54 protein-coding genes and 1 rRNA gene (1 of these 55 running past the window's edge) are annotated in these 57,671 nt (G+C 42.0%); 30 read left to right on the forward strand and 25 right to left on the reverse strand.

The window, feature by feature from the left end; all coding sequences use genetic code 11:
• Nucleotides 1-162 precede the first annotated feature (162 nt).
• The 4 genes from rrf to J500_RS11625 all read left to right on the forward strand — a co-directional run bounded on the left by rrf (nucleotide 163) and on the right by J500_RS11625 (nucleotide 4,684).
• Nucleotides 163-277, forward strand: a 5S ribosomal RNA gene (gene rrf / locus J500_RS11610).
• Nucleotides 278-492: 215 nt separating this feature from the next.
• Nucleotides 493-1,140 (forward strand): esterase/lipase family protein, encoded by a 648-nt coding sequence (locus J500_RS11615; protein ID WP_004995410.1) that lies wholly within the window; start codon nucleotides 493-495, stop codon nucleotides 1,138-1,140.
• A 155-nt stretch (nucleotides 1,141-1,295) separates the two neighbouring features.
• A complete protein-coding gene (locus J500_RS11620) occupies nucleotides 1,296-3,689 on the forward strand; it encodes a YgiQ family radical SAM protein (RefSeq protein WP_034699755.1) in 2,394 nt (797 codons plus the stop codon).
• Nucleotides 3,690-4,153: 464 nt separating this feature from the next.
• Complete coding sequence (locus J500_RS11625; RefSeq protein ID WP_004995408.1) at nucleotides 4,154-4,684, forward strand: DUF2726 domain-containing protein; 531 nt, start codon at nucleotides 4,154-4,156, stop codon at nucleotides 4,682-4,684.
• Here J500_RS11625 and J500_RS11630 read toward each other — a convergent pair.
• The 6 genes from J500_RS11630 to J500_RS11655 all read right to left on the reverse strand — a co-directional run bounded on the left by J500_RS11630 (nucleotide 4,674) and on the right by J500_RS11655 (nucleotide 10,646).
• Nucleotides 4,674-5,027, reverse strand: coding sequence for a RidA family protein (locus J500_RS11630; protein ID WP_010588827.1), 354 nt, complete (start codon nucleotides 5,025-5,027; stop codon nucleotides 4,674-4,676). The two genes, J500_RS11625 and J500_RS11630, sit on opposite strands and share 11 nt — an antisense overlap.
• Complete coding sequence (shiA, locus tag J500_RS11635) at nucleotides 5,028-6,356, reverse strand: shikimate transporter (protein WP_010588826.1); 1,329 nt, start codon at nucleotides 6,354-6,356, stop codon at nucleotides 5,028-5,030.
• Nucleotides 6,357-6,577: 221 nt separating this feature from the next.
• The gene (dinB, locus tag J500_RS11640; protein ID WP_010588825.1) at nucleotides 6,578-7,633 is read right to left on the reverse strand and encodes a DNA polymerase IV; all 1,056 of its coding nucleotides are present in this window, start codon (nucleotides 7,631-7,633) and stop codon (nucleotides 6,578-6,580) included.
• A 2-nt stretch (nucleotides 7,634-7,635) separates the two neighbouring features.
• Nucleotides 7,636-8,394 carry a GH25 family lysozyme gene (locus tag J500_RS11645; protein ID WP_026039947.1) on the reverse strand — a complete coding sequence of 253 codons (759 nt, stop codon included), beginning with the start codon at nucleotides 8,392-8,394 and terminating at the stop codon, nucleotides 7,636-7,638.
• Between the two features lie 75 nt (nucleotides 8,395-8,469).
• A complete protein-coding gene (gene mdtD / locus J500_RS11650) occupies nucleotides 8,470-9,861 on the reverse strand; it encodes a multidrug transporter subunit MdtD (protein WP_010588823.1) in 1,392 nt (463 codons plus the stop codon).
• 167 nt (nucleotides 9,862-10,028) lie between these two features.
• A complete protein-coding gene (locus J500_RS11655; protein WP_004995401.1) occupies nucleotides 10,029-10,646 on the reverse strand; it encodes a TIGR00730 family Rossman fold protein in 618 nt (205 codons plus the stop codon).
• 334 nt (nucleotides 10,647-10,980) lie between these two features.
• Between J500_RS11655 and J500_RS11660 the strand changes: the two genes are divergently transcribed.
• The 7 genes from J500_RS11660 to J500_RS11690 all read left to right on the forward strand — a co-directional run bounded on the left by J500_RS11660 (nucleotide 10,981) and on the right by J500_RS11690 (nucleotide 20,068).
• Nucleotides 10,981-12,576 (forward strand): TerC family protein, encoded by a 1,596-nt coding sequence (locus J500_RS11660; protein ID WP_004995398.1) that lies wholly within the window; start codon nucleotides 10,981-10,983, stop codon nucleotides 12,574-12,576.
• A 91-nt stretch (nucleotides 12,577-12,667) separates the two neighbouring features.
• The gene (locus tag J500_RS11665) at nucleotides 12,668-13,138 is read left to right on the forward strand and encodes a YchJ family protein (RefSeq protein ID WP_010588822.1); all 471 of its coding nucleotides are present in this window, start codon (nucleotides 12,668-12,670) and stop codon (nucleotides 13,136-13,138) included.
• 49 nt (nucleotides 13,139-13,187) lie between these two features.
• On the forward strand, nucleotides 13,188-13,832 hold the full coding sequence (locus tag J500_RS11670) for a trimeric intracellular cation channel family protein (protein WP_004995394.1): 645 nt from the start codon (nucleotides 13,188-13,190) through the stop codon (nucleotides 13,830-13,832).
• A gap of 187 nt (nucleotides 13,833-14,019) precedes the next feature.
• Nucleotides 14,020-14,313 (forward strand): GNAT family N-acetyltransferase, encoded by a 294-nt coding sequence (locus J500_RS11675; protein ID WP_010588821.1) that lies wholly within the window; start codon nucleotides 14,020-14,022, stop codon nucleotides 14,311-14,313.
• Nucleotides 14,314-14,548: 235 nt separating this feature from the next.
• Entirely contained in the window at nucleotides 14,549-15,868 is a 1,320-nt protein-coding gene (locus J500_RS11680) for an MFS transporter (protein ID WP_010588820.1), read from the forward strand.
• A gap of 154 nt (nucleotides 15,869-16,022) precedes the next feature.
• Complete coding sequence (gene parC, locus J500_RS11685; protein ID WP_010588819.1) at nucleotides 16,023-18,242, forward strand: DNA topoisomerase IV subunit A; 2,220 nt, start codon at nucleotides 16,023-16,025, stop codon at nucleotides 18,240-18,242.
• 146 nt (nucleotides 18,243-18,388) lie between these two features.
• Nucleotides 18,389-20,068 (forward strand): long-chain-fatty-acid--CoA ligase, encoded by a 1,680-nt coding sequence (locus J500_RS11690; protein WP_010588818.1) that lies wholly within the window; start codon nucleotides 18,389-18,391, stop codon nucleotides 20,066-20,068.
• A 53-nt stretch (nucleotides 20,069-20,121) separates the two neighbouring features.
• On the opposite strand, the gene J500_RS11695 is transcribed toward J500_RS11690, so the two are convergent.
• Nucleotides 20,122-20,508, reverse strand: coding sequence for a hypothetical protein (locus J500_RS11695; RefSeq protein ID WP_005001754.1), 387 nt, complete (start codon nucleotides 20,506-20,508; stop codon nucleotides 20,122-20,124).
• A 115-nt stretch (nucleotides 20,509-20,623) separates the two neighbouring features.
• Between J500_RS11695 and J500_RS11700 the strand changes: the two genes are divergently transcribed.
• Nucleotides 20,624-21,022 carry an MAPEG family protein gene (locus J500_RS11700; RefSeq protein WP_005001756.1) on the forward strand — a complete coding sequence of 133 codons (399 nt, stop codon included), beginning with the start codon at nucleotides 20,624-20,626 and terminating at the stop codon, nucleotides 21,020-21,022.
• A 155-nt stretch (nucleotides 21,023-21,177) separates the two neighbouring features.
• A complete protein-coding gene (gene ppa, locus J500_RS11705) occupies nucleotides 21,178-21,705 on the forward strand; it encodes an inorganic diphosphatase (RefSeq protein ID WP_005001759.1) in 528 nt (175 codons plus the stop codon).
• Nucleotides 21,706-21,781: 76 nt separating this feature from the next.
• Here the strand turns inward: ppa and J500_RS11710 are convergent, their stop codons facing one another.
• The gene (locus tag J500_RS11710) at nucleotides 21,782-23,077 is read right to left on the reverse strand and encodes an OprD family outer membrane porin (RefSeq protein ID WP_005001763.1); all 1,296 of its coding nucleotides are present in this window, start codon (nucleotides 23,075-23,077) and stop codon (nucleotides 21,782-21,784) included.
• 608 nt (nucleotides 23,078-23,685) lie between these two features.
• On the opposite strand from J500_RS11710, the gene J500_RS11715 reads away from it, so the two are divergent.
• Nucleotides 23,686-24,498, forward strand: a complete 813-nt coding sequence (locus tag J500_RS11715; protein ID WP_010588817.1) for a TorF family putative porin — start codon at nucleotides 23,686-23,688, stop codon at nucleotides 24,496-24,498.
• A 51-nt stretch (nucleotides 24,499-24,549) separates the two neighbouring features.
• Here the strand turns inward: J500_RS11715 and J500_RS11720 are convergent, their stop codons facing one another.
• A complete protein-coding gene (locus tag J500_RS11720) occupies nucleotides 24,550-26,034 on the reverse strand; it encodes a YifB family Mg chelatase-like AAA ATPase (protein ID WP_005001768.1) in 1,485 nt (494 codons plus the stop codon).
• Nucleotides 26,035-26,102: 68 nt separating this feature from the next.
• Complete coding sequence (locus J500_RS11725) at nucleotides 26,103-26,330, reverse strand: accessory factor UbiK family protein (protein ID WP_005001770.1); 228 nt, start codon at nucleotides 26,328-26,330, stop codon at nucleotides 26,103-26,105.
• A 275-nt stretch (nucleotides 26,331-26,605) separates the two neighbouring features.
• Between J500_RS11725 and glnK the strand changes: the two genes are divergently transcribed.
• From glnK to J500_RS11755, 6 genes are all read left to right on the forward strand, one after another.
• Nucleotides 26,606-26,944 (forward strand): P-II family nitrogen regulator, encoded by a 339-nt coding sequence (glnK, locus tag J500_RS11730; RefSeq protein ID WP_004656379.1) that lies wholly within the window; start codon nucleotides 26,606-26,608, stop codon nucleotides 26,942-26,944.
• A gap of 62 nt (nucleotides 26,945-27,006) precedes the next feature.
• Entirely contained in the window at nucleotides 27,007-28,410 is a 1,404-nt protein-coding gene (locus tag J500_RS11735) for an ammonium transporter (protein ID WP_005001773.1), read from the forward strand.
• A gap of 116 nt (nucleotides 28,411-28,526) precedes the next feature.
• Nucleotides 28,527-28,994, forward strand: coding sequence for a transcriptional regulator NrdR (nrdR, locus tag J500_RS11740; RefSeq protein ID WP_004995378.1), 468 nt, complete (start codon nucleotides 28,527-28,529; stop codon nucleotides 28,992-28,994).
• A complete protein-coding gene (ribD, locus tag J500_RS11745) occupies nucleotides 28,987-30,087 on the forward strand; it encodes a bifunctional diaminohydroxyphosphoribosylaminopyrimidine deaminase/5-amino-6-(5-phosphoribosylamino)uracil reductase RibD (protein WP_034699768.1) in 1,101 nt (366 codons plus the stop codon). Before nrdR ends, ribD begins: the two co-directional genes overlap by 8 nt.
• Nucleotides 30,084-31,376, forward strand: a complete 1,293-nt coding sequence (locus J500_RS11750) for a DNA adenine methylase (RefSeq protein WP_004995375.1) — start codon at nucleotides 30,084-30,086, stop codon at nucleotides 31,374-31,376. The genes ribD and J500_RS11750 overlap by 4 nt, the downstream gene beginning before the upstream one ends.
• Nucleotides 31,377-31,415: 39 nt before the next feature.
• Entirely contained in the window at nucleotides 31,416-32,078 is a 663-nt protein-coding gene (locus tag J500_RS11755) for a riboflavin synthase (protein ID WP_004995373.1), read from the forward strand.
• Nucleotides 32,079-32,128: 50 nt separating this feature from the next.
• Here J500_RS11755 and J500_RS17145 read toward each other — a convergent pair whose 3' ends face one another.
• The 4 genes from J500_RS17145 to J500_RS11770 all read right to left on the reverse strand — a co-directional run bounded on the left by J500_RS17145 (nucleotide 32,129) and on the right by J500_RS11770 (nucleotide 34,974).
• Nucleotides 32,129-32,347, reverse strand: coding sequence for a hypothetical protein (locus J500_RS17145; RefSeq protein ID WP_004995372.1), 219 nt, complete (start codon nucleotides 32,345-32,347; stop codon nucleotides 32,129-32,131).
• A 137-nt stretch (nucleotides 32,348-32,484) separates the two neighbouring features.
• The gene (locus J500_RS11760) at nucleotides 32,485-33,096 is read right to left on the reverse strand and encodes a hypothetical protein (protein WP_004995369.1); all 612 of its coding nucleotides are present in this window, start codon (nucleotides 33,094-33,096) and stop codon (nucleotides 32,485-32,487) included.
• Between the two features lie 29 nt (nucleotides 33,097-33,125).
• Nucleotides 33,126-33,533 (reverse strand): DNA polymerase III subunit chi, encoded by a 408-nt coding sequence (locus tag J500_RS11765; protein WP_004995368.1) that lies wholly within the window; start codon nucleotides 33,531-33,533, stop codon nucleotides 33,126-33,128.
• Nucleotides 33,526-34,974 carry a leucyl aminopeptidase gene (locus J500_RS11770; protein WP_004995363.1) on the reverse strand — a complete coding sequence of 483 codons (1,449 nt, stop codon included), beginning with the start codon at nucleotides 34,972-34,974 and terminating at the stop codon, nucleotides 33,526-33,528. The genes J500_RS11765 and J500_RS11770 overlap by 8 nt, the downstream gene beginning before the upstream one ends.
• Before the next feature lie 159 nt (nucleotides 34,975-35,133).
• Between J500_RS11770 and lptF the strand changes: the two genes are divergently transcribed.
• The 4 genes from lptF (at nucleotide 35,134) to J500_RS11790 (ending at nucleotide 40,179) form a co-directional block, all read left to right on the forward strand.
• Entirely contained in the window at nucleotides 35,134-36,237 is a 1,104-nt protein-coding gene (gene lptF, locus J500_RS11775) for an LPS export ABC transporter permease LptF (RefSeq protein ID WP_004995361.1), read from the forward strand.
• Nucleotides 36,237-37,307 (forward strand): LPS export ABC transporter permease LptG, encoded by a 1,071-nt coding sequence (lptG, locus tag J500_RS11780; protein ID WP_004995360.1) that lies wholly within the window; start codon nucleotides 36,237-36,239, stop codon nucleotides 37,305-37,307. Before lptF ends, lptG begins: the two co-directional genes overlap by 1 nt.
• A gap of 131 nt (nucleotides 37,308-37,438) precedes the next feature.
• Nucleotides 37,439-38,989, forward strand: a complete 1,551-nt coding sequence (gene gpmI / locus J500_RS11785; protein WP_004995359.1) for a 2,3-bisphosphoglycerate-independent phosphoglycerate mutase — start codon at nucleotides 37,439-37,441, stop codon at nucleotides 38,987-38,989.
• An 11-nt stretch (nucleotides 38,990-39,000) separates the two neighbouring features.
• Nucleotides 39,001-40,179: a S41 family peptidase gene (locus J500_RS11790; RefSeq protein ID WP_004995358.1), complete on the forward strand. Its 1,179-nt coding sequence runs from the start codon at nucleotides 39,001-39,003 to the stop codon at nucleotides 40,177-40,179.
• Between the two features lie 21 nt (nucleotides 40,180-40,200).
• On the opposite strand, the gene J500_RS11795 is transcribed toward J500_RS11790, so the two are convergent.
• Genes J500_RS11795 through J500_RS11805 form a run of 3 tightly spaced genes read right to left on the reverse strand, consistent with a single transcriptional unit; the run spans nucleotide 40,201 to nucleotide 43,876 of the window.
• A complete protein-coding gene (locus J500_RS11795; RefSeq protein WP_004995357.1) occupies nucleotides 40,201-41,631 on the reverse strand; it encodes a sigma-54-dependent transcriptional regulator in 1,431 nt (476 codons plus the stop codon).
• A gap of 19 nt (nucleotides 41,632-41,650) precedes the next feature.
• Nucleotides 41,651-43,219 (reverse strand): sensor histidine kinase, encoded by a 1,569-nt coding sequence (locus J500_RS11800; RefSeq protein WP_004995356.1) that lies wholly within the window; start codon nucleotides 43,217-43,219, stop codon nucleotides 41,651-41,653.
• 21 nt (nucleotides 43,220-43,240) lie between these two features.
• On the reverse strand, nucleotides 43,241-43,876 hold the full coding sequence (locus J500_RS11805; RefSeq protein ID WP_004995355.1) for a response regulator: 636 nt from the start codon (nucleotides 43,874-43,876) through the stop codon (nucleotides 43,241-43,243).
• A gap of 214 nt (nucleotides 43,877-44,090) precedes the next feature.
• Between J500_RS11805 and pbpG the strand changes: the two genes are divergently transcribed.
• The gene (gene pbpG / locus J500_RS11810) at nucleotides 44,091-45,152 is read left to right on the forward strand and encodes a D-alanyl-D-alanine endopeptidase PBP7/8 (protein WP_080633167.1); all 1,062 of its coding nucleotides are present in this window, start codon (nucleotides 44,091-44,093) and stop codon (nucleotides 45,150-45,152) included.
• A gap of 101 nt (nucleotides 45,153-45,253) precedes the next feature.
• Here the strand turns inward: pbpG and thrC are convergent, their stop codons facing one another.
• The 4 genes from thrC to xerD form a co-directional block, all read right to left on the reverse strand.
• Nucleotides 45,254-46,393, reverse strand: a complete 1,140-nt coding sequence (gene thrC / locus J500_RS11815; RefSeq protein ID WP_004995351.1) for a threonine synthase — start codon at nucleotides 46,391-46,393, stop codon at nucleotides 45,254-45,256.
• Between the two features lie 60 nt (nucleotides 46,394-46,453).
• Nucleotides 46,454-47,755 carry a homoserine dehydrogenase gene (locus J500_RS11820; RefSeq protein ID WP_034699774.1) on the reverse strand — a complete coding sequence of 434 codons (1,302 nt, stop codon included), beginning with the start codon at nucleotides 47,753-47,755 and terminating at the stop codon, nucleotides 46,454-46,456.
• A gap of 136 nt (nucleotides 47,756-47,891) precedes the next feature.
• Nucleotides 47,892-48,707: a DsbC family protein gene (locus tag J500_RS11825; RefSeq protein WP_004995346.1), complete on the reverse strand. Its 816-nt coding sequence runs from the start codon at nucleotides 48,705-48,707 to the stop codon at nucleotides 47,892-47,894.
• Between the two features lie 155 nt (nucleotides 48,708-48,862).
• Nucleotides 48,863-49,783 (reverse strand): site-specific tyrosine recombinase XerD, encoded by a 921-nt coding sequence (xerD, locus tag J500_RS11830; RefSeq protein ID WP_004995343.1) that lies wholly within the window; start codon nucleotides 49,781-49,783, stop codon nucleotides 48,863-48,865.
• A gap of 147 nt (nucleotides 49,784-49,930) precedes the next feature.
• Here xerD and J500_RS11835 point away from each other — a divergent pair, with 147 nt between their 5' ends.
• The 5 genes from J500_RS11835 to ftsW all read left to right on the forward strand — a co-directional run bounded on the left by J500_RS11835 (nucleotide 49,931) and on the right by ftsW (nucleotide 55,061).
• Complete coding sequence (locus J500_RS11835; protein ID WP_004995342.1) at nucleotides 49,931-50,197, forward strand: FeoA family protein; 267 nt, start codon at nucleotides 49,931-49,933, stop codon at nucleotides 50,195-50,197.
• The gene (feoB, locus tag J500_RS11840) at nucleotides 50,194-52,050 is read left to right on the forward strand and encodes a ferrous iron transporter B (protein WP_004995341.1); all 1,857 of its coding nucleotides are present in this window, start codon (nucleotides 50,194-50,196) and stop codon (nucleotides 52,048-52,050) included. Before J500_RS11835 ends, feoB begins: the two co-directional genes overlap by 4 nt.
• A gap of 31 nt (nucleotides 52,051-52,081) precedes the next feature.
• On the forward strand, nucleotides 52,082-52,333 hold the full coding sequence (locus J500_RS11845; RefSeq protein WP_004995339.1) for a DUF6587 family protein: 252 nt from the start codon (nucleotides 52,082-52,084) through the stop codon (nucleotides 52,331-52,333).
• Nucleotides 52,334-52,491: 158 nt separating this feature from the next.
• Nucleotides 52,492-53,838 carry a UDP-N-acetylmuramoyl-L-alanine--D-glutamate ligase gene (murD, locus tag J500_RS11850; RefSeq protein ID WP_034699779.1) on the forward strand — a complete coding sequence of 449 codons (1,347 nt, stop codon included), beginning with the start codon at nucleotides 52,492-52,494 and terminating at the stop codon, nucleotides 53,836-53,838.
• A 26-nt stretch (nucleotides 53,839-53,864) separates the two neighbouring features.
• Entirely contained in the window at nucleotides 53,865-55,061 is a 1,197-nt protein-coding gene (gene ftsW / locus J500_RS11855) for a putative lipid II flippase FtsW (RefSeq protein ID WP_004995335.1), read from the forward strand.
• Between the two features lie 52 nt (nucleotides 55,062-55,113).
• Here the strand turns inward: ftsW and gluQRS are convergent, their stop codons facing one another.
• From gluQRS to J500_RS11875, 4 genes are all read right to left on the reverse strand, one after another.
• The gene (gluQRS, locus tag J500_RS11860) at nucleotides 55,114-56,058 is read right to left on the reverse strand and encodes a tRNA glutamyl-Q(34) synthetase GluQRS (protein ID WP_004995332.1); all 945 of its coding nucleotides are present in this window, start codon (nucleotides 56,056-56,058) and stop codon (nucleotides 55,114-55,116) included.
• A gap of 2 nt (nucleotides 56,059-56,060) precedes the next feature.
• The gene (gene dksA, locus J500_RS11865; protein ID WP_004995330.1) at nucleotides 56,061-56,594 is read right to left on the reverse strand and encodes an RNA polymerase-binding protein DksA; all 534 of its coding nucleotides are present in this window, start codon (nucleotides 56,592-56,594) and stop codon (nucleotides 56,061-56,063) included.
• 211 nt (nucleotides 56,595-56,805) lie between these two features.
• Complete coding sequence (gene cpdA, locus J500_RS11870; RefSeq protein ID WP_004995328.1) at nucleotides 56,806-57,618, reverse strand: 3',5'-cyclic-AMP phosphodiesterase; 813 nt, start codon at nucleotides 57,616-57,618, stop codon at nucleotides 56,806-56,808.
• A gap of 3 nt (nucleotides 57,619-57,621) precedes the next feature.
• Nucleotides 57,622-57,671: the 3' end of an NUDIX domain-containing protein gene (locus J500_RS11875; protein ID WP_004995327.1), read on the reverse strand. The gene runs 577 nt beyond the window's last position; the window shows 50 of its 627 coding nt (coding positions 578-627); its start codon lies beyond the right edge, outside the window — the gene reads right to left on this strand; the stop codon is at nucleotides 57,622-57,624.

Genomic DNA, 57,671 nt, shown 5'->3' on the forward strand with positions numbered 1-57,671 from the left:
CAAGATAAATTCAATACGAAAACTTGATTTAGTTAAAATAGTTGCTAAGATACACAACTTAAAACAGACTCAATTTCCAATCCGTTAATAACTCTTTGGTTCGTAAGTAAGGCATACATTATTAAGTAATGTGAATAAGACCCCAAAGCACCACAACAGTTTGCTGGCGACAATAGCAAGAGTGAACCACCTGATCCCTTCCCGAACTCAGAAGTGAAACCTCTTCGCGCTGATGGTAGTGTGGCGTTAGCCATGTGAGAGTAAGTCATCGCCAGCTTTTAAATACTAAATACCCCCTCCGCTTATGCAGAGGGGGTGTTTTTTTTATAAATAAAATAGATGCAATAAATAAAATATTCTGGAAAGCCATTTCCCACTAATTTGGCCTCATCGATAATTATCATTTTACTCAGTTCTGTCTGTCATTTAGGGCATAGTGAATCATCAGTGAATAGATTAAGTTATATTTTATTGGTCTGGTTGATTCAAAAAATGTCTAAACAAAATTTAAAGATTGTTTTATTTCATGGATTTATGGCGCTTGAACACATGCAACGTCATTGGTTGCATTATTTAGCTGAATTGGGTTATCCAAATGTAGAATTATATGGACATTTACCGTCAGCTAGAAAAATTGCCAAACAAATTATTGACTTAAATCAGAGTAAAAAACAAAAAATAGTTTTAATTGGATATAGTCAAGGCGGTTTTCAGGCGGTCAAAGTGGCTCAGGCACTTAAACGTCTACAATATCCCGTGGATTTACTGGTTACCATTGCAGCAGGGGGTAAAGGACGATTATTACCCAAACAATGGGGATATAATCCACGCCAAATTCCCGAGAATGTATTGAAAAGTCTAAATTTCTTTTCACTAAGTGATCATTTGGGGGCTGATCGTTGCTATCGAGATAATTTAATTCAATCTTCAAGTGATCATCAGAGTATTGAAAATATTATTTTTGATCGAAGTGCTCAGGTTGGACATATCGAATTAAGTCGTTGTTATCCAAAACAGCGTATTCATCATTTGGTTAAACAACATCTGATTTCCCGTATAGAAAAGGAGTTGTTTAGTCTTGAATCATCTAGCAACTTTAACTCTGTAAATAGAATCGCTGCTGATCGCGAGCTTATATAAATTAGGTTTTAGTTTAAAAAATAAACAAATTAATTGTTATCTCCTTGTTTATTCAATTTTTATAATTCTCTAAACTGAATGAAATTCATGTTAAAATGATCGGCTTTCATCTTTGATGTCACCCCTCCTTTTCAGCAAGCCGAGAATCGCAAGCTATGTCTACTGCCTACACTATGCAGACCGCGCCAAAAGCGCTGTTTGATTACGACAAATATTGGGCGTCGTGTTTTGAACCTGCGCCATTTTTGCCGATGTCACGTGAAGAAATGGATCAGTTGGGTTGGGATGCTTGCGATTTTATTTTAGTGTGTGGTGATGCTTATATTGATCATCCATCTTTTGTTTCTGGCATCATCGGTCGTGTATTGGAAGCGCAAGGTTATCGTGTTGGGATTATTGCACAGCCTGACTGGACCAATGTCGAGAGCTTTCGGGTGTTAGGAAAACCTACTATTGCTTGGGGTGTGACTGCAGGCAATATGGATTCGATGATTAATCGTTATACCGCAGATCGTAAAATTCGTTCGGATGATGCTTATTCTCCAAACAATGAAGCGAATAAACGTCCAGATCGTGCGGCAACTGTTTATTGCCAGCGTTGCCGTGAAGCTTTTCCTGATGTACCCGTTTTACTGGGGGGGATCGAAGGCAGTTTGCGTCGTATTGCGCATTATGATTATTGGTCAGACAAAGTCCGTCGTTCAATTCTGATGGATTCGAAGGCTGATTTATTGATGTATGGCAATGGTGAACGTGCCATTATCGAGGTGATGCATCGTTTGGCCAAAGGTGAAAAAGTTCACGAGATTACTGATGTCCGTGGTACGGCTTTTATTATCAATAAACACAATAAAGTATCCAAAGCGCAATTTGTCGAAATTGCCAGTAATGATGTAGATAGCATTGGTCGGGTTGATCCTATTATTAATCCTTATGTGATGACTGAGGATATTGATGGATGTGAAGTTGAAAAAGAAAAAGGCAACTCTTTAGCGCAATATCAAAATTTCCAAAAGGAATTCGTGGCTAATCCAGTGGTAAGAGAAGGCGATCAACTGGATGAAAATACACAGATCGTGCAATTAAAACCTGCACCATCCAAAGCCATTAAGCATAAATTACCACCGCGTGAATTAGCGGTCATTCGTTTGCCGTCATTTGAAGAAGTCGCAAATGATCAAGTCCTTTATGCACATGCCAATCGGATTCTTCATCTTGAAACCAATCCAGGAAATGCGCGGGCTCTGGTACAGCGTCATGGTGAACGTGATGTCTGGATTAATCCACCTCCAATTCCTCTAACCACAGAGGAAATGGATTATGTGTTTGATCTACCGTATGCGCGATTGCCACATCCAGCTTATGGGGATGCGCGTTTCCCTGCTTTTGATATGATCAAGTTTTCAGTCAATATTATGCGCGGCTGTTTTGGCGGTTGTACCTTCTGTTCGATCACAGAACATGAAGGGCGGATTATTCAAAATCGTTCAGAAGACTCGATTTTGCGTGAAATTGAAAAAATTCGAGATACTGCGCCGCAATTTACAGGCATTATTTCTGATTTAGGTGGTCCAACCGCCAACATGTATCGCTTGGCCTGTAAAGATCCAGAAATTGAGAAGAATTGCCGTAAACCTTCTTGTGTGTATCCGGGTGTCTGTCAAAATCTACATACTGACCACACACCTTTGGTACAGCTTTATCGTAAAGCGCGCGCCATCAAAGGGGTCAAAAAGATCCTGATTGGCTCTGGTTTGCGTTATGACTTGGCTGTACTGAATCCAGAATATGTCAAAGAATTGGTGCAACATCATGTCGGTGGTTATTTAAAAATTGCGCCTGAACATACTGAGCAAGGTCCGCTTTCAAAAATGATGAAACCGGGGATTGGAACCTATGATCGCTTTAAACAAATGTTTGAACGCTTTAGTAAGGAAGTCGGTAAAGAGCAATATTTGATCCCTTATTTTATCGCAGCGCATCCGGGTACGACCGATTATGACATGATGAATCTGGCCGTTTGGCTCAAGAAAAATGGTTTCCGTGCCGATCAGGTACAAACCTTTTATCCGTCACCGATGGCCACCGCGACAACCATGTACTATTCAGGAAAAAACCCGCTGTCCAAAGTGGCGCGTTATACTGAAAATGTAGATATTGTCAAAGGTGAGAAACGTCGTCGTTTGCATAAAGCTTTTTTACGTTATCATGATCCAAACAACTGGCCTTTATTACGCGAAGCCTTAAAGGAAATGGGACGTGCCGATTTGATTGGTAACTCCAAACAGCATTTGATTCCGACCTACCAACCGCAAGGCACGGCAGAAGGTGAATATAAATCTGCACGTAAGAAGAATTCAAGTAATGCGGGCGATTCGGTTAAACGTAACGCTCAATCACAGCCACAATCACATCAGTCAGCGAAACGTCCACAAAAAGGTCAAATTTTGACGCAGCACACAGGGTTACCTCCGCGTGAAACAGGTCAAAAAAAACCTTTTGATGCATCCAAATCTAGATCAAAATCAAAAAATAAGACGCGCGCTTAAATTTATCCATTTTGAAAAAAAGCACTTCATGATCTGATGTGCTTTTTTTTTATTCATAGAGTTTTTAATGTTATATGAGATAGACTTTTATGATCCATATTATTTTATAAGGTAGTGTTTAATTCGGTTTAGATGATACTCCAAGTTGACATATACAAAACTTTACTCATCAGATTGATGTCTGGTTATTTAAGAAAATATAAAATGAATACATTAGGATATCTAAGATATCATATCCTTTGATATAGAGAATATCCGATATACAACACTTGCATCTCAAGTTTAATTTATTATGATGATAGGAACCATGGAATGGTGTTCTAGGCTTTGGTCTAACTTGATTAAAAGAATATAAACTTTTAATTTAGAGTAAATGGAAACCTGTAAGATGAAAAACAAACAGGTGAAGTAGAACAAATCGGTCTTGAAACCGAACTATAAAAAATATTAAAGGATTGATTCTCATGTATTACTTTTTAGCAATTGGCATATTATTGCTGATTTCAGTGATGGCCTATAAAGGGCTTAAGCGTGAACAAATTTATGACAGCGCCTTAAAACGTCGCGCTGTGATGAGCAGTCATGAACAACTATTTTTTTCACGTTTAAAACAAATATTTCCAGAGTTCACGGTATTGGCGCGAGTTTCATTTGATGCCTTACTCACGACAAAGTTTTTAAGAACGCGGAGTAAGTATCAATCTATGGTAGCTGACTTTGTGTTATTGGATAAAAATTATCAGGTCTTTGCGATAGTGGCTTTTGCTGATTTAAGCCATGCCAGACGCATTCATGCTGATTATTATCAGGACCGATTATTGGAATTAGCAGGCTATCGGGTCATTCGTTATGACACTGTTCCTGAGTTAAATGAGCTGCGTGAGCAATTTGAATGTGAACTGCTCACACGCTATTCACAACCTCATTCGCTGACTACATTGCCTGTTCAACAGCGCAATTTTAAGCTTGATACCGTCAGCAATCTTAAGGTTTAACGGCAACCACGGTCATTTCAACTAGGACATCTGGGCGATACATTTTTGCTTCCACACAGGTACGTGGAAGCGCTTGGATATCTGCGCACCATGCATCCCAGATCTCGTTCATGCCTGCGTAGTCATTTTCGATGTCTTTCAGAAAGATCATCACAGATAGGATATGACTTTTATCTGTGCCTGCATCTGCCAGAAATTGATCGATCAAGTCGAGTGTTTGTTGGGTTTGACCTCGAACATCCAAACTCAAATCTTCCGCAAGTTGACCCGCTAGATGCACAAGATTGCCTGAAATTGCAATTTCAGAAAAACGTTTGCTCACATGTAAACGTTGAACGCTCATTTATTTTGCCTGTATATATTCAGAAGATACGTCTGATTGTACGTGGGCTTTCATTCGGGCTGCAACCAAAGTCGTGAGTAAACAACCTACCGTTAAATAAACAGCAACATAGTGCCATTGTCCATTTGCCAGTGTCACCAGTGCTGCGGCAATAAAAGGCGTGAAACCTCCACCGACAATACTGGCCACCTGATAACCGACACCCGCACCGCTATAGCGATAAGCTGTACCAAATAATTCTGTAAAAATAGGCTGATGTACACTGACCACCATATCGTGAGAAAGGTTGGCCAACAAAATTGCAAAGAGTACAATCCAGAGTGTTGAGCCACTTTCCAAGGCAAAGAAAAATGGAAATGCACACGCTGCTCCGATTAACCCACCCATCACGCACATACGACGACGACCAAATCGATCAGAAATATGGGCAAAGAAGGGAATGGTAAAACAGCTAATCGCGCCGACCATCAAACCAATATTTAAAAATAAACTGGAGGACATGCCCAAATTTTTCGTGGAATAGTTTAAGGCAAAGGTGGTGACCAGATACATGGTCAGTAGTTCAGCCAAACGCAAAGCGATAATGTAAAAAAAACCTTTGGGGTTTTGACGAACTGCTTCAAACAATGGAATTTTTGCAGGCTGTTGTTTCGCTTTGACGACATTTTCTACAAATTCTTGTGATTCTTCCTGACCGCCCCGCACCCATAAGGCAAATAAAACCAAAATGATGCTCGCTAGAAAAGGAATACGCCATGCCCAGTCTGCAAAAGCATCCTGACCAAATAGATAGATGACCAATGAGACACTGCCTGTAGCTAGCATCAGCCCAACCCCATAACCGATCTGTATACCGCTGCTATATAAAGCTTTACGGCCTTTGGGTGCGCTTTCAACGGCCATAAGCGCTGCGCCGCCCCATTCGCCGCCAACAGCAAAACCTTGGATCGCACGGAGTAAAACCAACAAGACAGGAGCGAGCCAGCCAATACTTGCAAAGTTAGGTAGTAAACCGATCAAAACGGTTGCAGTACCCATCAAAAACACTGTGAGAAACAGCATCTTTTTACGACCTAAACGGTCACCAAAATGACCAAAAACGATTCCACCGAGTGGACGAAATAAGAAACCGACACCAAAAGTCGCAAATGCAGCCAATGTGCCAATTGCAGGACTGACGTTGGGGAAAAATTGATGATTAAAAACCAATGCAGCAACAATACCGTAAAGAAGAAAATCGTACCAATCGACCACAGCACCAATGAAACTACTAAATGCGGCTTTACGAGCGCGTTGCGCTTGCGAGGGAGGAGAATAAGATGCGGGCATGCAAGAGGGATCCCATGTTTTTTAAAACCAGTTGCCCTGTAATATTCGGATTTTTTCGTCGCGCTCACTACAGGACAGCATGCTAAAAATAAAGGTAAGGTTTTAGCATAACCGCAGATACATGGGTAAATGCATTTGCGAGGCTAGATTACTCTAAAATAAAACAGAAGTGAAAGGGATAAAGGTTGATTTTTTGCACATTTGAATAAAAAAACGGCAGATCACCAAAGTGATAATTGATTTTCATCAGCTTGAGGAGCGAGTTGATAGACGCCCAAACCGATCAGACGGTATTGAAATTCGGCAGGTAAATGCATTTCATAAAGCAGAACCTGTAAAATATCCAAAAGTTCTGCAAATGACTGAATCGGGCGTTTAAAGCTTTTACTGTGCTGATAGATTTGAAAGTTTTTGAGTTTAAGTTTAATACTGACACCGCGTGCAGTCAGTTGTTTGTGTTGTAGATTATTCCAGACTTTTTCAGCCAGTGGAGGCCAATAGGCCAGACATTCATTCAGATATAAATCGCCATCAAAAGTGGTTTCTTTGGATATTTGCTGACGTTCCCGTTCAGCCTGCACTGTCCGATGATCAATGCCTTGCGCATAGAGAAACAATTGTTTTCCATATTTACCAAAATGGTGGATCAGTACATTTTCCTCAATTCGTTGCAAATCGCCCAATGTTTCAAGCTGAAGCTGTTGTAATTTTTCCTGTGTGACCCGGCCAACTCCCGGAATTTTTTTTAAGGGCAAGTCCTGAATAAAAGCTTGCACCTGACTCGGTTTAATCACACATAAACCATCGGGTTTATTCCAGTCAGAGGCAATTTTGGCTAAAAACTTATTTGGGGCGACCCCCGCCGAAGCCGTAAGTCCTGTGACTTTAAAAATCTCCTGACGAATTTGAATGGCGATATCTGTAGCACTAGGCAAGTTTTTAAAATTTTCAGTGACATCAAGATAAGCTTCATCCAGTGATAATGGTTCAATCATCGAAGTGTATTGTTGAAAAATGTGATGAATTTGTGCGGAAACAGCACGATATTTTTCAAAATTAGGTTCTATAACAACCACATCTGGACAAAGCTTACGAGCTTGGCCCATCGACATTGCAGAACGCAAACCAAACTTACGCGCAGGATAAGAGGCTGCTGCAATCACAGCACGTGGATGATGAGAAGAAATGACAACAGGTAAATCTTTGAGTTCAGGGCGTTCCCGTAACTCGACTGAGGCATAGAACGCATCCATATCGATATGAATGATTTTACGCATACTCATGGTTTTGGCGCTTGTTTATTTTGCTCGATAAAATATTGCCATTGGCGCTGCGAGCCTGAGAACACATTTAAATCCACTGGTTTGGTAATGCCTTGAATCTTCCCCTGATTGGTATGTTGCCAAAACATCCAGTCGCGTTGATCTTTCAGTTGCGGTTTTTCCTGATAATCACGAATCCAGAGCGGTGTATCTTTAAAACTTCCAAGCAATACAATGTGATAGAAGCTTTTTGAAACATAAAAAATCGGTTGTTTAGCATAATGCTTTTTTAAAAGATCATGCATCACCTTAATTTCTTCGAGTAACTGCTCTTTGGTATAGGTATTAATACAGTTACTGTCATATTCCAGATCAATTACAGGAGGAAGTGCATCGAGTTTTTTTGGCACAGTTTCAATAAAATTTTGCGCCTGAATTTGTCCATCACGACAAAGGCGATAAAAATGATACGCACCGACATGAAAGCCACGTTCCCGCGCTTTAAGCCAATTTTCCTGAAATTTAGAATCCTTAAAGTCACCACCTTCAGTTGCCTTTAAATACACAAACTGAAATTTTTCAGGAGAAATTTTTGACCATTGAATATCCCCTTGATGATGCGATAAATCAAACCCTTGTACTGGATAATCCTGCGCAGATGCCTGACGATGATAAAACACCCCGACATATAGCAAGGCTGCCATGACAACAGCGGCCAGTCCTCCACCCAAGTAGGGGATATATGCAGATGTTCGAGAGCTGATCGTTTTTGGCATAGCAATAAGATTAATCATTGAATTTACATCTTAGCTTGAACCCAAAAGATATACCATGATGAAAATGCAATCTATTTAAACTGACGTGTTAGGTGGAATACGCGAGAACACCAGCGCAGTAATAATATTGATACATCCCAAACAAATCAGAGACGCATGGAATGCTATGGTGAGATGCTGAGTTCCAAAATATTGGGTAAAAAAATTAATCAATGTACCTGCCAGTGCGACCCCGATACTCATCGATAGCATCATGATCATCGATAAAAAACTATTACCACTACTGGCATCATGCTGAGATAAGTCCTTTAGGGTTAAGGTGTTCATCGATACAAATTGGATGGAATTTAAAGTGCCAAAAATAAAGAAATGAATGGCACGTAGCCAGATAGGCGTCTCTGCTGTCATCAGGGCAAAACTGGCAATACAAGCACCAACCAAAATAGTATTGGTAAGCAATACATGACGATAGCCAAATTTTTGAATAATGGGGCGAATAATAGGCTTTGAAAATAAAGACCCAAGCACCAAAGGGATCATGAGTAAACCTGTATAAAAAGGTTCAAAGCCAAAAGCGACCTGTAGCATCAAAGGCAGAATAAAAGGTACGGCATTGCCACCAAAACGCGCAAAAAAATTGCCTAATACGCCAATCGCATAAATTTTGTTTTTAAATAAATCACTACGAAACAGCGCATTTTGATGGGTGTGTGCATGATGGGCGTAAATTAAAGCCGCAATGAATCCTGTACTCAGTAAACCGATACTGAACCATTTTGAATACTCTCGGCTGGCCAAATGCTCAATGCCTAAAGAGAGGCCGACCATTGCGAACACTAACAAGACAAAGCCACTGAAATCAAATGCTTTGACTGTGGGTTCAGTGGCGTTGGGCATGGCTTTGAAGGTGACCAGAATACCTAAGATACCCATTGGGATATTGATTAGGAATACCCAGTGCCATGTAGCGACCTCCACTAGCCAGCCGCCGAGTGTAGGGCCAATGAGTGGGCCAATCAGTCCAGCAAGGCTCATTAAACTCATCGCCGCCAAAAACTGGGTACGTGGAATCAGTTTCAGCATGGCCAGTCGCCCGACGGGCAGCAATAATGCGCCTCCAACGCCCTGAAGTATTCTAAATAGAATTAATTGATTGAGTGTTTGCGAAAGCCCACAGCCGAGCGATGCCAGCGTAAAGATAATAATTGCAGCAAAATAAGTATTTCTTACACCAAAACGATCTGCCAGCCAGCCACTCAAAGGAATACACGCTGCAACAGTTAATACATAGGCAACCACCACAGCATGCATCCGTAGCGGATCTTCATTGAGATGGTGCGCCATTGAAGGAATAGCCGTGTTGACGATGGTGGTATCCAGCGCCTGCATAAAAAAACCGATGGAAACCAGAAATACCAATAATCGAAATTCAGGCTGTAATTTTTGATGCGTAGGTGCGGCATTCATTGACGTGAAGACAAATCCAGAGGGCTTTGCCTAAAAGTAGCATAAAATCAGACAAAAGGTTGTTGGACTGCTGTTGAAGCATTACGTTTTTATTTTTATTGGCTTCTTTTAAATAACATGCGGATTTTTAAAAATCCGCATGTATCATTTCGATCAAATGAGCAACCTTAAACCACAAAGCGACTTGGTTGGTTTAAGTTTTTAATGGTAGTGTAAATTTCTTCGATACAGTGACAGACGATCAGCTTGGCACGATGTTGTGGCGGTAAAAAACCTTCCTGAACGGCATGGTCAAGTTGAGCGATCAAAGCATTATAGAAACCATTGACGTTATATAAAATCATGGGTTTTTGGTGCTGATTCAATTGGCCCCAAGTCGCAATTTCCAGAATTTCTTCAAAAGTGCCTAAACCGCCGGGTAAGGCAACGAAGGCGCTGGCACGATCGGCCATCATGGACTTACGTTCATGCATGGTGTGTACTACATGCAATTCGGTCAATTGCGCATGTGCTACTTCATAATCCAGCATAAACTCTGGAATGACACCGACCACTTCACCATGATGTTCCAGTACCGTATCGGCAACTTGTCCCATGAGCCCAATACTGGCACCGCCATACACAATGCCAAAGCCCTGTTCAGCAATACCCTTCGCCAGCTCAATGGCTTTTTCCCGATAAATCGGTTTGTTTCCGCTACGTGATCCACAATATAAAGCAATTAAAGGTTGAGTTGTTTTTACAGTTACATTCAGATCTGCTGTCATTTCTACTACGCTATTCATCTCGTTTTCGTTTTACCTTATCACGTTCATTTCTACTTCACTACATTAAGCAAGAAATATGACAACTTTATGCGTGTGGTGCATAAACTTTGCAAGGCTTTGTATCGGGTTGGTGACGGACATCTAATGATGATTTAAAAAAAGATGAATTTTTAAAAAATCTTGCCTATACTGAAAACCTGTTTAACAACAAATTTATGCCCATGGGTAGTGGTTGTCGTCACTTCGTTTTTTCTTTGTCTATACAACAAAATTTTAGCCTTATTTTTAGCGAGAAAAATATCGCGCTGCCTCAGAATAAGAACAATCTCATATCGCAGTCGGAGACTTGTCTATGATTTTTGAATGGATGTCTGATCCTTCTGCGTGGGTGGGTCTTGCCACACTGGTGATTCTGGAAATTGTTCTGGGTATCGATAATCTGGTGTTTATTGCCATTTTGGCTGAAAAATTACCTCCTGAGCAGCGTAATACTGCACGTATTGTCGGTTTGATTCTCGCGCTTGGCATGCGTCTGATTTTATTGGCCTCAATTGCTTGGGTGGTGACCTTAACCAGTCCTTTATTTTATATTTTTGATCATCCTTTTTCTGGGCGTGACCTGATTCTACTGTTCGGTGGTGTGTTTTTATTATTTAAAGGCACCATGGAATTGCATGAACGTTTGGAAGGCAAACAATTTCAGAAAGAAGAAAATCCAGTACATGCCACCTTCTGGATGGTGATTGTACAGATTGTAGTGTTGGATGCGGTATTCTCACTGGATAGTGTGATTACTGCGGTGGGCATGGTCAAACATTTGTCGGTGATGATGATTGCGGTCATTATCGCGGTCGGAATCATGCTGTGGGCTTCCAAGCCACTGATGGAATTTGTCAATAAACACCCGACCGTGGTTATTCTGTGTCTGGCATTTTTGATGATGATCGGTTTCTCGCTGGTGGTGGAAGGTTTTGGTTTCCATATTCCAAAAGGATATTTGTACGCCGCCATTGGTTTTGCCGTGTTGATCGAAATGGCGAATCAAGCCATGCGTCATAATCAGGAAAAAGCGGTTACCACGACTGACTTGCGTTATCGGACAGCCTCTGCGGTTTTAAAAATGCTGGGTGGTAAAAATAGCGCAGGCAGTAGTGACAATTCGCAAAATGAAAAAGAAGATGTACTGGCGACCCAAGCCTTTGCCGATGAGATGTTTGATGAAGAGAATGGCGCTTACCACAGTGTGATGGTACAGGGCGTGTTAGGGCTTTCGGAACGACCTGCCAAATCTGTGATGACCCCGCGGCCTGAACTGGAATGGATTGATCTGGAAGAAGAACCCGAAGCCTTAAAGCAGCGCTTGTTATCTATGACTCATTCACGTTTGATTGTGGCCAGAGGTGAACTGGATAATATCGAAGGCATTGCGCTTACCCATAAAGTCTTAAACGAATATATCGAAACAGGGGCCATTAATTTTAGTCACCATTTACGCGAACCTGTGATTGTGCATGAAAATGCGCAGGTATTGATGGTGATGGAGCAATTACGTCAAGCGCCACTACAAATGGCGATTGTGCTTAACGAATATGGTTCGATTGAAGGAATTGTGACCCCAATCGATGTACTCGAAGCAATTGCAGGTGAGTTCCCTGATGAAGATGAACTTGAAGCCGTTGCTGAAAGTCTGGAAGATGGTTCGCTTATGCTGGAAGGCTCAACCGACATTCGTCATGTCTCATTATTGCTGAATCGTGATCTGGTCAATGAAACCGAAGAGTATTCGACTTTATCTGGCTATATCTTGTTTCACTTGGGGCGTTTGCCTGAAAATGGTCAAAAGGTTCATGCGGATGGCTATATTTTTGAAGTGGTCACCATGGATGGACATAAAATTGAGAAAGTTCATGTGATTGTAGATGAAACATCGTCGCAGAAAAATGATTGATGTTTCAGCTAGGGATTGTTAAGTAGTGATTATTGAAATAGCCCTTGAGTGGGCTATTTTTCATACTGAATTTTTTATAATCGAGAGTGCTATGAGTTCAGCTATTCAATGCCCTTGTGGTCAAGGTGATTATGCAAACTGTTGTGAGCCTTTGCATTTAAAACAAGCAGTGGCACAGTCGGCTGAACAGCTTATGCGCTCACGCTACAGTGCTTTCGCACAGCAACAGATTGATTATTTGATTGAAACGACAGCACTCGGTCAACAGGCTAGTCTGGATCGAGCCGCTATTGCCGATTGGAGCCGTCAAAATCAATGGCTCAAACTGGAAGTCATACAGCATCAGCCAAAGTTAGACAAAAATCATGCATCCGTTGAGTTTAAGGCACATTATCATGATGGCAATACAGCACAAGTGCATCATGAACTTTCATATTTTGTTCAACATAAAGAGCAATGGTATTTCCTTGATCCGACTACAGATCAGCACATCACCATGAAACAACCGTGTATTTGTGGTTCAGCTAAAAAATTTAAACAGTGTTGTGCACAATTCTTATAAGTTTACCGTAGAATATCTGCCATCTTTTCCCCGACGTGGATGAAGGGCAATGTTACTCACCATTATTTATATTATTGCAATTACGGCTGAAGCGATGACAGGTGCGTTATCTGCTGGTCGGCGCAGTATGGATTGGTTTGGGGTGATGTTGATTGCCTGTGTGACGGCACTTGGCGGTGGTTCAGTCCGTGATGTATTGTTGGGACATTATCCGCTGACTTGGGTCAAGCATCCTGAATATTTGATGTTGACCTGTGCGGCGGCGTTTATCACCATTTTAATTGCGAAATGGATGCGCCATTTACGCAATATCTTTTTATTACTCGATGCATTAGGGCTAATTGGCTTTACCATTATTGGTTGTCAGATTGCATTGCAAATGGGGCATGGTTTTATTGTCTCGGCAGTTGCAGGGGTATTGACGGGAGTGTCTGGAGGTATTTTGCGCGATATCCTGTGTAATGATGTGCCTTTGGTGTTTCGCCGTGAATTGTATGCCAGTATTTCTTTTGTCGCGGTGATCTGTTATTGGGTCTGTCTTGAAATTGGCATGTCACTTGAGCTCACGGTAATTTTTACACTGGTTTTTGGCTTTGCATTACGTTGTATTGCGATTTATTTTGGTCTGGAAATGCCAAAATTTATTTATCAGGATGATGATAGTGATTCTGCGTCTTCTACAGATCGACATTAATAAATATAAGGTTCAACAAAGCTTTTTTATCTTTAGGCAATAATTTAACCTTCGGTTCGACCTACTTTTTTTTTTGCAAAAGTAGGCAAAACCATTGTCATCTGCAAAACTCGCCCTATAGCATATTCTATCCAATGTATCGCAGAAACGGATTTTTTTAGATGGTTCTTGGCTCGGACAGTTGCAGATGACGTTTTCGCGTATCATATGTCAGAAAACAGCTTATGTATGTGAATGTTTAAATCAAAAGATCGGTAAACAATTACTCCAAGCCGCAGAGCATTATTTAATCGAAAAATATTCAGTTCATTGCTTTAAGATGTCGGTGCTTTCAGCACGGACAGAATTGTTGGCTTTTTATCAAAGACGTGGTTATCAGCTAACGATGCAAGTCGAGGATTATCCGATTCATGCCAATGTCGGTCAGCCTTTGTTGAAAGATTTAACGGTGTTACATTTAACCAAAGCAGCGTTCAAATAATTGAAAATAGCTTAGAAATGATCGCTGACTTAAAGCGAAACATAACATTTAACTTAAATGCTGAAAATTAAAAATATAATTTGAACTTTGATGTAAAAATACGTTTATATTAGATTTTTTTATCAGTCTCTTTTTTATTTCTTCATGAAAAAAGAGGATCTATCTAATGATGAAAAAAACCTATTATTCTACCGATCAATAAAAATTAAGCTCAAGATTCAAGGTTGCTCAGTCTATGGATTTAGTCTCTCGTGTACAAAACTTACCTATTGGCAAGTTCCACTATACTTTGCTTTGCGTGGTGGGATTAGGCTGGATGTTTGATGCGATGGATACGGGCATCATTGCTTTTATTATGACGACATTGGTGAAAGATTGGGCGCTGACCCCTGCGGAAAGCGGTTGGATCGTGAGTATCGGCTTCGTTGGCATGGCGATCGGAGCCGTATTTTCTGGTGGATTGGCAGATCGTTTTGGACGCAAGACCATTTTTGCCTGCACGTTGATGCTGTATAGCCTTGCGACCGCCGCCTGTGCCTTTGCGCCCAACCTGACGTCATTATTGATTTGCCGTTTTATCGTTGGCCTTGGTTTGGGTGGACAACTCCCTGTTGCTGTAACGCTGGTCAGTGAATATGTACCTGCACAGGTACGTGGTCGTTTTATCGTCTTGTTGGAAAGTTTTTGGGGATTAGGTTGGCTGGTGGCTGCACTGATTTCTTATTTTGTCATTCCAAAATTCGGTTGGCATATGGCATTTTTGCTCGGTGGTTTACCTGCACTATATGTCTTTGTGATTATAAAAAAAGTACCCGAATCGATTCCTTATTTGATCAACCGTGGGCGCATTGATGAAGCCCATGAACTGGTGCAACAGCTTGAGCAACAAGCTGGGATTGCTGTGGTTGAAAAAATTGAAGTAAAACCTGTTGCACAGCAGCGCAAAGTTTCTTTTATCCAATTATGGTCGTCACCGTTTGCACGACGCACCTTGATGTTATGGTTGATATGGTTTGGTATCGTTTACTCTTATTACGGGATTTTTACCTGGCTACCAAGTTTGTTGGTGAAACAAGGCTATAGCATCGTTCAGTCATTTGAATATGTTTTGTTTATGATTTTAGCGCAGCTTCCTGGTTATATCGCAGCGGCATGGTTGGTAGAACGTTTGGGACGTAAGATAACTCTTGCAGGCTTTATTGGTGGTTGTGCGATTTCAGCATATTTCTTTGGTCAGGCGCATAGCGTCAATATGATTATGTTCTGGGGTTGCTTAATGTCTTTTTTCAACCTCGGCGCGTGGGGTGTACTTTATACGTATACGCCAGAGCAATATCCTGCCAATATTCGTGCTTTTGGTTCAGGTTGGGCATCCGCGATTGGGCGTATAGGGGGGATTGCAGCACCTTTGGTGGTCACACAGATGATGGTAGCTCAAAATGGTTTTCATCACGTTTTTATGATGTTTACTGTGGTTTTGTTAGCTGTGGCAGCAATAGTGCTTATTCTCGGTGAAGAAACACAAGGAAAAACATTAGAGTCGATTGGCTTATAACAATAAAAAGAAGTTGAACATACTGCATAAAATGGATAGTTTTAGTCCATAAGACATGATTTGACGCAGTGCATGATCACAGGGTCTTGTATCCTCAAGCACTGCCACTTAGCATAACCATGAATAGAAAAATTGATTAGGATCATTTCCGAATATGTCCAGCCTTGCGCACCATGCGACAGAAAACCGTTCCGTTGCTGAATTTACTGAACAAGCCTATCTGAATTACGCCATGTACGTGATCATGGATCGTGCCTTGCCACATATTAGTGATGGTTTAAAACCTGTGCAGCGACGTATTGTCTTTGCCATGAGTGAGCTGGGTCTGAAACATAGTGGTAAACCGAAAAAATCTGCACGTACAGTCGGTGATGTACTCGGTAAATATCATCCGCATGGTGATTCGGCTTGCTATGAAGCGATGGTACTCATGGCACAACCGTTTAGTTATCGTTATCCCTTGATTGAGGGGCAAGGTAACTGGGGTTCTCCTGATGATCCCAAATCGTTTGCTGCCATGCGTTATACCGAAGCCAAGCTTTCAGCGTTTAGCGAATTATTATTGAGTGAACTTGGGCAAGGCACCTGTGACTGGCAGGATAACTTTGATGGTTCCATGAAAGAGCCTGTCAATCTGCCTGCGCGTGTTCCTAATATTTTGTTGAATGGTACGACGGGCATTGCAGTCGGCATGGCAACCGATATTCCACCGCATAATTTGCGAGAGGTGGTCAAAGGCACCATTGCCCTGATTCGTAACCCTGAAACATCGGATGAAAAACTGGCTGAATATATTCCAGCACCAGATTTACCGACTAAAGCTGAAATTATTACCCCGCGCGATGAATTACTTAAGATACAAACCACAGGTCGGGGCAGTTATCGAGTGCGAGCCATTTACCACATTGAAAAGGGTGAAATCGTCATTACCGATTTGCCTTATCAGGTGTCAGGTTCCAAAGTGATTACCCAGATTGCCGATCAAATGCAGGCCAAAAAACTGCCTTTGGTGAGTGATATTCGTGATGAGTCGGATCATACCAATCCAACCCGATTAGTCATTGTTCTGCGTTCCAATCGGGTCGATGCCGAAGCGGTGATGAGTCATTTGTTTGCCACCACGGATCTTGAGTCCAGTTATCGTGTTAATTTGAATATGATTGGTGCGGATGGGCGTCCGCAAGTCAAATCGATTCGTCGTATTTTGCTGGAATGGATTGACATCCGTAAGGCAACCGTCACTCGCCGCTTACAATATCATCTTAATAAAATTGAAAAACGCTTACATATCTTGGCAGGTTTATTGATTGCTTATCTGGATATTGATACCGTCATTCGCATCATCCGTGAAGAAGATCAGCCTAAACAAGAGTTAATGGCACATTTTGGCATTGATGAAATACAGGCAGAAGCCATTTTAGAGTTAAAACTACGACATTTAGCCAAACTCGAAGAAATGGAAATTCGCCGTGAACAAGAAGAGCTAGAAGCCAGAGCCGCTGTTATTCGTGAACAATTGGGGAATCCAGAGTCGCTGAAAAATCTGATTATTAATGAATTGAAAGAAGATGCGAAAAAGTTTGGTGATGATCGCCGTTCTCCAATTGTCCAACGTGAAGATGCGGTACAGATTCGTGAGCAGGATCTTATGCCTGCTGAAACCGTGACCGTGGTTTTATCTGAAGCAGGCTGGATTCGCTGTGCCAAAGGCGCAGACGTGGATGCAGAAAATCTGAACTATCGGGCAGGTGATCAATACTTAAGTCATGCCGTGGGTAAATCAAATCAGCGCGCTTATATTCTGGATGAAACGGGAAGAAGTTATGCATTACCAATTGCGAATTTACCTTCTGCCAGAGGCTCTGGTGAACCTTTAAGCTCCAAGTTATCGCCAGCCAATGGTGTGTCGTTTATACAGGTTTATATTGGCGATGATGAGCAGGAGTTGATTGCAGCGAGTAGCGCAGGTTACGGCTTTAAGAGTCAGGTCAAACAACTGGATACCAGTGCCAAAGCGGGTAAAGCGTTCTTGAGCGTACCTGAACAGGCACATGCCTTGCCACTCATTCCCATGCAGGATGCAACCCATGTTGCAATTCTTAGTTCCGCAGGACGGTTATTGATTGTTGAAATGTCAGAATTGCCAATACTCAATAAAGGCAAGGGTAACAAGTTGATACAACTTGATAGCAAAGAACAGATTTTATCCATGACAGCTCTGAATTTAAATGAAATAATTCAGGTGGTTGCAGGACAGCAACAATTAAAATTAAAAGGTGATGATCTCCTCAAGTATGCTGGTAAACGTGCGACGAAGGGGCAACTCTTACCACGAGGATATCAAAAAGCAAATAGACTGTTGATTCAGAGATAGTTCTGGCATCTGCTGCGATATTTAGGCTATATATAGCCCATATTCGCGGAAATGAATGCAATGTGTAGGCGCAGATCAGCTAAAAAAAGCTTACACATTGATAAACAGTTGTGATTTAAGGATTACTGATTGGAGATAATGGCGTTATGGAAAAAATATGGTTTGCTGAGTACCACAGAACAGGGATTCCAGAAACAGTAGAATTACCCCCAGAAAATACTTCATTAAATGATGTATTTGAACGTAATTTTCAAAAGTTTGGTTCACGTGATGCCTTTATCTTTATGGATAAAGTCCTAACTTTCAGTGAATTGGAAGAAGCAAGCCGTAAATTTGCTGCCTATTTACAAAGTTTGGGTTTGGCAAAAGGTTCGCGTGTCGCGGTGATGATGCCAAACGTATTGCAATATCCTGTGGTGGCGTTAGGTATATTCCGTGCAGGTTTGGTGTTGGTTAATGTCAATCCATTGTATACAGCACGTGAACTTGAACATCAGTTGAATGATTCGGGTACAGAAGTGCTGGTCATTGTGGAAAACTTTGCGAGCGTTTATCAAAGTATTATTGGTAAAACGCCAGTAAAACATGTAGTTGTCGCTTCGGTTGGCGATATGCTGGGTACCTTGAAAGGGACTTTGGTTAATTTTGTACTGCGCAAAGTACGTAAACAAATTCCTGACTGGAATATTCCAGGACATATCAAATTCAATACAGCATTGAATAAAATCAGTCCAAACAGTTATAAGCGTCCAAGTTTAACTTTAAGTGATACGGCTGTCCTCCAATATACAGGTGGAACAACGGGTGTCTCTAAAGGCGCTGAGCTGACCCATCGTAATCTTGTTGCAAATATGCTGCAATGTGACGGTATCTTCCAAAGTAAATTTGGTGACAAAGATGGCGATAAAAATGATCGTATTTTTTGTGCGCTACCGCTTTATCATATTTTTGCGTTTATGGTGTGTGCCATGTATGGCATGTACAAAGGACAGGCCAATGTTCTGATTCCTAACCCACGTGATTTACCAGCTGTGATTAAAGAATTACGTAAATATCAGCCTTCATTCTTCCCTGCGGTTAATACTTTGTTCAATGCATTGGTTCATAATGAAGAATTCAAACAGCTTGATCACAGCAAATTGAAAATGGCGATGGGTGGCGGTATGGCGGTACTTCCGTCAACGGCTGAAGCTTGGAAAAAGATTACAGGCACTAACATTATTGAAGGTTATGGCTTGTCTGAAACTTCTCCTGTAGCAACAGCGAATCCACCTGCATCAGAAGAATTCAGCGGTACGATTGGTATCCCATTACCATTAACTGAAGTTGCGATTTTAGATGATGATGGCAATGAAGTTGCTTTGGGCGAACAAGGTGAAATCTCGATTCGTGGCCCGCAAGTCATGAAGGGCTATTGGAATCGTCCAGATGAAACCGCAAAAGTCATGACTGCTGATGGTTTCTTCCGTACGGGTGATATTGGTATCATGGACAGCCGTGGTTATGTCAAAATTGTAGACCGTAAAAAAGATATGATTTTAGTGTCTGGCTTTAACGTTTATCCAAGCGAAATTGAAGAAGTTGTCGCAAAACATCCAAAAGTTTTGGAAGTCGCCGCAATTGGTGTGCCTGATGAAAAATCTGGTGAAGTACCAAAACTATTTGTGGTGAAAAAAGATCCTTCACTTACGACTGAAGAAGTTTTGAGCTTTGCTAAAGAAAATCTAACAGGTTATAAACGTCCGCGTTATGTGGAGTTTATGGATGAATTGCCAAAATCGAATGTAGGTAAAATCCTGCGTAAAGATTTGCGTAAAAGTGCCTGATCTGAGCATTAAAAAAAACGCCTGAATGTTCAGGCGTTTTTTTATGAGTAAAATTAAACTGAGGATTTCATGAACCAGCGATCGATATAAGGTCGCCCAATCCCAATAATCAATGTAAACAGCAGCATTGAACCCAGCTGTAAGCGCAGCGCAATTAAGTTAAATTGACCAAAACTGAGATAATTATCTAGTCCACAATATACCACCAAAACCAATAACCAGATCCATAGGTTTTGACGTTGGATCCCCACTGCTAAAAAAGCAAGGGTTAAAATCACAAACGTCCCTAAGGTCGATTGCCAGTTAAGATTGGCACAAATCACACTGAGTAAAAAAGCAGTCAGCGGCAGAACAATCTTCAAGATGCGATCAACCTTTAATTGGTTTTTGCGCTGTTTGTCCAGTATGTTGAACATGTGATCCTGATCAGAATTGCTCATGTAGGGTCTCGCTTGATCATCTTATTTATAAAAACACACTATTTAAGCGAATTTCCATACAAAACACCATGCTATGATAAGGCATTTTCCATAAATACATCTTGAGAATGAGATTATGCAGGGCATTAACGGCATTATTTATCTAATTTTGGCAGCATGTTTATTGCCTTATGTATTTACCATAATTGCCAAGTTTAATGCGGGGTTTAAGGCGAAAGATAATCAAAATCCGCGTGAATTTCTTGCAAAAAGCACCGGCATTGCTGCACGTGCCAATGCTGCACAGCAAAATAGTTTTGAAAGTTTACCGTTATTTATTGCGGCGATACTCATGGCGGAGTATATGGTTTTACCGCAAAGTATTATCATGACCTTCGGAATTGCTTATCTGATTTTACGCATCCTTTACGGGATTTGCTATTTGATTAATTGGGCAACCTTGCGCTCAATTATCTGGTTATTGTCGATGTTATGTCCTATTTCACTGTTACTTTTGATTATTCGCTTGCTATAAAATCATAAATATCTAGGCGTTTAGAGATGGTTTTAAAATTGGTCAGGAATATGAAAAAATCCTTTGCCAAATTGTATAAACGACGCAGTTTGACTCAGAAAACCGTTATAATCGTCGCGATTTAAATCTGGTTTAACCGTTAAAAGAGTGTTGCTATGAGCTACAACAATATCCCTGCGGGCAAAGATGCACCTAATGATATTTACGTTATCATTGAAATTCCAGCCAATGCTGCGCCAATCAAATATGAAATTGATAAAGATTCAGATGCATTATTTGTAGATCGTTTTATGGGTACAGCAATGTTCTACCCAGCGAACTATGGTTATGTGCCAAATACATTGTCAGAAGATGGTGATCCATTAGATGTCTTAGTCGTGACACCTTATCCAGTTGCAGGGGGTTCTGTGATTCGTTGCCGTCCAGTGGGTAAATTGAACATGGAAGATGATGGCGGAATCGATGCAAAATTGATCGCTGTTCCACATGAAAAATTGTCGCCATTGTATAAAGATGTCAAAGAATATACGGATCTTCCACAGCTTTTGATTAACCAAGTTGAACATTTCTTTGCTCATTACAAAGATTTAGAACCTGGTAAATGGGTAAAAATCAGTGGTTGGGAAGGTGCTGATGTCGCTAAAGCAGAAGTGATCAAAGCGATCGAAGCGGCTAAAAAATAAGTTTTATTCTGAGTAATCAAATGAAAAACCCTACATTTCAATGTAGGGTTTTTTGTATCAGGTTGGTTTTAACCGATTAGAAGAATTTAATCGGGAAATCAACAAAGATACGCCATTCGTTGGTATCACCAATATAGGCATTGGTTTGATATTCATCACTGGCACGATAAATTGAATTACGTACACGGATATTTAAATCTTTGGCAGGGCCCGTTTGGACTTTATAAGACACCTGATTGAAGAATTCGCGCTCTTTGGCATCATCAGTCAAGTTATTTACACGGATGTCCCAGCCATAAACGTAAGCGGTTGTCCATGACAGACCTGGAACAGCTAAATCCGCAAAGTCATAAGTGTATTGCAGTTGTACCGACTTTTCATGATTACCAATAAAGTCAGACAGGTATGAGTTTGGCAGATAAATACTTTGACCACCATCGCCATTTTGACCATAGTCATAGCCAACATTGCCTGTATTTTGTTGATACGCCAACATAGCTGTATGTGGGCCAGTATTATACGTTGCAGATACTGCCCAGATATTATTTTTCTTGTCTTCATTGGCTGGACCAGTCGCAGAGTAGGTTGTACCTGGCTCAAACTTGGTGTGGTAGCCACTGAAGTCATAAGTCAATGAATCTTTATTGGCAAGGGTTTGCTTATAATTGACATTGGCATAATGACGTTCAAGTTTGTCTTTCAGATCAGCACCATAATAAGCAGCTTTTAACTGATCATTAAACTGGTATTTTGCGCCCCAGACATAAGCACGATCCAAATGGTTTTGGTCAGATGCAATATGTTCAGGTAATTGGTTTTTTGTAAATTTACCCGCAACCACTTCCAAGTTTTTAATTTCGTGGCTGGTGATCAGTGTCCCTTCAAAATATTCAGGCACGTTACGTGTCGTCATACTGGCAAGGACAGGTAAATCAAGAATCTGTGTACCATAGGTTAAGGTTGTGTTTGATGCGCGGGCTTTGACATAACCACCACCGCGTGTCCATTGGTCGTATGGATCTACACGGCCATTGGCATCTTTTTGCCCATCATTTTTTAGCGCAATCATGCTGTTACCTGCATGATAGTTATCGCCTAATTTAAAAGAAAAATCACCCACGACACCCGCTGCAAAACCGACCGGGCCTTGGGTAAAGCCAGACTCAAGATTTAGCATGACCGATTGAAGCCATGAATTAGTATCATGAACGCCATCTTTTTTATCGCGTTGAATAAAACCGTTGCGTAATAGAACCGATGCGCTAGCACCTTCAACAAAACCTTTTGCTTCACTTTGTTCACTTGCATACGCTGAGGAAATAAGGGCAGCGTTAACCAAAACTGCTAAAGTAAGCTTTTGTGCTTTTAGCATTGAATACCTCAAAAATAAATCTAAATGGGTTTCTAAGCAGGACTCAGAAAATGAACAAATTGTATAGATAATCTATAGAAAAGATATCATTTTCATTAAATTATTTTACTAATGTATATATGCAATTTAGAAATAGCAGGTTTTTAGTTAACTTTATTTGATCAATTTTTTGGAATTTTTTAGTTTATTTAAACAAAACAAAGATGCACTTAAAAAATGCACAATTATTATGCAAAGTTGGAAAAAGACCCAAAACTGCGCTATCTCACATTTTTTGTTACATAGTTGGCTGAACTTGATTCATCATGAATGACATGTTTTAACGTTATTAAAGCCTTTATACAAAAATGATGACAGTCGTATTAAAACGAATGGAAATTTTACAGTCTAATTTTTCACACTACATCTCGATTGTAGCAGTGCTTAAAGCAAATTTTGGAGGGGTTAAAGTCGATAGCTTGAACTTCAAAATTTTCGCTCTTTTTGCAGCGTTAATTTAATAAAAGAGATGAGCTGTCTAAAAGTTGGCATAGCATTTGCTAAATCTAAATCGATGCAATTTAAAACACAATATCCGTCGGAGTGATCCGATCATGGGGGAGATCAGAATGAAAAAATTTGCATGTAAAGCGGTTGCATTAGGCGTATTGGTCGCAGGTTCAACGGCTGCAATGGCTGAAGATAAACCATCTGTCGCAGGTTTTTCTGTTGCGGGTAGTGTGGCTGCAACTACAGACTATCGTTTCCGTGGTGTGACTCAAAGTTCAAATAATCCAGCAATTCAGGGCGGCTTTACCTTGAATCATGAATCAGGTGCTTATCTGGCACTATGGGGTTCGAGTGTAGACTTTAATATACATGGGGTATCTGCTGAGACTGATGCAACTTTAGGTTATTCTAACAAAATTGCATTTAATCCAAACTATAGCGCGACCTATGACGTGGGCGTAACCTATTATGGTTATGTTGGTTCAAAAACCAATGCCGTCAATCCATACAATGGTAAATCGGGTTTGAATTTCACAGAAGTTTATGCGAAGTTAATTTTCCCAGAAGCTCTGTTAAAAGGCGATAGCGTTACAGTAGGCGTTAACTATTCACCTGATTACTGGGGGCGTACTGATGATTTCTGGTATTTTAATTTAGGTTATAGTGCTCCAATTGCAGATACAGGATTTACTGGTATTGCATCTATTGGATATAACAAGTTGAAAGATAAAGATTCTTTAAGTGTGGTTGCAGGTGGGCCGGGCGAAGATGATAGCTATCTAGATTATAAATTTGGTGTGCAATACAGCATTTTAGGCGTTACGGCTGAACTTGCTGGTGTAGGCACTGACATTAGTACATCGGGTATGACCGATGCAGGTAAAAAACCATATGATTTAGGTGCAGTACTCACCTTATCTAAAACTTTTTAATTGATCTAAATCAAAAAAATGCCTCGTTGTTGAGGCATTTTTTTATGTAAATCAAATCTTTTGTCGATATGACAACGCTTCTGATAAATGTGTAATTTCAATATTAGGACTGTGTGATAAATCTGCAATAGTACGTGCAACACGTAAAATACGATGATAAGAGCGCGCCGATAAATTCATACGTTGTTGCGCAACTTCCATCATTTTTTCAGCATGCGCATCCAGTACCGCATATTGTTCTAATTCTTGGGGTGAAAGTGCAAAATTTGCTTTTTGTTGACGCTGAATTTGAGAGTCATAAGCACTCATCACACGTTTACGTACAGTCATAGAATCTTCTACAGGTACATTATTTTGCAATTCATTGGCTTGTAATGGAGGAACATCAATATGTAAATCGATTCGATCCAGCAAAGGTCCTGAAATTCGATTTTGATAACGTTGAATTGATTCAGGCGAACACTGGCAGCGACTATCCTGATTAAATGCATAGCCACATGGACATGGATTCATTGCTGCAATCAACTGAAAATTAGCAGGAAAGGTAATTTGTCGAGATGCACGTGAAATCACGATTTCTTTAGATTCAAGTGGTTGTCGTAATACTTCAAGCACTTTGCGATCAAATTCTGGTAACTCATCTAAAAATAAAACGCCTAAATGAGCCAGTGTAATTTCTCCGGGTTTAGGATGTGAGCCTCCACCTACCAATGCAATCGCAGAAGCCGTGTGATGCGGTGCTCGAAAAGGACGTAAACCAAAATGATGCTGATTATTGGCAATCGAGTAGATACTGGCGACTTCAAGATTTTCCTGTGTTGATAACGGCGGCAAAATGCTAGGTAGACGCGAAGCTAACAAAGTTTTACCAGTACCCGGTGGCCCCTTAAATAATAAAGAGTGTCCTCCAGCTGCGGCAATTTCAAGTGCACGACGTGGCCGTAATTGTCCTTTTACATCAATCAGATCATATTTATAAGCTTGAGTATGATTGTTATTTTGAGTGATATGAGCAGGAATAGGCTGTACTCCCAGAAAATGTTCACAGACCTGTTTTAAGTGGTTGGCTGAATAAAGTTGAAATTCAGAAAGCTGTTCCACCTGTTCAAGATTCGCCTTAGGAATAAAAAGCTGACGTTGCGCTTGTTGACACGCCATCGCTATGCTTAGAGCGCTGGTGACGGGTCTTAAATGCCCATCCAAAGCCAATTCTCCAATAAATTCAAATCCATCTGTACAGGCTTCAGGCAATTGTCCAGAGGCAATCAGAATCCCTAAAGCAATGGCGAGATCAAGACGGGATCCATCTTTCGGCAGATCCGCTGGTGCCAGATTAATGGTCAGGCGTTTGGTTGGAAACTGAAAACCACTGTTAATAATCGCAGAGCGTACTCGATCCTTACTTTCACGTACCGCTGCTTCTGCTAGCCCAACGATCGTGAGTGAGGGAAGCCCCTGACTTAAATGAACTTCGACCTCAATTAAAGGAGCATGTAACCCTAATACCCCGCGAGTTAAAATCTTTGCAAAAGACATTTTGATATTGTTCCATTATGGTGCTTTATTTTTAATCGTTTTCAAATGTTTATGCACTGAGTTGGTGCTTATTTTTTGTTTTGAATGATGCTCTCTAAAATATTCATTTGTTCCTGTAATTGGCTAAGGCGCTGATTGGCGTGTTGAAGTGCAATACGTTGACGGTCAATTTCTTGTTTTGAAACTAAATCCAGTTTCTCTACAGCTTCATTGAGCAAAGCTCTTAAATTATTTTCAAGGTCTTTTTTTGGTTGGTCGACTTGTTCAAGTATCGCCTGTAATAGTGTTTCAATCATGAGATATCCGCGTAAATAATATGATCCGCGTGCAGTTTACCACTGCTTTTATATTGACCCTAGTGCTCTCCGATTAATCAACCTATTTTTATAGCTAAACTGCAAAACAAAGTAGAAAAATGTTTAAATTAAAGGGAGATGCTACATCTTGTAGCGCAAATAGGTTATAAAGACAAAATCACGCTGATCATTTCTGATTCCCTCAACCTAAGAAATATTGGCATGAAAATTGAACATAAAACCTTACTGGTGAAATAAGCCGAAGGAAAACAAACATGAAGCTCGTAACTGCTATTGTAAAACCATTTAAATTGGACGATGTGCGTGAAGCACTTTCTGAAATTGGTGTTCAGGGGATTACTGTCACTGAAGTGAAAGGTTTTGGTCGTCAAAAAGGTCATACTGAACTGTATCGTGGTGCAGAGTATGTCGTTGACTTTCTTCCTAAAGTCAAAATTGAAATTGCGATTAGCGATGAAATGGTCGATGCGGTCATCGAATCAATTACACGTGTTGCTAGCACAGGAAAAATTGGTGACGGAAAAATCTTTGTGACAAATCTGGAACAAGTGATCCGTATTCGTACAGGCGAAACTGGTCCAGACGCTGTTTAAGTGTTGGCACAAAGTTTGCTGAATACGGCATAACTCACAAAATTTTAGGTTGGGGGATACAAATGAAAAAAATGCTCTTGGCACTTGGTTTATCCAGTGCGCTTTTAGGTGGTTCGGCTGCGTGGGCTGAAGAAGCTGCATCAACACCTACACCAACAGAACAAACGACCACTGTTGTGACAACAGAAGCTCCTGCTGCAACCGCCACTGTCGTTGCTCCAGCAGAACCCGTGGCTCCAGCTGCTGCGACGCCAAAACTTGATACAGGCGATACCTCTTGGATCCTGATCTCGACAGCATTGGTTTTACTCATGACCATTCCTGGCTTGGCATTGTTCTACGGCGGTATGGTGCGTAAGAAAAACGTACTAAGCACCATGATGTTCAGTCTTTCAGCTGCCATTCTTGTGAGCTTAATCTGGGTGATTGCAGGTTATTCACTGGCTTTCTCTGGAACAGGGGCTTATTTTGGTGACTTGTCCAAAGCCATGTTAAATGGTGTGGCTTTCGATGCTTTAAGCGGTACGATTCCAGAAACACTGTTTGTAATTTTCCAGATGACTTTTGCGATTATTACGGTTGCCATTATTAGTGGTTCAATCGCAGATCGTATGAAGTATTCAGCATTTATGTTGTTTATTGCAGTTTGGGTTCTGGTGGTTTATACCCCAATTACTCACTGGGTATGGGCAACGGATGGCTGGTTATTTAAAGCAGGCGCTTTAGACTTTGCTGGTGGTACGGTGGTTCATATTAACTCAGGTGTGGCCGGTTTGGTGGCTGCTTATATGCTCGGTAAGCGTATTGGCTTAGGCAAAGAATCTATGGCTCCGCACAATTTGACACTGACTGTGATCGGTGCAAGTTTGATCTGGGTAGGTTGGTTCGGCTTTAATGGTGGTAGTGCATTAGGTGCAGGCGCACGTGCAAGTATGGCAATCCTGGTGACTCAAGTTGCTGCTGCCGCTGCTGCTTTCTCATGGCTTGTGGTAGAACGAATCATTCGTGGTAAAGCCTCTGTATTAGGTGGTGCATCTGGTGCGGTTGCTGGTCTGGTTGTGATTACTCCTGCGGCTGGTTTTGTCGGTGTAGGTGGTGCGTTGATCATGGGTCTGATCGGTGGTGTAGTCTGCTTCTGGGGGATTACTGCATTGAAACGCATGTTAAAAGCGGATGATGCCTTGGATGCATTTGGTTTACATGCAGTTGGTGGTATCGTCGGTGCAATTTTAACTGGCGTATTCTATAGCGATGAAATTATTAAAGCAGCGGGTGTTACTCTTGCTCCAACCTTTGCTGGTCAGTTATGGGTACAGCTTGAAGGTGTTCTTGCGACCATCATTTATAGTGGTGTAATGACCTTTATTATTCTAAAAGTGATCGATCTAATCATTGGTATCCGTGTGTCGGCTGATGATGAACGTATGGGTCTGGATTTAAGCCAACATGGCGAACGTATCGAGTAATTAGAATTAAATTAAAAACAGCCCTCGTGGCTGTTTTTTTGTTTATAGAGAGATGATTTAGTCTTTGTCCAATCTTTGCTACACTAGCTCTAAGAATGAATTCATTTTGAGCTGCTATGCATTGTCCTTTCTGCAACGCCGCAGACAGTAAAGTCATCGATTCACGTCTTGCTGCTGAAGGCTGTCAAATTCGTCGCAGACGTGAATGTCTCCATTGTGGTGAACGCTTTACAACTTTTGAAAGTTATGAAGTCGTGATGCCTCGTGTGATTAAATCAAACGGCAAAAACGAGCCTTTTGACGAGGCTAAATTACGCCGTTCACTGATGCATGCTCTGCAAAAACGTCCTGTTACCCAAGAGCAAATTGAAACGGTTTTGAGTGATATTCAATTGCAAATCAGACGTTTGGGTGAGCGTGATGTTAAGTCTCGTAAGATTGGCGAGGTTGTGATGCAGGCATTGTTTGCACTGGATCATGTCGCGTATGTCCGTTTCGCTTCTGTCTATCAGGACTTTCAGGATGTCGAAGCATTCCGTCGTCAAATTGAACAAATGCAGCAACGTGAACAAGAGCATGAATAAGCTAAATCCCCCAGAACATCTCGATCATTACTGGATGGCGCAAGCATTGGCTGAGGCGAAAACGGCACTTTATCGAACCCGTCCAAATCCTGCTGTAGGTTGCGTCATTGTCAAAGATGATCAGATGATTGGTCGTGGCGCGACGGCACCTGTTGGTGGTTCTCATGCCGAAGTCTTTGCCTTACGTGAAGCGAGTGATCGTGCTGAAGGCGCAACTGCTTATGTGACTCTGGAGCCTTGTGCACATTTTGGTCGAACACCTCCCTGTGCCGAAGCGCTAGTCCGTGCCAAAGTCGCCCGCGTGGTGATTGCAACACTTGATCCAAATCCCTTAGTCGCGGGCAAAGGTCAAAAAATATTAAACAATGCAGGGATTACCACACAGGTGGGAGTGCTTGAGCAGGATGCCATTGAACTTAATCGTGGTTTTTTAAAAGTCATGGCGGGAGGGTTGCCCTATGTCCGCCTGAAAGTCGCTTCGAGTTTAGATGGGCGAACCGCAATGGCATCAGGTGAATCCAAATGGATTACAGGTGTAGATGCGCGTCTGGATGTACAATATTGGCGGGCACGCTCAGCGGTAGTGATCACGGGCATACAAACTGTACTTGCAGATGATTGCCAGCTCAATGTACGAGTACTTGCGGATGTCGAGGATATCTCTGCCATTGTTCAACCCAAACGTTTAATCTTGGATCGGCAGGGGCGCTTACCCTTAACGGCTAAAATTCTACATGCACCTGAAAGCTTAATGGTGATGGGGCCATTTCGTCAGGAACTTGCAGATTTAGGTGTGCTACAATTGCCTGTTCAATCCCTACGCGAACTTCTTGCGACCTTGTCCAAAGAATATCATTTGTATGATGTGATGGTGGAGGCAGGAACGACTTTAGCGACGGCATTTTTACAGGAAAAACTGGTCGATGAAATGATCAGCTATATTGCTCCCACATTATTGGGGCAATCGGCACGTGCCATGTTTAGCGCTGATTTGCACAAAATGTCAGAGCAACTTCGATTTAAGCTGTTTGATGTGACGCAAATTGGTCAGGACATCCGCTTAAGACTTATTCCGATTCAAGAGACAGTATGAATTCAGAGGCTTCGGTTTATCATAAACGCCGTCATGCGGCACGAACCACAGATGAATATCTATTTCACCAGTTGGTGCCATATTTAGGCAACAAACGCAGATTATTGCATCTGATTTTAGAAGCACTGGAAATTACGGGAACGCTGAACAGTAAAAAGAAGAATCCCCCGATTTTTGCCGATTTTTTTGCAGGCAGTGGTGTCGTATCGCGTCTGGCTCGACAGAACGGTTATCGTGTCATTGCTAATGACTGGGAACCATATAGCCATGCCTTAAATCATGCGATATTGGCCTGTGTCGATGCGCCTGCATTTAAAGAGTTAGGTGGTTATCAAAAAGCCATTGATTATTTGAATCGCTTGCCTGAAGTCAAAGGCTGGGTAACGCATAATCTGTGTCCACGTAATGATGATGTGTATGATCCGAGTCGCGACCGTTTGTTTTTTAAACGTCGTAATGGCATGCGGATTGATGCGATTCGTCAGCAGATTGCGACATGGCAAGCGCAGGGGGCGATTAATGATGTAGAAATGAGTGCATTGTTGGCACCTTTACTCTATTCTGCCAGTTTTGTCAGCAATACCAGTGGTGTCTTTAAAAGTTTCCATCAAGGCTGGGGTGGTAAAACCCAGACCGCATTAGAACGGATTGAATCTTTGCTTTGGCTGACCCCAAGCCGTTTTTGTGAAATTGGTGATAGCAAGCGACCTGCGGCTGAAATGTGGTGTGTCGATGCACAGCATCTCGCCAATCAAATGAGTGGTTTTGAAGTAGATGTCGCTTATCTGGATCCACCTTACAATCAACACGCCTACAGTAGTAATTACCATGTTTTGAATGCCTTAACCCTTTGGGATCAAGTAGATTTGCCGCCACCCGATACTAAGGGCTACAAGAGCGGGATTGATCGGGCATGGCGTAAAGAACGTCCAAGTCCCTATAACTCATCCAGACATGCCAAAGATGCTTATGAAAAATTACTGGCGACGATTAACGCACGTTATATTTTGACCAGCTATTCGACTGATGGGAATATCGATCCGAAAGATTTACTCACGGCCAATTTGAAACGCGGCAAAGTGACCTTATTAACACAAGATGTGCCACGTTATCGAGTCAGTAAGCAACGTCAGTCTGAACGTGCTCGGGTACTTGAGTTTATCGTGATTACCGATACACATGCCAAATCAGGGCCGCCGCTGCGTCAGCTTTTAGGTCAACTGTATCACTTTGCAGAATTGGGTGGGGTTGATACGTCTGGGCCAAATACCCAGCTTGCACTTTGGTAAGCAACACATTTATGCAGAATCAATATTTGGAGCAGCAGCATGTTTACAGGCATTATTGAAAGTTTAGGCAAAGTTGAAAGCCTGCAAAACGTAGGTGGTGATGTGCGCTTACGCATTCAAACTGATCTAGATATGTCCGATGTGCATTTGGGAGATTCGATTGCGACCAATGGGATCTGTCTAACTGTAATCGAGTGGGGTAGTGATTGGTATGCCGCAGATGTATCACGTGAAAGCCTTAATCGGACGACACTTGGACAATGGCGAGTCGGTCAGCCTGTCAATGTGGAAAAGGCGATGCTACCGACTACACGCTTTGGTGGACATATTGTTAGCGGTCATGTCGATGCGGTGGGTGAAATTACATTGGTGCGCGAAGATGCCCGTTCGATTTATTATGAAGTCACAGCTCCTGCTGAAATTGCCAAATATTTGGCAGAAAAAGGTTCAATCACCGTGGATGGCATTAGCCTGACCATTAATCATTTACGGGGCAATATTTTAAGTTTGAATCTGATTCCGCATACGGCTGAACGCACCAATATTTCTACATGGAAAACTGGGGCAAAAGTAAACTTAGAAGTAGATGTGTTGGCGCGTTATATTGAGCGTCTTCTACTAGGCGATAAAGCCGCAGAGCAAGGTCAACAATCTGCTGATATTAGTATGGCTTTTTTGGCTGAAAATGGTTTCTTAAAATAAAACGTTGTTGAAGATTAAAATGTGCCCAGTTTTTAAACTGGGCATTTTTATTAGTGTTTGGTGACAGTTAATGACGTTGAACCTAACCACGATTTAAGGGTTTCTGGTATCGCGACGGAAAATGTACCATTTTGTGATTCCTGTTTCAGGAAAATGGAAAGAGAGCTGAAATCGTCGCGACTCATGTATAAATCCTGAGCAGATAAAGTCCAAGTCTCGCCTGTGGTTAACTGGGCAATCTGTGCGGAGATATTGCTAAGTATGTTCATGAATTTTTCCAGAAATGGGTCAAATGTTTAACAGTATTATAAAATTAATCGCAACCGCGATATGACTATCATGTGACAAGGATGTGTCAGTTTGATGACAATCTGGAAAAAATAAAGAATTGAATTCAATATAGATTCTAAAAATTTGAGTTTTTTAGGATGTATTCGATTTCTTCTTGCGCTGCGGTATGCAGTTTGGCTCTAAATACGGTCACTGCCTGCTCAATCAAGCTATCTGCTTCAAGTTCCAGCCGTAAACGTAAGCTTTCCAGTTCAGACTGAATTTGATCATCCGATATCTGATGGCGAGCATGAGAATAATCAATCGCGACTTGATCTGGGTTTTGATGATAACGAGCGGTCTGAGTTTCAGTCTCTTGCTGAATATGTCGACGTAAAGCCATTAACTCATGAGTTTGTTGTTGAAACTTATGTGCTTCATCGGCTTGTAATGACGCTGCATATTGAGCTTGTTGTTCGCGTTTTTCTGCAAGCGATTGTTCAAGTGCTTGCTGTTTACGAATACGCGCTTGTTCAATCAATTCTGCTTTTAAATCAGCGTAGGCTTGATCAATTTTATCCAAAGAGATCTGTTGTGATTTTTGGTCTTGCGTTGTCCATGTTTCAATGACCGTCTGTGGCAGTAATAAATCACAAATTCGGGCAAGATCATCCTGATAGGTTTGACGAACCGTTTCTGGCGCGTTTAACCAACGTTTTTTAAAATCCTGACCGACATTGAGTGCCACTCGCCATCTCCTTACATTTTAATAGACTTTTACAGTTTAAAGGTGCGGGGTTCGACCCCTAAGCGACGATAAAATTTAAATTTTTCTCGCCCAAGCTGTTTGGCAGCTTCATTATTTTCAATAATCTCAATAATGTGACCAAACTGCTCAATTTGTTCAAGTGCCTGATTGTTAAAATTAAACACAAACCAGTCAGATTGATCGGGTAATTGCGCGGAAATACAAACAGGTGCATGAACTTGATCAATCCCATGCGCAATAAAGCTTTGCGGATCAAATGACCACAAAGCCTCATCTAATTCACCCTGTAAAGTTTGATCTGGACAATACCACCAAATCTTAGGATGTTTTTTCAATAACTTACGGCATAAACGGCAAGCACTATCGACTTGCCGTTCCTGACTGGTTTCAAATAAATAAAAGCTGATATTAGCCATGCGCTTTAACGCGATTTACCAAGAACTGGACTAAAAGTGGTACAGGGCGACCGGTCGCGCCTTTGTTTGGACCAGATAGCCAAGCCGTGCCTGCGACATCCAGGTGTGCCCAACGATAGTCTCGGGTAAAACGCTGTAGGAAGCAGGCTGCGGTAATTGCACCCCCATAAGGCCCGCCAATATTGGCGATATCAGCAAATGGTGAATCGAGTAATTCCTGATAGTCATCACTCACAGGCATACGCCAAACGCGGTCAAAGGACTGTTCGCCTGCTTGTAAGAGTTCATTCGCCAATTCATCATCAGGAGAGAATAAACCACTTAATACTTTGCCCAATGCCACCACACAAGCGCCTGTTAACGTGGCAATATCAATGACCAGTGCTGGGTTAAAACGCTGAATATAGGTAAGCGTATCGCACAGCACCAAACGACCTTCGGCATCGGTATTTAAGATTTCTACAGTTTGTCCACTCATAGTCGTCACAATATCGCCCGGACGAGTCGCTTGTGCAGAGGGCATATTTTCTGCCGCAGCAATCGCGCCGACCACATGAATCGGTAAACGTGCTTCGCATAAGCTTCGAATCGTACCCAATACTGACGCAGCACCACACATGTCAAATTTCATCTCATCCATGGTTTGTGCAGGTTTGATCGAAATCCCGCCTGTATCAAAGGTCACGCCTTTACCAACCAAGACCACGGGAGCCTGATCGAGTTTAGCATTGTACTCGAGAGTGATCACACGTCCCGGACGCGCAGAACCTTTGCTGACTGCAAGAAAGGCATTCATGCCCAAATCCGCCATTTGCTGTTCATCCAGTACCGTGACTTTGAGTAAATCTGGAAACTCACTGGCAAGGGCTTTGGCTTGATCTGCCAGATATTCTGGGAAGCAAATATTGCCTGGTCGGTTACCCAAATCACGCGCAAGGGCTTGGCCAGATTGTAAGGCTTCAATCAGTTGCAACTGGTCGGAATTTAAACTGCTATTGGTACTGATCAAGTTGATGGTTTCAAGAATAAACTCATTCTTTTTCGATTTAAACTCATCAAAACCATAAGCCGCTTGTGACAGGCTTAAAGCAAAGAGATAATGCAAATCAGCAGGAAATGCTGAAAGATCGATATGAATTTGTTTGAATTTGGTTTGTGTGGCTTTAATGATGCTCTGCGCCAGTTTCGCTATTTTTGCGGCTTTAATATCGGCAGCATCCCCTAAACCCAATAAAGTGACATTAGGAATAGTGGCTAATTTTCCGATAAGAGGCAAGCTTTCATTGAAACTGGCTTTATAATGTACTTGTTCAAATAATTTTTTTAATTCATTGATTTGATATGTTTTTTCAATGCTTTCAAGCTTGTTGTTATCGACCAGAATCAGCAACGATTCAGCAGATGAGTTTTGTGGCAATGTGGAATTAATCGTATATTTCATATGCGGTCTGGATGCCTATTTAAATATGTTCATTGATGCCTACCATTGAAACACTTTCCTGACATCAGTTTCAATTGGCAAGCGCATGATAGGTTTTATATTTTTAACATTCGGGTAAACTATGCTGTATTGCGTTTGTCCATTTTGGAAGTATTCACTTTGATTATTCGGCGTTATCTCGTCAAGCAAGTCGTGTCAACCAGTCTGGTGGTGGTCAGTATTTTGACGCTGATCGTGCTAGGCGCAAGACTGATCAAATATTTTGGTGTTGCCGCACAGGGACGTCTGGATGTCAGTGTCCTGTTCAGTATCATTGGTTATCGTTTACCTGAGTTTTTAATCTTATTACTGCCGCTCAGTTTCTTTATTGGCTTGATGCTGGTGTTTGGTCGCTTATATGTCGAACATGAAATGGCGGTACTCAATAGTAGTGGAGTCAGTAAACACAAACTTGCGCGTTTATTGCTGCCGATGACCTTGGTTTTTGTGATCGTTGAAATGGTACTCATGATGTGGGTATCACCGTGGGGATTACGCCAGTTTAATGAGTTGTCATCGACTCAAGCGTTGCGAACAGGTTTCGATTTGGTACGTCCTAAGGAATTTATCTCTTCTGGACCCTATACTATTTATGCAGGTTCATTATCAGAAGATCGAAAAAACTTAAAAGATATCTTTGTTTATATTAAAGCGGAAAAAGTAGGCAAACCTGATCAATTGGTTGTTGCTAAAGAAGCGACGCGTGTCGAAATGGCCGATCAGACGGCCAGTGTCGTCGATCTGACTCAAGGACGGCGTTACGAGATTTATCCTGACACTGCCAAATATGTACAGGCCGAGTTTCAGACTTGGCGCTTTCGCATCGAAAATAATAAAGAAGCCACTTATGATTCTAATGATGTTTCGGCTTTACAGATGTCAAAACTTTGGGAAAATCGAAATGATCCTGTGATTGCCAGTCAGTTGGGATGGCGTATTTTTGCACCATTTTCAATGTTTGTTGCGTTGGCACTGGCGGTGGCTTTATCAGAAGTTACTCCGCGTCAGGGACGTTATCTGAAACTGTTTCCTGCATTGATGATTTTTGCCAGTATGATCGTGTTGCTGATTGCGGCTCAAACACGGATTAGCCGTGGTGAATTTGGCATCTGGGTTTATCCTGCGATATTAATGACTTATTTTGTTGCTGCCTTGCTCTTTGCCAGAAAACAAAGCCTTGCACCGAAGATCAAACGTAAGATTAAACAAGTGAGATCATCATAATGTTAGCTCAAAAGATATTGTCCAGATACGTGACCAAGACGACCACATTGATGATGTTAGGAACGCTTCTGGTGCTGGTGTTCTTATTTATCTTGTTTTCTTATATTGGCGAATTAGGTTCACTCAAAGAAGGTTATGGTGCGTGGGATGCCTTTAAATATGTGATGTGGGATTCCCCCCATAATGTCATCAAGCTGATCCCGATTGCGGCTTTGATTGGAGCCGTGCTGGGCTTGGGTTCTATGGCATCTAACAGTGAATTGATCGTGATGCGCGGTTCAGGCGTCAGTCTCTGGCGAATTGTCGGTTGGGTGATGCGTCCTGCATTTTTGTTGGTCATTTTGTCATTTTGTATTAGTGAATGGGTGATTCCATATACCACTGAACAGGCAAAGGGTGTCAAAACTCAAAGCACTGTCGCTGCTTTAGGTGAAGTGCGAGGTTATTGGACCAAAGAAGGTAATCATTTTTACTATATCGATTATGCCAATTCCAAGGGCAATCTAAATGGCATTCAGGTCGCGTCTTTTGATGACGACTATCGCTTAAATACAGTCATCAATGCGAAAACAGGTCAGTTTATTCGTGACGGTGAGTGGGTTTTAAAAAATAATCACCAGCTTAATATTTTGCCCAATGGTGATGCCAGCTTTCAGACGATTCCAACAAAAGATTTATCTTTAGCCTTGCAGCCTAAGTTTGTACATATGGTGACACTCGATCCTGAAGAGTTGGCGCCAAGCGAGTTAGTCGGTTTCATGCGCTATATGCATGAATATAGCCAGATTCCTAAAACCTATCAGCTTGCATTTTGGAAAAAAGTCGGCTCGCCTTTTTCATTGATTGCCCTGACGCTGATTGCCTGTTCCTTTATTTTTGGACCATTACGCCAACAATCAATGGGTTTTCGTTTGGTGATTGCCTTGTTTGTAGGTTTAAGTATTTTCTATTTACAGGACTTTTTAGGCTATGCCAGTTTGGTGTATTCGCCATCTCCAGCATGGTTTATTTTTATTCCAATTCTGTTCATGTTTGGGGCAGGCAGTTATTTGTTATATCGGGCGCGTTAATGTTCAAATGACTACCAGATCGTCTGAATCAATCATGCTAAATGAGTAAAGTTATCATCTGTGCATAGAGTCTTGGACTAAAATTCGGTAATATAGTGCGACGAAATTGTAGACAAAAAAGAGTATCAATCATGACGGATGCAACTGCTGGCAAAATCCCTCACGTTCTTGTGATTATGGATGGTGTGGGTCATCGTGAAGCGGTCGAAGACAATGCTTTCTTGGCAGCAAAAACCCCTAATCTTACGATGATGAAACAAAAGCATCCGCATGGTTTAATTTCTGGTTCTGGTGAAGATGTCGGTTTACCTGACGGCCAAATGGGTAACTCGGAAGTCGGACATATGAATCTGGGTGCAGGTCGTGTTCTATATCAGGACTTTACCCGTATTACCAAAGAAATTCGTGATGGCGCTTTTTTTGAACATGAAGTGCTGGTTGATGCGGTTGAAAAAGCCAAAGCCGCAAATGGTGCAGTGCATATTATCGGTTTGTTGTCTGAAGGCGGTGTGCATTCGCATCAGGATCATATTGTTGCCATGTGTGAGCTGGCGCTAAAACGTGGTGCTCAAGTCTATTTACATGCCTTTTTGGATGGACGTGATACGCCGCCAAAAAGTGCGCAGCCATCTTTAGAAAAGCTAGATCAGGTCTTTGCGCAATATCCAGATCAAGGTCGTATAGCCACCCTGATTGGTCGTTATTTTGCAATGGATCGTGACAATCGCTGGGATCGGGTTGAGCAAGCGTATCGTTTACTCACTGAAGGTGAAGCCGTTCGGGTCGTGAATAGTGCTGTTGAAGGTTTAGAACAAGCCTATGCGGCAGGTGAGAGTGACGAGTTTGTCAAAGCCACTCGGATTGGCGAGCTTGCCAAAGTTGAAGATGGTGATAGCATCGTATTTATGAACTTCCGTGCAGACCGTGCGCGTGAGTTAACACGAGCCTTTGTTGAAAAAGATTTCGCAGGATTTGAGCGTAAAGTTGTTCCTGCATTATCTAAATTTGTGATGCTAACCCGCTATCAAGCGACGATTGATGCGCCTGTAGCGTATATGCCAGAAGATTTGAAAAACTCAATTGGGGAATATTTGTCTGATTTAGGCAAAACCCAATTGCGCATTGCTGAAACTGAAAAGTATGCTCATGTAACGTTTTTCTTTAGTGGCGGACGTGAAGATGAATATCCGGGTGAAAAACGCATTTTGATCCCATCTCCAAATGTCGCGACTTATGATTTAAAACCTGAAATGAGTGCGTATGAAGTCACAGATGAATTAGTGAATGCAATTAATTCAGGTGAATATGATTTATTGGTGGTGAATTATGCCAATGGCGATATGGTGGGGCATACCGGCGTTTTTGATGCCGCGGTGAAAGCGGTGGAAGCGGTAGATCGCTGTCTAGGTCGTGTCTATGAAATGGTCATGGCAAACCACGGTCATATGTTGATTACAGCAGATCATGGTAATGTAGAACAAATGCAGGATTACCATAGTGGTCAGGTGCATACTCAACATACCACTGAAGCAGTTCCATTTATTTATGTTGGACCAACTCAGGCTGTGATTGCTGAGGGCGGGATTCTAGCTGATGTAGCGCCTACATTATTGCATTTGATGCATATTCCGGTACCTGCTGACATGCAGGGACGCAACTTATTGACCCTGACCCACGAATAAAAGGTGACTAAATGACGCAACACATGAAATTGGGTGCAATCTTTGCAGGCATTTTAATGTGTTGCAGCGCAGTCTCAACATTTGCAGCACCAATTGAGGCAGCAAGTGGGCTGGACTTTGATGAAGATACCGAACAGCATTATGTTGAAATTCCAGTCGATTCTATTCAACAATTTGTTCAGATTTATGGCATCGTCAAAGATAACTATGTCGATGTCAAACCTGATGAGGTTTTATTTCAGCAAGCAATAAAAGGCTTAGTAGGTGGGCTGGATCGTTATTCACGCTATTTATCTGCGGAAGATTATAAACAATTAATGCAATATACCGAAGGCGATTTGGCATCGGTTGATTTTGCGCTTGTATTTGAACAACACACCAAACAATGGCAGATTCGGGATCTAAAAGAAGGCTCAGATTCTTATAAATTAGGTTTAAGAAATGGTCAAAAAGTGATTAAGATTGATGACCAAATCATTCAAAATCTTAATCATGAACAAGTGCATGCACTTTTATATGGATCAATTGGCTCGACCTTACAAATTCAAACTTCATTGATGAATACGCCTCAAACCTTGGTGCGTAATAAAAAAATGGAAGCTGATATTCAGCCAGTACTCTTACATAATCAGGTTTTGGTTTTAAAAGTTAAAGTTTTTCAGCAAGATACTGCCAACGAAATTAAACGATTATTAGAAGAATACGATATATCCAAACTCAAAGCAGTATTAATCGATTTGCGTAATAATCCTGGTGGTTTGCTTTCAGCAGCCGTTGAAACTGCCGATTTATTTTTAAATCAGGGAGTTATTGTTTCGACCAAAAGTCGTTCGGAAGGAAATCAACAATTTCAGGCGCTACCCAGCAGCGAATTTCAAAAAGTAAAATTAGGGATCCTCATTAATCATCGTTCGGCATCAGCGGCTGAAGTATTTACTGCTGCCATGAAAGACCATAAACGTGCTTGGGTGATTGGCGAAAAGAGCTATGGTAAAGGCGTTGTACAAAAACTGTTCCCATTGCCAGATGGTGCAGCTTTACAGATGACGGTGTCGCATTATTACACGCCAAATGGCTCAATGATTGATGGTAAAGGCATACAGCCGAATATTCTGTATCCTTTACCAAATGAAATGCGTGATGAAAATTATCTGGATAATGTCGCTGAGGTTTTGCTCAAGCAAAAATAATCATCTGCATAAAAAAGTAATTTAAATCTCTTCAGTATCTAACCCAAATTTTTTCAGGCGATAGCGCAAAGATCGAAAAGTCATGCCTAGTTTTTTGGCCGCCAAAGTACGATTCCAATGCGTCAAATTGAGTGCATTTAAGAGAATCTCTTTTTCAACGTTTTCTAAATATTGTTCTAGCCCTTCATGTGGCAGTTTGTTGCCTGCCAATGTCGTAGGCACTGAGTGATTTGAATTTGCGCTAGAAAGATAATCAGAATGATGTTGAATCGGTGCCGTTGCTTGGCTATAACGAAAAGGCGCGGTTTGTAAGTGAGGTAAATCAATTTGATGGTCATCACTTAAAGTAATGGCGCGTTCCATCATATTACGTAATTCACGAACATTACCGGGGAAATATTGTTCTAATAAAAAAGCCTGAGCGCGTTCAGACAAAATCTTGACTGGAATTTCCCATTCAGCACACACTTTTTGAATAAAATGATGGGCTAGGAGTAAAATGTCCTGTCCACGTTCACGTAATGGAGGAAGTTCAAGATCCATCACATGAATACGGAAAAATAAATCCTGACGGAATTTACCTTGTTGTACCAATGTTTCAAGATCCTGATGACTGGCACTAATGACGCGAAAATCCACATCAATTTCGTGTTCAGAACCCACTGGACGAACTTTTTTCTCTTGTACAGCCCGTAACAGTTTAACTTGCATATTCAAAGGTAATTCGGCGATTTCATCCAGAAATAAACTACCGCCATGTGCCGATAAGATCAGACCTTGCTTGTCTTGAGTTGCACCGCTAAAACTTCCTTTCTTGTGACCGAATAGCTCACTCTCTAAAAGTTCACTGGGAATTGCGCCACAGTTAATGGCAATAAATGGGCCTTCGCTGCGATTACTTAAACGGTGCACCAGATTGGCGATCACTTCCTTGCCTGTGCCAGATTCTCCTGTGACAAAGACGGGTGCTTGTGAGCGTGCAATTTTCTTAAGCGTGGTGCGTAGTTGCTGGATTGGTGCAGAACGGCCAATGAGTAGTCTGTTTTCCAGACTATCTTCATCATTGATGATCTGCTTTTGTGGTCGATTAAAAGCTTTTTGTAATAATTGTTCTAAATGGATTTGGTTGACAGGCTTACTGACAAAATCAAAAGCACCTGCTTTAAGTGCTGCAATTGCAATATCCATGTTGCCATAGGCGGTTAATACTGCGATCGGCAAGTGACTCCAATGCTGTGTAACATAATGCACTAGATCTAGCCCATTGCCATCAGGCAGATTTAAATCAGTCAAACAGGCATCATAATTATTGTTTTGCAGAAGTTCTTTCGCCTGCGCAATACGATAAGCACAATGTGTTGCTATCCCCATACGTGCCAGCGTCATTTGCATTAACGCACAGAGATCTTCTTCATCATCAACCAGTAAAACCAGCGGTTGTTTATTCACCATAACCCCATGAAACCTAATATTATTTATCTTTTGTTGAGCATTGAATTCTAAAACATGCCCCTTTTTGTTGTTCCACATAACTGAGCTTGGCATGATTGGCTTCACACAGACTATGGGACAAATATAATCCTAAACCAGTTCCCTTGATTTCGGTACTAAAAAATGGCTTAAATAGTTGCGATATATCACGTTTTTCGATGCCATTGCCAAAATCAATCACATCAATGAATACTTCAGCTTGAACCATACGTACGGATAATACAATCTGATCAACATCTGGATCATTATGGCGTAATGCATTGCGAATCAGGTTGATTAAAACTTGGGTTAACTGTTTTGGATCAAATTGAACGATTACCTTCTCGGTCATCTCCAAGCGGATTTGATGTTGAACATCGGATAAATCTTCAGTCAGTAAATGAGACAAAAAACTATCTAACTCAATCAGCATCGGATGCGTGGTGTCATTACGCGCCATGCGCAATGTATCTTCAATAATATCATTGATACGTTTTGATTGTTTACTGATCATTTTTTGCAGTAAATGCTGCTGTTCAGATTCGCTGCCAATATACAGTTCATTGGCCTGTACAATCGCTGCCAATGGGTTACGAATTTCGTGGGCAATACTGGCGGAAAGTTGTCCTAAGGCGGCAAGTTTAAGCTGTTGAACCTGTTGATTGAGCTGCTGCACATCCTGCAAGCGCAATAAAATTAAAGCCTGATGAGGGACGATCAAGCGTTGTACCTTGATATGCACGTTATAAGTAGACAGTTGTGATTCAAAAATAAACTGTTCGCCGTCTTCTAGGGGATCAAATCTTAAGAGCTCAAATAAATCGGGCTGGGTTTTGGCCAACGGAAGTTGTTCATGCGCAAATAATGGCGGAATCCCCAACAGCGTACAGGCGGCTGGATTGCTGAGCACCACATGGTAGTTTTCATCTAATACCAGATAGCCATCATCAATTTGTTCTAAAATATAACGATTAATATTTTGAAGTTGATAAAGTGCTTGGGATTGACGAAAGCTAATATTTTCCAGAATTTTAAAATGTTTTACAGCAACCTGACCAATGCCATACATGACAAAAAACAAAAAAGCCAGTAAAGCACTATTTCCAATGGTGCTTAAATTATTATAATCAAAAAAACTTGAAAAAAACTGTTGATAGATCAGTGAAATAACAGCAAGAAGCGTGATCACCAAAGAGACTTTTTTGGGCAATAAAATCGCGGCAGAAAACACCGTAATAACATACAGCAAACTAATATTTAAATTTGGTGCGCCCAGAGAAAACGTCAGCAACCCCAATGCGATGACATCAACCACGAACAGTATAATCAGTTGACGATCAATCTGTCGTGGATAAAACTTAAACAATAAAAACTGAATCAGACTGGCTGCGCAATAAGCGATAAGCGTATAAAAATACAACACAGGCTGATTATAGTCGGCATTTAACTGCTCAGAAATGAGCTGAAAAATAATGATTAAACCTGTGACAATAAGCAGGCGGTAAAGGGTGTACCACAAACCTAAACGGTAAATCGTATAAGAAAGTGGCGTAGAAGATTGCGCCTGCATGATTGTATCTAACTCGAATACTTAAGGTTTGATGAGTCCGTAACGAATGGCAAGATGAGTGAGTTTGACATCACTATCAAGATCCAGTTTTTCAAAAATACGATAACGGTAAGTATTGACTGTTTTCACACTCACAAAAAGCTTATCAGCAATTTCCTGAGCGCTGATACAATTGACCACCATCATCGCAACTTGCATTTCACGTTCTGAAAGTGCATCAAAAGGCGATTGCTGAGTATCTGATAAATAAGAACTGGCTAGTTGTTCAGCAATATCAGCACTGAAATATTTACCGCCTTGCATGACTTTATTAATCGCTCTGACCATCTCGGTAATCGGAGCGCCTTTAGTAATATAGCCTTTGGCACCTGCCTTTAAGAGCAATGAGGGATAGGGTTCTTCTGCCAGTCCACTCACCGCGATAACTTTGGTTTCAGGTGCGGTTTGCAACAAGCGACGTGTAGTTTCGACCCCGCCAATGCCGGGCATATTCACATCAAGTAATACCACTTGAGGGTGTTGTTGACGCACTATGGCAATCGCTTCTTCGCCAGATTCTGCCTGTCCAATCACCTCAACACCAGTTTGATCTTCAAGCATACGACAGATCCCTGTACGTACTAATTCATGATCATCAACCACCAAAACTGTGATCACGCTGGCCTCCTTGGACTAAAAAAGATGTTTTTTTGTTACATAAAGCAAAATTTACTTGCAATGTAATGACAAAATTAGCAATCCTATTCACACAAGTTTGAGAGAATAGTTGTACACACTGCTGCCGTCATTATTTGCATGTCGTGCCTTCAAATGTAAGGCATAATGTAGGTAATAAGCAAATCTGTGTATACCCTGAGTTGAGTAATTGATCGTGAAAAATTCTAAAAAGTCATTAATGCATGTCTTGAGCATGTCTGTTTTGTTTGCACTAAGCTCGGCAAGTTATGCGGAGATTATTGTTAATCCTTCATCGGGGAACGGATCTGCGTCATTAAATTGGTCTTCAGATCAAGCCAGTCAGCTTTTAAATGATGATGGCGAGCTCGAAGCAAGTCCACAAGGTTCAACCAGTATTAGTACAACGGTGCGCAGTAATGGCGCTGCACCAGCCGCGAATACGAATGTTTCAATTTCATCTACCCCGAAAGTCGTGATTCGTGACACGAGTGGCTATGGCTCTCAGCCTTCTGTCAATGCCCGTGCAGCATTGGTGATGGATGCTCAGACGGGTGAAGTACTGTATAGCAAAAATACCAATACAGCCTTTCCTATAGCATCTCTGACTAAACTAATGACGGCTGTGGTGACGTCGGATGCACGTCTCGATATGTCTGAAGAAATCACCTTACAGCAAATCGATTTTGCAGGTGCAGGTGGTAAAAACTCTAGCTCAACGCTACGTGCGGGCGATACCATGAATCGTGCTGAAGTATTGTTGTTTGCTTTAATGAAGTCTGAAAATCCTGCGGCAGCGGCTTTAGCGAGAACTTATCCTGGTGGACGTAGTGCCTTTGTGGCTGCGATGAATGCTAAAGCACGTCAGTTAGGTATGACGTCAACGCATTATGTCGAGTCTACAGGTCTAGATCCGCATAATGTGGCTTCTGCACGTGATCTGGGGATTTTAGCCAGTGCAGCCTCTCAATACGGTTTGATTCGTCAGTTTTCAACGACCCCGACCTATGACTTTAATCTAGGCTATCGCGTACTGAAGTCTAACAACACTAACGCATTAGTGCGCAATGGTGGCTGGAATATCAATCTGTCTAAAACAGGTTATATTAATGAAGCAGGGCGTTGTGTGGTGATGCATACGACTGTGAATTCGCGACCAGCAGTGGTGGTGTTATTAGGTGCATCAAGTTCACAGGCACGTACCAATGATGCAACTAATTTATTGACTTGGTTATCTCAACAACCAAAACGTCTTTAGCAGATTTTAAAAAATTTGATGTCATTTTAAATTTACGATCAATATGTCTATAATAAAAAAACCAGTTGCAAGCAACTGGTTTTTTTATGTCAAATCTAAACTTACATATTGGACAAAATAGAGTCTTTCACTTGAGTCATAGTGGCATCAATCGATAGCATGACGGCATCTGCACATTGTTTGATTGCAGTATCAGGGTCTTTTAAGCCGTTGCCTGTCACTGTACAAACAATTACAGAACCTTCTGCAATTTTACCCGCTTTGATGTCACGAATCGCACCACCAATCGATGCCGCAGAAGCAGGTTCTACAAACACACCTTCATACATAGACAGTAAACGTTGTGCTTCAAGAATTTCGCTATCCTGAAGTTCATCAAACCAGCCTTTAGAATCACGAACCACTGCTTTTGCATGGTTCCAGCTTTGTGGATTACCAATACGAATCGCTGTTGCGACTGTTTCAGGTTGTTCAACAGGTGCGCCACGTAAGAAAGGAGCTGCGCCCGAAGCCTGATAACCCACCATGGTTGGTAAGCCTTCTGGTTTAGGACCTGTGAACTGATCTGTTGCAGCATCATAGATGACTTGTTCAAATTGATCTGCAGGCTGATTCGCCACTGCTTCGGTATAACCCATCCAGTGTGCCGTGATATTACCTGCGTTACCCACTGGCAAGCAGTGATAATCAGGCGCACGACCCAATGCTTCTACAATTTCATAGGCAATGGTTTTTTGACCTTGCAAGCGATAAGGGTTAATCGAGTTAACAATGGTGACAGGAGCTTGGTCAGCCACTTCTTTCACCAGACGCATACCATCGTCAAAGTTACCACGGATTTGCATGGTGATTGCACCATACATCATGGCTTGCGCCATTTTACCCATTGCGATTTTGCCTTCTGGAATTAAGACAAACGCTTTGATGCCTGCACGTGCAGCATACGCCGCTGCCGCCGCAGAAGTGTTACCTGTAGATGCACAGATAATCGCTTTAGAGCCATCTTCAACCGCTTTGGTGACAGCCATGGTCATACCACGGTCTTTGAATGAACCTGTTGGGTTTAAACCTTCATATTTCACATAGATTTCAACATCTTTACCAATCAGACGTGGAATATTCTCTAGTTTAATCAGTGGGGTATTTCCCTCTCCTAAAGAAATAGCACGGGTCGTTGCTGAAACTGGCAAACGGTCACGATAACGATCAACAAGACCGGTATAACGATTGGCATTAGACATGAGATGATGTTCCAAATGTGAGGTAGAGCTGGTGAGAGGGGAGTGACCCTCTCCACCTGTTTAACTATCCAGCGATTCTAAACGAATTCGCACGATTTCGCCATGAATTGCAGGCAAAGCCTGAATTTTGGCAATCGCGTCATCCATTTTTGACTCAACGACGGGGTCAGTTAAGATCACGATCGGGATTAAGTCTTTTAAACGAGATTGTTGCATGATGGCATCGATGCTGATGCCAGCACGACTGAGAATCGTCGTGATATCTGCAAGTACGCCTGTCTGGTCTTCGGCATCGACACGTAGATAATACCCAGTAGTCATTTCTTCGCGATTGAGGATAGGTAAATCTGTCAAAGCTTCAAAAGCCAGTTGAGGAATCGTTCCAGCACCATCTTCGGTATAAGAAATATCGCGTACAATATCCACAATATCCGCAACTACAGCAGAGGCGGTTGGGCCTGCGCCTGCACCTGCACCATAATATAATGTTGGGCCAACTGCATGAGCTTGTACAAGCACTGCATTTTTGACTCCATTGACATTTGCAATCAGTTGTTCTTCTGGAATAAGTGTCGGGTGAACACGAAGTTCAATACCATGTTCAGCACGGCGTGCAATACCGAGGTGTTTAATACGGAAGCCAAGATCTTCTGCGTATTTGACATCCTGTGCGGTAATTTTACTAATCCCTTCGGTATAGACTTTGTCAAACTGTAGCGGAATACCAAATGCACAAGACGCCAGAATCGTCAGCTTATGTGCAGCGTCAATCCCTTCAACGTCAAAAGTTGGATCAGCTTCGGCATAACCGAGTTGTTGAGCTTCTGCGAGCACTTCGGTAAAGGCACGACCTTTATCGCGCATTTCAGTCAGGATAAAGTTACCGGTACCGTTAATAATGCCTGCAAGCCATTCAATACGGTTGGCAGCCAAACCTTCACGAATAACTTTGATAATCGGGATACCGCCTGCAACGGCTGCTTCATAGGCGATCTGAACTGCATTATCTTCAGCAGCTTTAAAGAGTTCATTGCCATGTTCTGCAAGCAGGGCTTTATTGGCAGTCACGACCTGTTTGCCATGCTTGATGGCTTCCATAATCACTTCATATGCAGGATGGATACCGCCCATGACTTCAACAACTACATCAACGTTGGGTTGACGTACGATTTCCATTAAATCTGCACTTTGCTGAATGCCTTCGAGTTCAAGATCGGGACGAGGACGGCGAGTGCCAACATGGGTAATTTGAATTTCACGGCCGGTGCGACGTTTAATTTCAGCGGCGTTTTCTTGTAATAGTTTAAGGGCTCCACCACCCACGGTTCCAAGACCGAGTATTGCCAGACGAACTGGTTTCACGTCACACTCCATACATGCATTAAAAAATAAACAAGGCTAGATCATAGCTAAAAAAAGCGCCAGACTCTAGGGCGAAGTGTGTTTTATCTTCGCCCGGAGTCAAATTTTTATAAGTGATGGGGATTGCTGTGAATATTTATTTTTCCAGTCGTTTTACCAACTCATCTGGTGTGAGATATCCACCCAGATATTGACCATCACTGTTGTAAATTGCAGGCGTTCCATTGACCCCAATATTTAGACCCAGTTGATATTGTTCATGCACCGGGTTTTTACATTGTGGAGCTTGTACCGGTAAGCCTTGAATAGACTGATCAAATGCAGCTTTACGGTCTTCACTACACCAGATCGCTTGCATGGTTGGCATAAATTGTTCACCACGAGGCCATGCAATATAGCGAACTTCAATCCCTTTGCTGGTGATCTCACTGAGATGTTCATGTAATTTGTGGCAATACGGGCAGCTCGAATCGGTAAACACGTAAATCACATGTTTGGCTTTACCATTCGTGGCTGGGTACACAATTAAATCTTCAGTTTTGAGTGCTGCAAATAATTTTTTATTTTCTGAAGATTGCAGTGCATCACCGACATTGGTCAGTTCTTTGTCACCTAAACGAATAACTTCCCCTTGAATAATATATTTGCCGTCATTGGTGGCATACACAGAACTCATGCCTTCCAGATTCACCCAATATAAATTGGGAACTTCGGTCGGTTTGATATCAATGACTTTAGCCTGAATATTGGCTTTTTTAAATTGTTGTTGTAGCGTGGTGATTAAACGTTGCTGGGCATTACGTTCACTGAGCGTTGAGGCTTCACCTGTCGCGGGCGCACTGGCTGTTAAAGTATCTTGTTTTTGTGCTGAGTTTTCTTTAGAGCAAGCTGAAAGGGCAAGAGCTGTTGCCACTGTACATGCTAAAAAAAGACGAGATCGGGTAAACAACATAGACGACCCTTTTATCAAAATTCTAAATCGGAAAGGGCTAAGAATAGCAAAAAAAACAAACAGCCATGTGGTTTATTGCACATCAACTGTAAAAAATAATGGCTAAATTTGTAGAGTTGATCACATTATTTTGAGGGTTAATTAATCATTGTATTTTAACCACGTGGATGATGCTGAGCATGGAGTTGTTGCATACGAACCTGTGCGACATGGGTGTAGATTTGAGTTGTCGATAAATCACTGTGTCCCAACAGCATTTGCACTACACGTAAGTCAGCGCCATGATTAAGCAAATGCGTGGCAAAGGCATGACGCAAGGTATGTGGAGATAAATCGGCTTGAATATTGGCCTGTAAGGCATAACGCTTAATGGCATACCAAAAATTTTGTCGGCTCATAATGCCACCATGTTGAGTGAGAAATAAATAGTCCGTGCTGCTTTTATATAAATGAGGGCGAGATTGCGCAAGATAATGCTCGACCCACTGTGTTGCAAATTGTCCCATGGGAATGAGTCGTTCTTTATTGCCTTTGCCTGTAATACGTAAATAACCCTGTTTTAAATTAATTAAATCCAGCCTTAGATTTAAGAGTTCCGTGACACGTAAGCCACAGGCATATAAAACCTCTAGCATAGCGCGGTCACGAAGTCCTAACGCAGTTTCGGTGTCTGGTGCTTGTATCAGCGCTTCGACATCCTGTTCTGATAAGTCTTTAGGTAAGGCGCGTCCCAGTTTAGGACTTTTATGATTGGCCATCGGATTGTCTGTACGTAATTTTTGCTCACGTAAAAATTTATAAAATTGACGTAATGCGGACAGACAGCGTGCAATGGAACGCGGACTTTTACCAAGTTTGGTCAGTTCAATCATGACCTCCGAGACATCATGACTTGACCAATTGGTCAAATTAACAGCAGATAAACTACCGCACTGGATTAAATCACTTAAATACGCATTGCGCGTATGTGGGCTGACGCTCTGAGCGACCAGATAATCACGAAAACCCTGTAAAAAACTAAATTGTTCAGGGATATTTACAGCCGCAGGAATACGAGGTTTTTTGCTGATAGTCATCTTTTTATCTCTTGCATGATCAGCACTTTAGGTGAAAAGTCACGCGCTGTCGAGCCTCTATTCGGGATGAGAATTGTAATTCTTCCTTATTTGTTAATTATTCTCATTTGACGTTATACTATATAAAAGAGTTCAGGATCAGATGCGGTGCGTTTATCAGAGTTAAAAGTTAAGCAAACTGCCATCATCACCAAGGTCAATCGTACCGTAGATGGCAATGCAGATCAGCAAGACCTTGTCGCAAGTCGCTTGGAAACACTTGGTTTTGTTCCGGGTGAGAAAATTGAAGTCATCACCAAAGGTGTATTTGGAGGAGATCCGATTCTTGTCCAGTTAGGTTTTACGCGCTTTGCGCTGCGTAAAATTGAAGCTGAAAAGATTGAAATTAGCCAGAACGATGGAGTTCCAGCATGAGTGAAGTGCTTCGTGTCGCCCTTGTTGGAAATCCAAACTGCGGTAAAACTTCTCTGTTTAACCAACTGACTGGAACTCGTCAAAAAGTGGCGAACTATGCGGGTGTGACAGTTGAACGCAAAATAGGTTTTTTTGAATTACCTTCAAACAGAACGGTACGGGTATTGGATTTGCCGGGTACCTATAGTTTGACTGCCACCAGTCCTGATGAAGCCATTACCCGTGATGTTTGTTTGGGTAAAATTGAAGGTGAAGAGCAACAGGATGCATTTTTATGCGTGGTCGATGCGACCAACTTGAAGCTGCATTTAGGCTTGGTGCTTGAAGTTTTGGAGCTGGGTCGTCCTGTTCTGGTTGTACTGAACATGATGGATGAAGCGCGTCGTCGTGGAATTCAGGTCAATGCTCAAAAACTCTCTGAGCGTTTGGGTGTTCCAGTCGTTGAAACTGTGGCTGTGCGAAATGCAGGGGTTGAAACCCTTAAAACTGCGCTAGACCAAAATAAGTTTAGTGTGCCGCATACTGAACTCAGTGGTCTCAAAGGTACTCATCACCAGAAAATTGAAACCATTCTGAACGATGTCGTACATTATGTTGATCAGGAAGATAAGCGTTCTGATTTTCTAGATAAAATCTTTTTGCATCCTGTTTTAGGTCTGCTTAGTCTTGCGATCTTGATGTTTGTGGTGTTTCAGGCGGTATTTGCTTGGGCAGCGCCATTCATGGATGGTATTGAAGCATTCTTTGGTTGGTTAGGCGAAGTGGTTGGTAGCTTTATTACTCAACCCTTGCTGCACAGTCTAGTCGTCGATGGAATTATTGCAGGCGCAGGCGCAGTGGCTGTGTTTCTGCCCCAGATTTTGATTTTGTTCTTTTTTATTTTGGTTCTGGAAGAGTCGGGTTATTTACCACGCGCGGCTTTTTTACTCGATAAACTGATGTTTAAAGCAGGCTTGAGTGGTCGGGCGTTTATTCCGCTATTGTCCAGTTTTGCTTGTGCGATTCCTGGCATTATGGCAACGCGGAGTATCAGTGACCCGCGTGATCGTTTTACCACGATTATGGTCGCACCACTGATGACCTGTTCGGCTCGCTTACCTGTCTATGCTTTGCTGATTGGTGCATTTATTCCAAATCAAACGGTCTGGGGTATTTTTAATCTGCAAGGATTGGTGCTTTTTGGTTTATACATGGCAGGAATTTTAAGCGCACTACTGGTTTCATTTGTGATGAAATTCTTTCAAAAAGATAAATCACAGCATGCTTTGTTGATGGAATTGCCTAGTTATCGTTTTCCAAACCTGAAAAGTGTGGGAATTGGTTTATTGGATCGTGCCAAGATTTTCTTGAAGCGTGTTGGTGGCATTATCTTCGCGTTATCAGTGTTGTTGTGGTTTTTATGTACATTTCCACAACCACCAGAAGGTGCGACCTTACCTGCGATTGATTACAGTTTCGCAGGCATGTTAGGACACTTGATTCAGCCTTTGTTTGCGCCTCTTGGTTTTAGTTGGCAAATCTGTATTGCGTTGATTCCAGCGATGGCGGCACGTGAAGTCGTGGTTGCCGCATTGGGAACCGTCTACGCACTTTCAGCGACGGGTGGCGATGATGCGGTTGCGCAAAGTCTCAGTCAGTTAATTAGTGCACCAGATACAGGTTGGTCACTGGCGACAGGCTTGTCATTATTGGTGTGGTTTATCTATGCGCCTCACTGTCTGGCAACTTTGGCGACGGTGCGTCGTGAAACAGGTTCGTGGAAATTTGTGGCGATTATGACGGGTTATTTATTTGGTTTGGCTTATCTGATGTCATTCCTGACCTATCAAATTGCATCACGGTTTTTTATTTAAGGCGTATGTTCTGCGCTCAACGGAGGCTGAAATGATTGAATATTTGATTATTGCGGTGTTGGTGATTTGGAGTGCCTTGGTGGTATTTAAAAAGGTCTTTCCGAAAACATCCAGTGCAACATTTTCTGCGTTGTCGGTCTTTTGTGAACAGCGCGGTTGGCATGTGCTGGCCAAGTGGCTAAAACCTAAAATGTCGGTAGGTTGTGCAGGCGGCTGTGGTTGTTCAAGTGATGACAAGCCGATGATTAAGAATAATGAAGTTAAACCCGTAAAATGGCATTAACGATTGAATGAAGATATTGTGCAAAAAGCCATCAACTTGATGGCTTTTTTACGCGCTGACACAAAAAACGATGAATAAAATGAAAACTGAAAAAGTATTCAAAACTTAGAAATGCTAACATTTTGCATTCAATTCTGGCATCGATATGCGGAGCAAACATGCTAATACAACGGGGCGGATTAAAAGTCGTAGCAGGACTTGGTATTTCAGGGGTGTCTGCTGTGAATTTTCTACATGAACAAGGTTATCGGGTTGCGGTAACTGACTCACGTGAAACACCACCCGGTCATGATCAGATTCCTGCCGAAGTCAAAACCAGTTTTGGTCAACTGGATCTGGAATTGCTCCTACAAGCCGAAGAAATTATTTTAAGTCCAGGGCTTGCGCCGCAACTTCCCGAAATTCAACAGGCCATTGCAAAAGGCATTCCAGTGGTTAGTGATATTCAATTATTACGTCGCGCTACAGATGTGCCGATTGTGGCGATTACAGGTTCAAATGCAAAAAGTACAGTAACAACATTAATTGGGCAAATGTCACAGGATGCAGGGCGTAAGGTTACAGTAGGGGGGAATTTAGGGCGTCCTGCGCTTGATTTACTCAAAGACCAGCCTGAATTAATTGTACTGGAATTATCCAGTTTTCAACTGGAAACCACGTCGAACTTGAATGCGGCTGTGGCAGTTGTGTTGAATATGAGTGAAGATCATTTAGACCGTCATGGTGATATGTTCGGTTACCATAAAGCCAAACATCGTATTTTTCAGGGCGTCAAAAAAGTTGTTTATAACCGCGATGACAGTCTGACTCGACCTTTAGTGCCTGATCAAACGCCGATGCAAAGTTTTGGCTTAAATGCGCCTGATCTTAATCAATACGGCATTTTACGTGAAGATAATGGTACGTTGTGGTTAGCACGAGGTCGTGAACGTTTGATCAAAAGCTCCGAACTGTATATTCAGGGAACGCATAATGTTGCCAATGCACTGGCCTGTCTGGCTCTAGGGGAAGCGATTGGCTTACCACGAGATTCGATGCTAGAGACCTTAAAGCAATTTAAAGGCTTGGAGCATCGCTGTGAATATGTCAAAACCGTGCATGGTGTACGTTATTATAATGACTCCAAAGGAACCAATGTCGGTGCGACACTTGCTGCGATTGATGGTTTGGGTGCCGCGATTGAACCGCAACAAGGCAAAGTGGTGGTGATTTTAGGTGGGCAGGGCAAAAGTCAGGATTTCAGCTTACTTAAAGCTTCGGTGGCTAAATATGTCAAAGCAGCGATCCTGATCGGTGAAGATGCGCCAATACTGCAAACTGCCTTACAGGGTAGTACAGAATTGATTCAGGCACAAAGTTTGAAGCAAGCGGTCGAATTGGCTCAAGCGAAAACAACTGAACATGATGTTGTATTATTATCGCCTGCATGTGCAAGTTTTGATATGTTTACAGGCTATCCAGACCGTGGGTATCAGTTTGTCGCTTGTGTAAATACACTGGTTTAATCAGAACAAAAAATAAGGAAGATGCGATGGCTGGCTTTGCTCAGACAACCATAACCAAACTTAATCAGCTCTATGATCGCTGGATCCCCAAATTTCCTGCGGAAATGACTGCTAGAAATTTGCTGATTTTCTGTGTGGTATGTTTGTTGTGTATCGGCTCGGTTATGGTGGCTTCTGCTTCCATGCCTTATGCTGAATATATGCATGAAAATCCATTTCATTACGTGGTTCGTCATGCAATCTCGATTGCCAGTGCAGCAGTCATTGCTTATTTGGTCTACAAGGTTCCACTCAATCTCTGGTTTAGAAACACTTTTCCTTTGTGGTTGATTACGATTGTACTGCTACTGGCGGTATTGGTGATTGGTACAGAAGTGAATGGCTCCAAGCGCTGGATTCGATTGGCAGGTTTTACTTTGCAGCCGACAGAAGTGGCGAAAGTGATGATGGCTATTTTTACCGCTGATTATGTGGTACGCCGTGCCAAAGAAGTCCGTACCCATTGGAAAGGCCTAGTGCGCTTGAGTGGAATTATGGCGATTACTGTCGGTTTGATTATTGCCGAGCCTGATTTGGGCGCGACAGTGGTTATTGTCCTGATGATGGTGGGGATCTTCTTTTTGGCAGGGGCGCCGCCTACTCAGTTTGCCATTATGCTCGGTGCGGTATTGATGGGAATTGGTTTCCTGATCGTATTTGAGCCATATCGAATGGCACGTGCACTTTCTTTCACCAATCCGTGGGCAGATCCCTTAGGAACGGGTTATCAGTTGTCCAATGCCCTAATGGCTTTTGGACGTGGTGAATGGTTTGGAACAGGTCTGGGGCATAGTGTTCAAAAACTTTCTTATTTACCTGAAGCCCATACAGACTTTATGCTGGCGGTATTAGGCGAAGAATTTGGTTTTGTGGGTATTTCGCTGGTCATGGTTTTGTCTTTTGGCATGTTGGCTTGTTGTATCAAGATTGGACATCGCGCGTTAAAACACAATTTCTTGCGTGCAGGTTATCTGGCATACGGCATCAGTATTATTTTCCTGCTTCAGATTCTGGTGAATGCAGGCATGAATATGGGCTTAATGCCGACCAAAGGTTTAACGCTACCTTTTATTAGTTATGGAGGAACATCGCTGATGATGTGTGCCGCCATGATCAGTTTGGTGCTTAAAATTGATTCTTCTACTCAGCAAGTTAACCCAAACCGAGAAGAATCCAATTTCTAATGATTGAACAGCAAGACCAATCAACCCAGATGAAATCTGGGTTTTTTATGGGTTAAAGGAAGGTGCCGCTCAGTTCGGTCTGATGCGGAATCTGGTCAATATTCCATTGAGCCACTGCTTGTTTTAGCATATTTGAAGGGATATCTAGCTCAACAGGTGATTGGTGTAATGCTTCGATTGCTTGTGCTAATAATAAGGATGCCTGTTTTAGATCGAGTGCCTGTGCCAGATTTTGTTTGGAAAGCTTTTGACCATTGGCATTCATGGCTAAAGGCAGATGCATATAGCTTAAACGCGGATAACCGAGTAACTGACCTAACCAGATTTGCCGTTCGGTATTATCGAGCAAATCTGCGCCGCGAACAATGTGTGTAATACCTTGCAAATAATCATCCACGACCACAGCCAGTTGATAATTAATAATGCCATCACGGCGTTTTAGCACAAAATCGCCCAAATCGTGTTGGAGATGACTGCAATGTTGACCTTGCAAACGGTCATTAAAACAGATGCATTCGTCATTCACCTTAACCCGAATTGCCTGATCGTTAAAATCCAGATTAAGATTGCGACATGTACCCTGATAAATGGCATTTGAACCCAGCATTTTTCGGGTACATTGGCAGGCATAAACCAAATGTTGCTGTTTGAGTTGTTCAATGACTTGTTCGTAGATTGGCAAACGTTGACGCTGAAAAATAATCTCGCCATCTACTTCAAAACCAAAAGCAGCAATGCTGTTTAGAATATGTGTTTCACTATCAGGATAGATGCGTGGGATATCAGTATCTTCGATCCGAACTAGCCAAGTTCCCTGTTGTGATTTGGCATCACAATAACTGGCGACGGCGGTAATCAGTGAACCAAAATGTAGAGGACCTGTTGGAGAGGGCGCAAAGCGACCAATGTAGTGGCTACGCGAAACATGAGTATCGACGCTGTTTCGTTGTGGCACAAAAGCCGAGCATTGCTCGGCTGTGTTGTCATTCACGGTCATGGTTAGCCGTTATTTTGCTTCTCTTTGATTTCAGCAAGTGTTTTGCAGTCGATACATTGAGTCGCGGTTGGACGTGCTTCAAGACGACGCAGACCAATTTCAATACCACACGTTTCACAGTAGCCATAATCGCCTGATTTGATGTCTTCTAGCGATTGCTCGATCTTACGAATCAGTTTACGTTCACGGTCACGGGTACGCAGTTCAATTGCGAACTCTTCTTCTTGTGTCGCGCGGTCATTGACGTCTGGTAGTGCTGTAGATTCGTCTTGCATGGTGTTCAGGGTACGATCTACTTCAGACATCAATTCTGCTTTCCATGCCTGAAGAATTTTACGGAAGTGCTCAAGTTGCCCATCCGACATGTATTCTTCGTTTTTCTTTGGTTGATAAGGTTCAATACCAAATAAACTTGCAGTGGTGCCCCCTTCAGCAGCCTTTGGCTTTGCTTTACGCGGACGTTTTGCTGCGGTTTTATCACCGTCTAAAACATCGGTGTTTTCGTCCAAGACCTGGTTTTGGTTGTCATTCGCCATATAGGGCATTCCTCATCATACACGTACTATCTATACGCAAAAAATATGGTGGTATGCAAGTGTTTTTTATTCCATCCCGTCGGCGTATTTTCGATCGGGGTCGTCATCATATAGATTTTTTTTGCAAGATGATAGTCATCTGAGACGGCTTTTCGTTGCAAAGCTTTTCTACAGAGTGAAGAACATAATCCAAAACGAAAAAAATAGAAAGTTAATAGCCTGATATTTCTGTATTTATAAGGTGGTTGATGTGCTCCAGACGTTGCACCACAGTTTCAAACGTTCCGTTTGTTTTAAGTTTCATGACACGATAACCGGGTGCAACTGCATCAAGCGCAAATTGCTCGCTACACGGCTTAAATTGCACACTGGTCGATGGGGTAGATAAGCATTCAATATGTTGCCAAAAATTGCTCGAATTCTGATGCACATGACCATACAAAATCGCTTTCACTTGCTTAAAGCGTTCCAGTAAATTAAATACAGCCTGACTATTTTTAAGTTTGTGTTGATCGATCCATTTGGAATGCATCTCAAAGGGATGATGATGGCACGCTAAAATAGTGGGATGAGCTTGATGTTGTTCCAGTAAATCAGTCAATTGTTCAAGTTGAGATGTAGAAACCAAACCATCGACCCGGTTGCTGACCGCAGTATTCAATAAAATAATACGCCAGTTGCCTAATTCGATTAAAACAGGCTGTTGAGGGTTTTCTTGATGAAAAGGAAAGTATTTTTCATCGTCATGATTTCCTGGGGTATGGAAAAAAGGAATCCCCAACTGCTGCATAAAATGCAGATAACGTTGATAGGTTTTAGGTCTTGGTGCTTGTGCCAAATCACCTGTATGAATAATGGCATCAGCTTGCGGATAATGTTGTTGAATGTGAGTCATCACTTCATGAAAACTTTGTTCAGGATTCATACCAACAAACTCGTGCTCAGGTTGTTCGAGCAAATGCGTGTCCGTGATTTGAATCAGGACATATTCTTGAGCTGAAGTTGGCACAACCTGAAAACTCACGGATTACCCCTTAGTATTTTTTGTCATTTTAATTTTTTGATTTAACCATTGTA

Origin of the sequence: Acinetobacter sp. 479375, from assembly GCF_000581715.1 — a bacterium.
GTDB classification, from domain to species: Bacteria; Pseudomonadota; Gammaproteobacteria; order Pseudomonadales; family Moraxellaceae; genus Acinetobacter; species Acinetobacter ursingii.

Coding starts and splice junctions, on each gene's coding strand:
- J500_RS11615 (WP_004995410.1), top strand. CDS start 493: ATGTCTAAACAAAATTTAAAGATTGTTTTATTTCATGGATTTATGGCG.
- J500_RS11620 (WP_034699755.1), top strand. CDS start 1,296: ATGTCTACTGCCTACACTATGCAGACCGCGCCAAAAGCGCTGTTTGAT.
- J500_RS11625 (WP_004995408.1), top strand. CDS start 4,154: ATGTATTACTTTTTAGCAATTGGCATATTATTGCTGATTTCAGTGATG.
- J500_RS11630 (WP_010588827.1), bottom strand. CDS start 5,027: ATGAGCGTTCAACGTTTACATGTGAGCAAACGTTTTTCTGAAATTGCA.
- shiA (WP_010588826.1), bottom strand. CDS start 6,356: ATGCCCGCATCTTATTCTCCTCCCTCGCAAGCGCAACGCGCTCGTAAA.
- dinB (WP_010588825.1), bottom strand. CDS start 7,633: ATGCGTAAAATCATTCATATCGATATGGATGCGTTCTATGCCTCAGTC.
- J500_RS11645 (WP_026039947.1), bottom strand. CDS start 8,394: ATGCCAAAAACGATCAGCTCTCGAACATCTGCATATATCCCCTACTTG.
- mdtD (WP_010588823.1), bottom strand. CDS start 9,861: ATGAATGCCGCACCTACGCATCAAAAATTACAGCCTGAATTTCGATTA.
- J500_RS11655 (WP_004995401.1), bottom strand. CDS start 10,646: ATGAATAGCGTAGTAGAAATGACAGCAGATCTGAATGTAACTGTAAAA.
- J500_RS11660 (WP_004995398.1), top strand. CDS start 10,981: ATGATTTTTGAATGGATGTCTGATCCTTCTGCGTGGGTGGGTCTTGCC.
- J500_RS11665 (WP_010588822.1), top strand. CDS start 12,668: ATGAGTTCAGCTATTCAATGCCCTTGTGGTCAAGGTGATTATGCAAAC.
- J500_RS11670 (WP_004995394.1), top strand. CDS start 13,188: ATGTTACTCACCATTATTTATATTATTGCAATTACGGCTGAAGCGATG.
- J500_RS11675 (WP_010588821.1), top strand. CDS start 14,020: ATGACGTTTTCGCGTATCATATGTCAGAAAACAGCTTATGTATGTGAA.
- J500_RS11680 (WP_010588820.1), top strand. CDS start 14,549: ATGGATTTAGTCTCTCGTGTACAAAACTTACCTATTGGCAAGTTCCAC.
- parC (WP_010588819.1), top strand. CDS start 16,023: ATGTCCAGCCTTGCGCACCATGCGACAGAAAACCGTTCCGTTGCTGAA.
- J500_RS11690 (WP_010588818.1), top strand. CDS start 18,389: ATGGAAAAAATATGGTTTGCTGAGTACCACAGAACAGGGATTCCAGAA.
- J500_RS11695 (WP_005001754.1), bottom strand. CDS start 20,508: ATGAGCAATTCTGATCAGGATCACATGTTCAACATACTGGACAAACAG.
- J500_RS11700 (WP_005001756.1), top strand. CDS start 20,624: ATGCAGGGCATTAACGGCATTATTTATCTAATTTTGGCAGCATGTTTA.
- ppa (WP_005001759.1), top strand. CDS start 21,178: ATGAGCTACAACAATATCCCTGCGGGCAAAGATGCACCTAATGATATT.
- J500_RS11710 (WP_005001763.1), bottom strand. CDS start 23,077: ATGCTAAAAGCACAAAAGCTTACTTTAGCAGTTTTGGTTAACGCTGCC.
- J500_RS11715 (WP_010588817.1), top strand. CDS start 23,686: ATGAAAAAATTTGCATGTAAAGCGGTTGCATTAGGCGTATTGGTCGCA.
- J500_RS11720 (WP_005001768.1), bottom strand. CDS start 26,034: ATGTCTTTTGCAAAGATTTTAACTCGCGGGGTATTAGGGTTACATGCT.
- J500_RS11725 (WP_005001770.1), bottom strand. CDS start 26,330: ATGATTGAAACACTATTACAGGCGATACTTGAACAAGTCGACCAACCA.
- glnK (WP_004656379.1), top strand. CDS start 26,606: ATGAAGCTCGTAACTGCTATTGTAAAACCATTTAAATTGGACGATGTG.
- J500_RS11735 (WP_005001773.1), top strand. CDS start 27,007: ATGAAAAAAATGCTCTTGGCACTTGGTTTATCCAGTGCGCTTTTAGGT.
- nrdR (WP_004995378.1), top strand. CDS start 28,527: ATGCATTGTCCTTTCTGCAACGCCGCAGACAGTAAAGTCATCGATTCA.
- ribD (WP_034699768.1), top strand. CDS start 28,987: ATGAATAAGCTAAATCCCCCAGAACATCTCGATCATTACTGGATGGCG.
- J500_RS11750 (WP_004995375.1), top strand. CDS start 30,084: ATGAATTCAGAGGCTTCGGTTTATCATAAACGCCGTCATGCGGCACGA.
- J500_RS11755 (WP_004995373.1), top strand. CDS start 31,416: ATGTTTACAGGCATTATTGAAAGTTTAGGCAAAGTTGAAAGCCTGCAA.
- J500_RS17145 (WP_004995372.1), bottom strand. CDS start 32,347: ATGAACATACTTAGCAATATCTCCGCACAGATTGCCCAGTTAACCACA.
- J500_RS11765 (WP_004995368.1), bottom strand. CDS start 33,533: ATGGCTAATATCAGCTTTTATTTATTTGAAACCAGTCAGGAACGGCAA.
- J500_RS11770 (WP_004995363.1), bottom strand. CDS start 34,974: ATGAAATATACGATTAATTCCACATTGCCACAAAACTCATCTGCTGAA.
- lptG (WP_004995360.1), top strand. CDS start 36,237: ATGTTAGCTCAAAAGATATTGTCCAGATACGTGACCAAGACGACCACA.
- gpmI (WP_004995359.1), top strand. CDS start 37,439: ATGACGGATGCAACTGCTGGCAAAATCCCTCACGTTCTTGTGATTATG.
- J500_RS11790 (WP_004995358.1), top strand. CDS start 39,001: ATGACGCAACACATGAAATTGGGTGCAATCTTTGCAGGCATTTTAATG.
- J500_RS11795 (WP_004995357.1), bottom strand. CDS start 41,631: ATGGTGAATAAACAACCGCTGGTTTTACTGGTTGATGATGAAGAAGAT.
- J500_RS11800 (WP_004995356.1), bottom strand. CDS start 43,219: ATGCAGGCGCAATCTTCTACGCCACTTTCTTATACGATTTACCGTTTA.
- thrC (WP_004995351.1), bottom strand. CDS start 46,393: ATGTCTAATGCCAATCGTTATACCGGTCTTGTTGATCGTTATCGTGAC.
- J500_RS11825 (WP_004995346.1), bottom strand. CDS start 48,707: ATGTTGTTTACCCGATCTCGTCTTTTTTTAGCATGTACAGTGGCAACA.
- xerD (WP_004995343.1), bottom strand. CDS start 49,783: ATGACTATCAGCAAAAAACCTCGTATTCCTGCGGCTGTAAATATCCCT.
- feoB (WP_004995341.1), top strand. CDS start 50,194: ATGAGTGAAGTGCTTCGTGTCGCCCTTGTTGGAAATCCAAACTGCGGT.
- J500_RS11845 (WP_004995339.1), top strand. CDS start 52,082: ATGATTGAATATTTGATTATTGCGGTGTTGGTGATTTGGAGTGCCTTG.
- murD (WP_034699779.1), top strand. CDS start 52,492: ATGCTAATACAACGGGGCGGATTAAAAGTCGTAGCAGGACTTGGTATT.
- ftsW (WP_004995335.1), top strand. CDS start 53,865: ATGGCTGGCTTTGCTCAGACAACCATAACCAAACTTAATCAGCTCTAT.
- gluQRS (WP_004995332.1), bottom strand. CDS start 56,058: ATGACCGTGAATGACAACACAGCCGAGCAATGCTCGGCTTTTGTGCCA.
- dksA (WP_004995330.1), bottom strand. CDS start 56,594: ATGGCGAATGACAACCAAAACCAGGTCTTGGACGAAAACACCGATGTT.